Consider the following 56,533-nt stretch of genomic DNA (forward strand, 5'->3'; position numbering starts at 1 on the left):
GGGCGGCACGATGAGCGCGTTCACGACCAGGGCGACGATCGCACCGATCACGGTCTCGAGGATCCGGTCGGCGGAGTAGTTCGGCGTCACGACCCCGGCGGTGAGCACGAGCATCCCGCTGATCCCCACCTGGGTGGCCGAGGTCGGCGTGAGCCGGAGCGCCCACGCGATCAGGATCGCGAGCACGATGACGAGCAGCACCACGAACACGCCGTCGCCGAGCAGCAGGTGGAACCCGGTGGCCAGCACGACGCCGATGACGACGCCCGCGCTCCGCTCGAGCCCCTTCACGAACGACTGGTTGATGCTCGGCTGCACCACGAGCAGGGCCGCGATGGCCGCGAAGGTGGGGAACGGCCCCTGGATCACCAGACGGCAGAGGAGCACGGCGGCCACCACCGCGACGGCGGTCTTCACGACCTGCAGGAACGGCGTGCGACTGGAGCTGCGGAGACGCGCGACCGGGTTCACACCGACCACGGTAGCCACCGGCCGCGCGCCGAGCCGTGCACGAACGCGACGAAACCCGTGCGACGCGGTTGACTGATGTCGTGTGGCCCAACCATGAGCGCGTCATCCCGCAGGCCTTCGCCGGCTCCGGGACCTCCGTGGTGGCCGCGCGGGCGCACTCCGTCGAACCGTCGGGCAACGGCTACCTGTACGGCTACGAGGTCGACACACTGGACCGCAACGGCCAGCGCGCCACGGTCCTGACCTACGTCGACACCGGCGGCACCCACGACCAGAACAGCGCCATCGTCACGGACCCGGGGACGGGCGAACCGGTGTCGGTCTGGGCGTACCCGAACGACCCAGGCCTGCCGGTGCTGCCGCAGGTCACCTACCGCGATGCCGTCGCCGAGCTGCTGACCACCCTCGGCATGCCCGTCACCGACCCGGTGCTCACCGTCGCCGCGTACCGGCCCGGCAAACGTGCGGTGGTGCGCGTCGACGCCCCCGAGCGCACCCTGTTCCTGAAGATCGTCCGTCCGCACCGGGTCGCGCCGATCGTGCAGTCGCACGAGCAGTTCGTCGCGGCCGGCCTGCCGGTGCCGCGCGTGCTGTCCAGCCGTGGCGACGGCCTGCTCGTGCTCGAGCGCATCCGCGGCGTGCCGGCCGGCAGCCGCATCCTCGACATCGCCGACGACCCGCGCTTCGTGGCGTCGCTCGCGGCATTGAGCGGCCGCGTCGCCACCGTGCCGATGACCCAGCAGGCCCGTGCCGACGCGATGGACCACGCCGACTGGCACCGTCGCACGCTCATCGCCGCCCTGCCGCGCGACGCCGAGGAGATCGACCGCCTGTACGACGCCATCGGCCGCCGTTCCATCGGTTGGTCGAGCTCGACCAAGCAGGTCGTGCACGGCGACCTGCACCTGGAGCAGGTGTTCGTCGACGAGGACGAGCCGTGGCGCATCTCGGGCCTGCTCGACATCGACACCGCGGGCTGGGGGTTCCCGGTCCGTGACGTCGGAGCCGTCGTCGCCCACCTCGTGGTGACCGGGCTGTGGCACCGGTCCCGAGGTGACGCGGAGCGCGGCGCCGCCGCCGAGCGCCTCGCGGACGCGATCGCCCGCGACTGGGTCGCGCGCAACCCGCGCGAGACCGACCGCATCGGGCCCGCCATCGGCGCGCAGCTGCTCGCCCACGCCGGCGGCCAGGCGACCACCGGTTCCGCCAACGGGATCCAGACCGCCCAGCAGCTCCTCGCCGCGACGCAGGCCGCCCTGGCGGACGCGGCCCCGAGCCTCCCGACCGGCGCATCGACCCGCCCGCGGTCCGCACCGCAGGCCTGACGGCTCGCAGCCCCGTCGCTTCGGCGGTTTGGAGGCGACTGCAGGACGGACGGGAGGCGCGGGTCGGGCCCGCAACGGGCCTCCCGTCCGCCGTCGCGACGCGCGCGGGCAACGCGGCGGTCGCCTCCGTCGGCGGTCCGGGAGTAAACTGAGCGCGCACGCACCGTGTTCCCGCGTGCCGCGTCGATTCCGGACGCAGCCGTCGATCACTTGATCGACGCGGGGACCGGGCCGTGAGCGCCCCGAGGGGGCACCACGTGCGTGTGACGACGCCGGATCCCGGCGCGGACCGTCCGAACCTGCTCCCGGCAGGTGCTCGTGTGGAACGGCTCGCGGGAGTCCACCGGACGTCCCGATGCGGGGACCGGCGATGCGGTGGGCCACGGTGGCCCGCGGCCGAACCGGAGCCGCGCCAGGCCCCGGTGCAGGACTTCCCGCCCCACGGGCGGATCGCCCCGACGTGTGGGCGGAACAGGAGGAGCGTTGGCTCGATCAGGCACCCGGCGTGCTGCCGGCGGGACGCGGACCGCGTCACGTCGCACCAGGCCGCTGGACAACGACGGCGTCATCCCCGTCCTCGCCCGCGCTGTGCGCGAGGTCGAGGCCGCGGCGCAGCGCGGACCACTCAAGGCGTCGAACCGGACGAAGTTCCAGGCGGTCGCCCTGCTGATGCGCGAAGAGCGCGCGCGGGTGAAGGCCGACACGGAGCTCACCGACGCGCAGCGCGCCGAACAGCTCAAGCGGCTCGACGGCGTGGCCACGATCCTGGCGAAGACGGCGGCGCGGGACACCAGCGTCATCCAGCTCCTCGCCGAAGAGGTGCAGGTGCCCGAGGCGACGCGTGCGGTCAAGCGCGACATGATGATCGCCGGTGGCGTCGAGCTGCAGCCGGAGGACCTCGTCATCGCGTCCGAGCCCGCCGCGGTGGTCGAGACCCCGGTGCGTGCCGTCGTGCCGCAGTCCGTCGTCCAGCGCCAGCTCGCGAACCCGTTCATGCCGCCGGACTTCGCCCTCGCCGACCAGCCCGTCGCGCACCCGCGCCGCCTGGCGAACTGGGAACTGTTCGGACCGCTGTTCAAGTCGTTCGAGTACGGCGCGGGCGGGGGAGCGGCGACGATGCCGCTGCCGGAGCCCCCGACGCTGCACTCGCGCTCGGGCACCACGCTCATGAAGCACCAGGCGGAGCTCATCACCGCCGCAGCGCAGGGGCACCGTACCTTCCTGCTCGCCGACGAGCCCGGCCTCGGCAAGACCGCGCAGTCGCTGCTCGCCGCCGACGCCGCGAACGCGTTCCCGCTGCTCGTCGTCGTGCCGAACGTCGTCAAGACGAACTGGGCACGTGAGGCCGAGCGCTGGGTGCCGAACCGCCGCGCCACGGTGATCCACGGGGACGGCAACGACCTCGACGGGTTCGCCGACATCGTCATCGTGAACTACGAGATCCTCGACCGGCACGCCGGGTGGCTCGGCAACTTCGGGTTCAAGGGGATGGTCGTCGACGAGGCGCACTTCATCAAGAACAAGGACTCGCAGCGCGCCCGGTTCGTGCTGCAGATCGCCGAGCGCATCCGGCAGCGCACCGCCACCCCGCTGCTCATGGCGCTGACCGGTACCCCGCTCATCAACTCGGTCGAGGACTTCCGCACCATCTGGGAGTACCTCGGCTGGATCGACGACAAGAAGCCGCGCGCCAAGCTCATGAACGAGCTCGAGGAGATCGGCCTGACCCCGGCAGACCCCGGGTTCTTCGTCGAGGCCCGCCGCGCCGTCATCGACCAGGGCATCGTCCGACGCCGCAAGGTCGACGTCGCCGCGGACATCCCCGCACGCCGGATCGCCGACATCCCCGTCGAGCTCGACGGCGACGAGGGCCGCTCCATCCGCGACGCCGAGCGCGAGCTCACCGCGAAGCTCGTCCGCCGGTACCACCAGGCCCTCGACGCCCGCACCGGGCAGGACCCGGTCGTCGGCATCGACCACAAGCTGGTCCGCCAGGTCGCGCGCTGGGAGCTCGAGGACCAGGACGCCTCGTCGACCGGCGAGAACGTGTTCTCGATGGTCCGCCGCATCGGCCGGGCCAAGGCCCAGCTCGCGGCCGACTACGCCGCGCAGCTCGCCTCGAACGTCGGCAAGGTCGTGTTCTTCGCGAAGCACCTCGACGTGATGGACCAGGCGGAAGAGGTGTTCGCCCGTCGTGGGCTGCGCACCGCCACGATCCGCGGCGACCAGACCCCCACGCAGCGCACGGCCGAGATCGACTCGTTCGTGAACGACCCCGACGTCGCCGTCATCGTCTGCTCGCTGACCGCGGCCGGCGTCGGCCTGAACCTGCAGGTGTCGTCGAACGTCGTGCTCGCCGAGCTGTCGTGGACGAGCGCCGAGCAGACCCAGGCGATCGACCGCGTGCACCGCATCGGACAGGAAGAGCCCGTCACCGCGTGGCGCATCATCGCCGCGCAGACGATCGACACCAAGATCGCCGAGCTCATCGACTCGAAGGCGTCCCTGGCCGCCCGTGCGCTCGACGGTTCGGACGAAGCGGTCGTCGACTCCGGCGACATCCAGCTCGACGCGATGGCCGCGCTGCTGACCGAGGCGCTCGGCGGCTAGCGCAGGCGCGTCCGGACAGCAAAACACCGGTGTTCGCACTCTGAACCGCGTCATGCGCGTGTTCGGAGCGTGAACGCCGGTGTCTTGCGAGGGCGACCTGCTCAGATGCGAGACTGCACCTCGGCCAGGGACGGGTTCGTCGCCGTCGTCCCGTCGGGGAACACCAGCGTCGGCACCGTCTGGTTGCCGCCGTTGACCTCGGCGACGAGTTCCGCGGTACCGGGGGTCTGCTCGATGTCGACCTCGATGAAGGGGACCCCGGCCTTGGACATCTGGTTCTTCAGCCGGGCGCAGTAGCCGCACCACGTGGTGGTGAACATCGTGACGCCGCCGGCTTCGGGCGTGAACTGCTCGCGGGTGATCGTGTCGCTCATCCCTGCAGGCTAACCCCGGGTGCGGGGAATCCGCGCAGTGCCTGGTAGACAAGACCGTGTGAGCCACACGCACCTCGAGATCGAGCGCACCTACGACCTGCCCGAGGGCGGTGCCCTCCCCGACCTCGTCGGCGCGGGCGGCATCCTCCGCACCGAGCACCAGGAGCCGTTCGAACTGGACGCGACCTACTGGGACACCGAGCGGTACGACCTGGTGGCCGCGCGGGTGACGGTCCGCCGTCGCACCGGTGGCCCCGACGCCGGTTGGCACATCAAGCGCTCCGAGTCGGACACGGTCCGCCACGAGCAGCAGTTCCCCCTGACCGACGACGCCGACTCGGTGCCCGACGAGGTCCTTGCCGCACTCTTCACCGAGCGTCGCGGCCGCGGGCTGCGTCCGGTCGTCCGGATCACCACCACCCGGACCGTCACTCGACTGCTCGACGAGGACGGCGACCAGATCGCCGAGCTCGCCGACGACCAGGTCACCGCCCAGCGCCTCGACGACGACGCCCCGGAGACCCCGCGCACCTGGCGTGAGGTCGAGGTCGAGACCGTCGACGGCGTCGACCCGCAGATCGCCCACGAGCTGTTCGCGGCCCTCGACGGACGCTTCGCGGCCGTCGGCGCCGGCCCCGCCGCAGTCGCGTCCAAGCTGGCACGCGGGCTGGCAGGAGCACCGGCACCGCGCCTCCAGACCGAGGAGAAGCCGGCCAAGGGCACGACCGCACGCATCCTGGCGAAGCGGGTGCGCAAGCTGCGCATCGCGCTGCTCGGCCAGGAGGCCCGGCTCCGCTCCGGCGACACGGCCGACCTCCGGCAAGCGGCCGACACCACCCTCGAGATCGCCGCGATCCTGGGCGCCTACCGCCCGGCGTTCCCCGACGGCGAGGCCGTCGACCGCGCCGCCGAGGCGGCGGACGGCCTGGCGGGCGTCACCGCGCGCGCGGCGCTGGCCGAGTACCTGATCGACCGGCTACCGCGGGCGTCGTCGCCGGCGCAGGACGACCTGGTCGACGCGTTGACCCGTGAGCGGATCCTGGCCTCGACCCGTGAGCGTCGCGACCAGGCGGTGCGGGACGTCGTCGCCTTCCTGCACGGCGAGCCGTTCCTCGAGCTGCTCGACGCCCTCGACGACGCAGCCGAGCGTCCGCTGCCGACCGCGTGGTCGCTCCGCTCGCCGAAGCAGGTCGCCCAGGACGTCGGCGCCGACGCGAAGCCGCGCGTGCGCGAGCTCGTCCGGGCCGCCGTGGCCGACGACACCTCGGACACCGCCGCCGAGCGGGAGACCGCCGACCGGAGCACCACCGAGGCCGCGTGGCAGGAGACGATGCGGGCCCGGATGGCGATGGACGTGCTCGGCGACGACGCGTTCCCGCACGCGCTGTGGAAGCGGATCGGCACCGCCGCCGACGTGCTGACGGAGCGGGTGCGGTCGCTGCACGCCCTCGACATCCTGCGGGCGAACGCGGCGATCGCGGAGCGTGGCGGTGAGGGCACGTTCGGGTACGGGGTGCTCGCGGGGGACCGGGTGCGCCTGGCCGAGGAGTCCTACGACGAGGCGGTGCACGCGCTCAACCGCGTGTGAGCGGAGTGCGTGCGTTGCGTGCGCCGCTGTTCGCTTGGTGAGCAGAAGAGGTCGGGTCCCGCGTTCGGACCCGACCTCTTCTGCTCGCGAAGTGCGCGGCGCTGCTCAGCCCGCGGCGATCGGGGTGGCGGTCGCGGCGGCGGGCGTCTCGTCGGCGAGCCCGAGCACGTCGAGCAGCCAGGCGAGTTCGAACGCCCGCTCCTTCCACGACGCGTAGCGACCGCTGACACCACCGTGGCCGGCGGACATCTCGGTCTTCAGCAGCACGGGCGCGCCGACCTCGCGGAGCTTCGCGGTCCACTTCGCGGGCTCGACGTAGAGCACGCGGGTGTCGTTGATCGAGGTCACGGCGAGGATCTGCGGGTACTGGACGTCGTCGCGGACGTTCTCGTACGGCGTGTACTCGCTCATGTAGCGGTAGACCTCGGCGTCGTGCAGCGGGTCGCCCCACTCGTCCCACTCGATGACGGTAAGGGGCAGGTCCGGGTCGAGGATGCTCGTCAGCGCGTCGACGAACGGCACGGCCGCCAGGATGCCGGCGAACCGTTCGGGTGCGAGGTTCGCGACGGCGCCCATCAGGAGCCCACCCGCACTGCCGCCCTCGGCCACGAGCCGGTCGGCGCTCGTCCGGCCGGACTCGATCAGGTGCTCGGCGACCGCGACGAAGTCGGTGAAGGTGTTCTTCTTCGTCAGGGTCTTGCCGTTCTCGTACCAGTGCCGGCCGAGTTCACCGCCACCACGGACGTGCGCGACCGCGAAGACGACACCGCGGTCGAGCATCGACAGGCGCATGACGCTGAAGCCGGGGTCGATCGAGTGTTCGTACGAGCCGTAGCCGTACAGGTGCAGCGGCGACGGCGAGTCCTGGTCGACGGCGTCACGGCGCCAGACGAGCGAGATCGGCACGCGGGTGCCGTCGGCCGCGGTGGCCCAGTCGCGTTCCTGCACGTAGTCGGCCGGGTCGTAGCCACCGAGCACGGGCTGGCGCTTCAGGACGGTGACATCGCCGGTGGCCAGGTCGAGGTCGCTGACCTCGGAGGGGGTGACGAACGACGTGTACCCGATGCGGAGTGTCGGCTGCTCCCACTCCGGGTTGCCGCCGAGCCCCGCGGAGAACAGGGCTTCGTCGAAGGGGACCTCGTGCGCGTCGCCGTAGCCGTCGCCCTCGATCGGGATGATCGCGACGCGGGGGAGCGCCTCGGACCGGTACTCCAGCGCGAGGTGCCCGGCGAAGGCGTCGACCGACTCGATGCGGCGCTCGGTGTGGTGCGCCACGACGACGCGGCGGTCACGCTCGGACGTCGGGTCGTCGGCGGGGACGTCGACGAGCTCGAAGTTCTCGGCGCCGTCGTTGTGCAGCACCAGGAACCGGTCGCTGCCACCGACGATGGCGTGCTCGATCTCGTACTCGACGCCCTCGCGGCGGGGCCAGACGACCTGGAACTCACCGGTCGGGTCCGCAGCATCGAGGACGTGCGCCTCGGACGTGATCTTCGAGCCGAGCTCGATGACGATGTACTGCGACGAGCGGGTGACGCCGACGCCGACCCAGTAGCGGTCGTCGGGTTCCTCGAACACCAGGACGTCCTCGGACGCCGCGGTGCCGACCGTGTGCCGCCAGATCTTGTCCGGACGCCAGGACTCGTCGACCGTGGGGTAGAAGACGTAGCGGCCCGCCGGGTCGAACGTGGCGCCGGCCCCGGTGTTCGGGATGGCGTCGCCGAGGTCGGTCCCCGAAGCCAGGTCGCGCACGTGCAGGGTGTACCGCTCGTCGCCCTCGACGTCGATGCCGTACACCAGGCGGGTGCCGTCGTCGCTGATGTCGTAGGTGCCGAGGGAGAAGAACTCGTGGCCGTCGGCCAGGGCGTTGCCGTCCAGCACCACCTGCTCACCGGGCAGGGTCGACTCGCCCTCGACCACGGCGGGCGGCGTCCAGTCGTCAGGGCCGGCGACGGGCACGCGGCAGTGCACGCCGTACTGGCTGCCCTCGGCGGTGCGGGTGAAGTACCACCAGTCGCCCATGCGCACCGGCACCGAGAGGTCGGTCTCCTGCACGCGGCTCTTCACCTCGGCGAAGATGCGGTCCCGCAGCGGCGCGAGGTGCGCGGTCGCGGCGTCGGTGTGGGCGTTCTCGGCTTCGAGGTACGCCAGGGTGTCGGGGGATTCCTTGTCCCGCAGCCACTCGTAGTCGTCGACGAAGTCGATGCCGTGGTGGGTCCGTGTCACGGGCCGCTTGGCGGCGCTGGGCGGGGTGGATGCGGTGTGCTCGTTGCTCACCGTCCCACCCTATTCGCCCGCACCCCCGGTCAGGCCGCGGTCCGCTCGTGGCCGCCCACAGCGGCGTGCACCCGCTGCTCGAACGCCTCGAGCTCGGCGACCACGGCGGGTGCCACCCAGGCGCGGTCACGGCGGCGACGGGTGACCGGACGGAGCACGCCCGCCAGCACCAGGTCGAGCGTGACGCGCTCGACCTGGTCGGCGGTGAGCAGGGTTCCCAGGTGCGCTTCGGTCAGGACGGGGTCGTCGGCGAGCGCACGGCCGACGACGGCGTGCGGGCCCGTGGCGCAGGGACCGGTGGACCGGTCGGCGTCGTGCTCGGCGAGCAGCAGGGCGCCGAGCGTCGCCTCGTCGCAGACCGTCCCGATCGCCAGGGCCAGATCGGCCACGAACCCGGTGACCTGGCCGTCGCGGTACCGCTCCAGGTGCCGGAAGTACCGCGGTCGGTCCGCCGCGAGTGCGGTGGCCACGGGCGCGGTCACCGTCGTCGTGACCCCGCGGCGCCGCAGCACGGCCCCGATCAGCGCCCGCCCGGTCCGACCGTTGCCGTCGGTGAAGGGGTGGATCGACTCGAACTGCGCGTGCGCGATGGCCGCCTGGGCGATCGGGTGCAGGTCCACACGGTGCACGAACGCGAGCAGGTCGGCCATCAGCGGTGCCACGAGCTCCGGCGGCGGTGGGACGTACCGGGCGTCGCGGGGTGTGGCGCCCCCACCGATCCAGTTCTGCACGTCGCGGTACCGGCCTGCGGACCGTCCGTCGACCGGGTCGTCGCGCATCAGCAGACGGTGCGCCTCGAGCAGGGACGACTCCGTGACGATGCCCGAGTCCGCCGCGGAGACCAGGTGCTCGACGGCGCCGCCGGCCCGGACCACCGCGGTGGCACCCGGGTTCGCCCGGATGCCGACGAGCGCGCGCGCCAGGTCGTCGATCGAGGCGGGCTCGTCCTCGATCCGCGACGACGCCACGGCTTCGGTCCGGCCGAGCACGGACCCGAGCGGTGCGAGCCGGGAGCCGTGGTGGACGTCGAGGGTGCGCAGGGCCGTGGCGCTCCGGTCGAGCAGTGCGACGGTGTCGTCGTCGGGTGTCCACCGAGCCCTGGCGATGGACGGGGGCACCGACACCCGCACGGTGGTCACCAGCCGGTCGTCACGGCACCCGCGGACTGCGCTGCGCCAGGGTCGTTCGGCGCTGTGGTGCGTGGACCAGGTCTCGCTCCGGTGTGCCATCCCGCGACGGTAGGGCCGCCGGGACGTCCGGCGCCAGGAATCGGTATTTCGCCCGCGCGCCGCCGCCCGCCCGTCCGCCGCCCGCATGCCCCCCCGCCCGCACGCCCCCGCGTACCGTTGGTGCCATGAGCAACTCCTTCGCGATCACCGGTGCCCACGTCGTCCCCGTCTCCGCCCCCGCCTTCGACGGCGGCGCGGTCATCGTCGAGGACGGCCGGATCACCGCGGTCGGACCCGACGTCACCCCGCCCGACGGCATGACGGTCATCGACGCCGCGGGTTCGTGGCTCGTCCCCGGGTTCGTCGAGGCGCACGGCCACGTCGGCATCCACGAAGAAGCCAACGGCGAGGCCGGCAACGACACGAACGAGATGACCGCCCCGAACATGGCGGGCGTCCGCGCGATCGACGCGATCGACATCGACGACGAGGGCTTCCGGGACGCGCTCGCCGGCGGGATCACGAGCATCGTCGTCAAGCCCGGCTCGGGCAACCCGATCGGCGGCCAGAGCGTCGCCATCAAGACCTGGGGCGGCCGGACGATCGACGAGCAGCTCATCTCCGACTCGGTGAGCGTGAAGAGCGCCCTCGGCGAGAACCCGAAGCGGGTCTACGGCGGCAAGGGCCAGACGCCCTCCACCCGGCTCGGTGTCGCCAAGATCATCCGTGACGCCTTCGTCGACGCGCAGAACTACAAGGCCGCCCGCGATGCCGCAGCCGCGAAGGACGAGCCGTTCGCCCGCGACCTGACGAAGGAGACGCTCGTCCGGGTGCTCGACGGTGAACTCGTCTGGGACCAGCACACCCACCGCCACGACGACATCGCCACCGCCATCCGCCTGTCCGAGGAGTTCGGCTACCGGCTCGTCGTGAACCACGGCACCGAGGCGCACAAGATCGCCGACGTGCTGGCCGCGAAGGACATCCCGGTCATCTACGGGCCGCTCTTCACCAGCCGCTCGAAGGTCGAACTCCGCGACCGCGGCATCCCGAACCTCGCTACCATCGCGGCGGCCGGGGTCCGGGTCGCCATCACGACGGACGCGCCGGTCGTGCCGATCAACATGCTCGTCGACCAGGCGACCGCCGCCGTGAAGGAGGGCCTGCCCGCCCAGACCGCACTCGAGGCGCTCACGGTCAACCCGGCCGAGTTCCTGGGCTTCGGCGACCGTGTCGGTCGCCTGGCCGAGGGCTACGACGCCGACCTCGTGCTCTGGGACGGCGACCCGCTCGACGCGACCAGCCGCGCGACGCGCGTCTGGATCGACGGCGAGACCGTCTTCGCGTGGGCCGACGGGGCCGGCGTCACCACGCCGCGCTGGTAGCGGCCACGAGACGCCGGCCTCTCGCGTGACGCGGTGGGCTCAGCCACAGGCGGACGGGAGGCCCGTGGCGAGCCCGCCACGGGCCTCCCGTCCGTCAGGTGTCCGGTCGCGAGACGCCGTCGTTTCGGCACGACGCCGTCACACCCGCGAGACGCCGCCCAATTCCGCGGCGTCTCGCGGACACGACGGCGTCTTCCGGGTCGAGCGGTCAGACCGTGCTCAGACCTCGCGCGCCAGCAGGAAGTCGTTGATGCGCGTCGTCAGGTCCGCGTCGATCGCGCGGGCGTCGCCGTTCACCGAACGGATCGGCGCCGCCTGCCGCACGCTCGACACGAGCCAGAGCGCGTCCGCGGCTGCCAGATCGGCGAGGGTGACGAGTTCGTAGGCGGTCTCGACGCCCTCCTGCTCAGCGAAGCGGAACACGTCGGCCTGCGTCGTGCCCGCCAGGATCCCGATGTCGGTGCGGGGCGTGACCAGCCGGTCGCCGACCTTCATGATCAGGTTCGCGCGCGTGCCCTCGAGCACGTAGCCGTCGCTCGAGACGAACAGGGCGTCGTCGGCGCCGCGGCGGACGGCCTCGCGCAGGGCGGCCATGTTGACGCCGTACGACAGCGTCTTCGCGCCCTGCAGCAGCCAGGGCGAGGTGCGCTCGACGTCGTGCCGGTACCCGCGGTCCAGGACGACGACGGAGATGCCCTCGGTGCGGGCGGTCGTGGAGTCACCCGACGGCGCGGCGTAGACCCACCCGGTCGGGCGGTCGGTGCCCTCGACGCCGCGGGTCAGGACGGTCTTGGCGAAGGCCTCGCGCACCGGGTCGAGGCGGGCGCAGACGGCCTCGATGGCCTGGCGCCAGGCCTCGGGGTCCGGGGCGGGCAGGTCGAGCATCGCGGCGGAGCGGCCGAAACGGGCGAGGTGCGCCTCGAGGGCCTGGGGCCGACCGTCGATCACCGTGATCGTCTCGAACACGCCGTCGCCGCGCGTGACGCCGAGGTCCTGCACCTGGACGTGCTCCTCGAGCGGCTTCGCCCAGGTGAAGGCGTCGGCCGCGGGGTCGTGCGGCGCGGCGTCGCGGGAGGGCTGGTTGAGGACGGCGAGCACGGTTTCGGTCATGCGTCCATCCAACCGCAGCTCAGCCCGCTTCGGGCAGGGCGCCGAGCAGCTTCCACACGGCGGGCGTCAGCTCGGGGTGCTGCAGCGCGATCCGGCGCAGCCGGTGGTACTCCTCACCCAGCTTGGTGCCCTGCCCGGACGCCGGGTGGCTCGACCACTGTGCGTGCCGCTTGCCGATCGCCTCGTCCAGGTCGACGGCGTCCGCGCGCAGGATCAGCACGACCTGCTCGTCGACGGTGGGGAGCGTCGGCATGAACTCCCACGGGTCCTCGCCCTGACGGCTCCGGTGCTCGACGAGCATCGAGATCTCCTCAGCGGCCTCGGCGCGCAGCACTTCGAGGCTGCGCCCGGTCCTGCGGGGCTCAGCCATGGTGCCCCCGCAGCACGCCTGCCATGGGAAGAGCGTACGACACTCCATCGGTCACACTGGACGCGTGACCCTTCGCGACGAGAGCAAGTCCCAGCATCCCCGGGTGGTGGTCGTGTACCTGCTGCGCGACGGCGAGGCAGGGCCCGAGGTGCTGCTGGGGGAGAAGCGCCGCGGCCTCGGCACCGGCCGTCTGGTCGGCCCCGGCGGCAAGCGCGAGTCCGGCGAGACGGCGGTCGAGACCGCCGTGCGCGAGGTGCGTGAAGAGGTCGGCCTGCGGCTCGACGCGGTCGACCTGGAGGCCCGTGGCACGTTGGACTACCGGTTCCCGTACCGGCCGTCCTGGTCCCAGGTCTCGGACGTCTTCGTCTGCCGCCGCTGGCAGGGAGACCCGTCGGGCTCGGACGAACTGGAGCCGCGGTGGATCCCGGTCGACGCCGTGCCCTACGACGCGATGTGGGACGACGCCCGGTACTGGTTGCCGGGGGTGCTCGCTGGCGGCAACGTCCGGGCGCGGTTCACGTTCGCCGAGGACGACGCGACGGTGTCCGGGTTCACCGGCACGGGTGTGGCCTAGTTCTTCCGCTGGGGCGGGTCTCGCTCAGGGCGTCTGCTGGGTGCGCGTGCCGCTAGCGCGTCTGCTGCGTGCGGGTGCTGCCGGTCCGGGCCTCTTCGGCGGCGGCCATGACGTCGGCGTCGCCGCTTCGGCCGCCCAGGGGTCGCACGAAGAAGTCGATGACACCGACGACGATCGCACCGATCATCGAGAACATCGCCCACCCGACGAACAGCCCGGCGGTGCCGCGCCCGTCGGCTGGGGCGAGCAGGACGCTCGCGGCGTAGAAGCCCAGCGTCAGCACGAGGAACACGACGACGACGCTGACGAGGACGCGGTGCCAGGTGATTCGGGGGTTCATGCCCCTCAGGATACGCGTCAGCGGTCGGCGTGCTTGCCGTGCGGAGCCGCCGCCGGTCGCGGCTCCTTCCGGTTCGCGGGGCGCTGCACGGCGATGCGACCGGTCGGGGTCGCGCCCGGTTCGAGGCCGTCGCGCGCGCCGGTGAAGACGTCGCCACCGGTGCGTTCGTCCTCCCAGTCGTCGTCCCGCAGCACGCTCAGGGTGCCGGTCTCGGTGGAGGTCAGCCCGTGGCGCTCCAGCTCGGCGTCGCGCTGCCCGCCGAGGAACTCGCGGTTGGCCGTGTTCGCGTCCTGGAACATCGTCGTGCGGCCGGTGACGATCGCGCGGATCCGTTTGCGCTCCCACCACTGCTTGCCGAAGTACATGAGCACGAGGCCGGCCGTCGCGTAGCACGCCATCGTGATCAGGCCTCGGGCCGGACCGGGGCCGACGCCGTAGACCTGGTGCTTGATCATGTCGACCATGCTCGAGCCGACCACGACGTTGTTGAGCCACGCGAACGGCTCGGGCATGAACCACTTCGGGTAGGCGCCGCCGGACGACGGCATGGACAGGAAGACGAAGCAGATCATCGCCGGGGCGGCGATGAAGCGGCCGACGAAGTAGCTCAGACCGTTCACCGCCAGGCCGATCGCCACGATCCAGCCCCAGGCGATGAGCACCAGCTGGATCCAGTGGCCGTGGATGGCACCGAGCACCGGGCCGGCGAGCGTGTTCGTGATGAGCGAGATGACCAGGCCGCCGACCGCGATGACCGTCATGCGGGTGCGGTGACGGAGCGGGCCGCCCATGATGCCGATGAACATCGCGACCATGTAGCCGCCGATGCACCACGCGAGCATCACGTACATCGCCACGGTGCCGTACTCGTCCCACGCCGGCAGGGGCGCGAGCTCGGTCACCTTCGGGGTCGCGACGCCCAGGCCGGTGAGCACCGCGCTGAGGGTGGCCGGCACGAGGCTCGCGACCTGGAACTGGTGCGCGCTCGCCTTGAAGAACTCGTTCGCGGCCGGGTCGTACGCGACCGCCATCGAGCCGTCGACCACGTCGCGCTTCGCCTGGGCGAGCGAGTCGTAGGAGTGGAACACGAACTCGCCCGGCAACGCCCGCTGCACGGCCTGCACGAAGGACGGGTCGCTGCCGATCAGGGCGATCGGTACGTCGTGCGGGTGCGGGGCGTGGAACGCGAACACGTAGCACAGGCAGAACCCGACGATGAAGAACAGCGGCATCCACAGCTGCAGGCCGATGAGCTGGAGCGACGGGTGCAGTGTCGAGTACCAGCGGCGGTACGCGCTGTACTGCTGCGGGGCGGGGACGGGGGCCTGCCGCCGGGGTGCTGACCGGCTGGCGTGTCCCGCGACCTTGGCACCGCGACGCGGCTTCGTCCCCTGGGCGGACGGCCGGCTCCCGCGCGACTTCGGGGGCATCGGACGCGAACCGCCGGGGCGCTCCGGTCCGTCGTCGTTCCTGGGGACGTCGTTCCGCGGCGTGCTCACTCGGCGCTCTGCTCCTGCTCTCGATCGGAGCGCCAGGATACGCCCGAGGTGCTCAGGAGCGACTGCGCGATGCCTGCGCCGAGTCCATCGCGAGCTCCTCGGCGTCGAGGGTCACGAGCACGCGGCGCATGACCTCCTCGTCGAGGTTCCCCTTCTCCCGCTCCTCGAGCACGATCTCGCGGCGGCGGTCGAGCAGCTCGCGCCGGATGTCCTGGATCTGCGAGCCGCGCAGGCGCAGTGCGACGTTCCGCTCCTCGTCCTCTTCTTCCTCGGCGTCCTGGCGGAAGGTCTCGGCCTGACGCTCGAGTCGTGCCTTCAGCCGGTTCACCACCGAGTCGACGGCATCCGAGCCGTACTGCTTCGCCCACGCCGGACGGCGCTTCTCGAGCAGCTCGATCGCGGCCTCGGTGGTGCGCTGGTTGAGTCGCATCTCGCTGCGCACGTCCTCTTCGCCCTCGGCCGGGTCCTGCACCTTGAGCGCGCGGATGACGAAGGGCAGCGTGAGCCCCTGCAACAGCAGGGTGCCGACGGTGACGAAGAAGGCGATGATGAAGATCGTGTCCTGCGCCGGGATCTGCGTCGGGCTCGCGACGACGGAGACCGCTGCCGCCAGGGTCACCACGCCACGCATGCCCGTCCACGAGATGACGGTGAGCTCCCGCCAGTTGAGCTTCGGCTCCGCGGAACCGCGCATCCACCGCAGTGAGGGGTGCCCGCGGGACAGCTTGATCCGCAGCGGCCGGAGCCACTTCCCGTTGAACCGGTTGCGCACGTACGACTCGAACACGAACAGCGGCCGCACCAGGATCACCACCGCGAGCACGACAGCCGCCGCGGTGAGCGTCTGCCCGAGGCTGCGCTCGCTCTCCACCAGGTCCTGCACGACGGTGTTGAGCTGCAGGCCGATGAGCGCGAACACGAAGCCCTCGAGGATGACGTCGATGCTCGTCCAGAGCGGTCGCTCCTGCAGGCGGGTGGCGTAGCCCTCCTTCGGTGAGTTGTAGCCGATGTACAGGCCGGCCGTGACGACCGCGATGACGCCGGAGCCGGACAGGTCCTCGGCGAGGATGTACGCGACGAACGGCAGCAGGATGCTCATGATCGTCTCGACCACGGGGTCGTTGATGCGCATCCGGATCCAGTGCACGACGACGCCGAGCACGATGCCGACGACCAGGCCGACGCCGATCGCGAGCCCGAAGATGCCGAGGTCCTGCCAGACCGTCAGCGACGTGCCGGCGATGATGAGCGTGAACACGCGCACCAGGGTCAGCGAGGCCGCGTCGTTGATGAGGCTCTCGCCGGACAGCACGGTCATGACACGCCGGGGGAGTCCGAGCTTCCGGCCGATCGCGGCGGCGGACACCGCGTCCGGCGGGGCGACGATCGCGCCGAGCAGGATCGCCGCAGGCAGCGTCATGTCCGGGATGAGCAGGTACGCCACTCCGCCGACGACCAGGGCCGTCACGATCACCAGGAAGATGCCGAGTCGTCGGATCTGCTTGATCGAGCCGCGGAAGCTCTGCCACGACACGTCGAGCGCGGCGGAGTAGAGCAGCGGCGGCAGGATCACCGTGAGGATGACCTCGGAGTCGATCTCCATCGGGGGCAGCCCGGGCAGGAAGGAGGCCGCCAGGGCGACCGCTGTGACGAGCAGGGGAGCGGGGAGCCCCTTGGCGCGGGCGAACCCGGTCACCGCGAGCGATCCGATCAACAGGATGAGGAGCTCAGCGGTGTCCATGGACCCATTCTTCCATCGGCATGGTTCCGAACCTGAACGAGTGTGAAGCGACGGTGAACAACAGGTTGCCGATCAGGTTTGCTCGAAGGGCCGACGCCTGGGACACTTGCCCGCGGTGGACATCACACTCATAGTCGTCCTGGTCATCGCGTTGGCCCTCTTCTTCGACTTCACAAACGGTTTTCACGACACCGCCAACGCGATGGCGACCCCGATCGCGACCGGCGCCATGAAGCCCAAGGTGGCGGTCACCGTCGCTGCGGTGCTCAACCTGGTCGGTGCGTTCCTCAGCACCGCCGTGGCGACGTCGATCTCGCACGGGCTGATCAACGAGGGCCCCGGTGGCGTCGCGATCAGCCCCGAGATGATCTTCGCGGGCTTGATCGGGGCAGTCGTCTGGAACATGATCACGTGGCTCCGCGGGCTGCCGTCGTCGTCGTCGCACGCGTTGTTCGGCGGGCTGATCGGTGCCGCGATCGTCGGTGCCGGGTTCCAGTCGGTCAACTACGTCGCGCTGCTGACGGTCGTGATCATCCCGGCGTTCGCCTCGCCCGTGATCGCGGCGCTCGTGTCGTTCCTGTCGACGCGCATCGCGTACCGGATCACCAAGCGGCCGGTGTTCCCGAACGAGCGCGGCGGGTTCCGGATCGGGCAGGTCTTCACCAGCTCGATGGTGTCCCTGGCGCACGGTACCAACGACGCGCAGAAGACGATGGGAGTCATCACGCTGACCCTCATCGCCTCGGGCGCGCAGTCGTCGAACCAGGGCGTGCAGTTCTGGGTCGTCGTGGCCTGTGCCCTCGCCATCGCGCTCGGTACCTACACGGGGGGCTGGCGGATCATCCGCACGCTCGGCTCGGGCATCACCGAGATCCGGGCGACCCAGGGCTTCGCGGCCGAGGCCTCGACCGCGGCGACGATCCTCGCCTCCAGCCACCTCGGCTTCGCGCTGTCCACCACGCAGGTGTCCTCGGGTTCCATCATCGGTGCCGGTCTCGGCCGCCGGGGCTCGAAGATCCAGTGGTCGACCGCCGGCAAGATCGTCATCGCCTGGTTCATCACCCTGCCTGCCGCTGCTGCGGTCGGTGCCGTCGCCTCCGGGATCGCCCGTCTCGGCGTCATCGGGCTCGTGATCGACGCCGTGGTCGGTGCCGCCGTCATCCTCGGCCTGTACCTCTGGTCGCTCCGCAAGCCGCACGAGCAGGCCTCGGCCATCGAGGTCGACGTCGCCGCGAACGCGGTCCTGACCCGCAAGGAGCTGCGCGACATGCAGCGCAAGAAGCGCGCCGACGCGGTCGCCGAGCGTCGCGCCGAACTGAGCCGCGAGCGGACGCTCCGTCGCATGGCGGCCCGCAAGGGAGGCCGTCGCTGATGGGCATCGACTGGTTCGCATTCCTCACCGTGGCGCTCGTCGCCGTGGTCTCGTCGTGCTTCGTCGTCGCCGTGTACTCGGTCGGCCTCCGTCTCTGGAGCGCCGCCGACACCCGCGCCGGCAAGTTCACCGTGAAGGACGACGGCACGATCGGTCCGGCCACCGCCGGCTTCCCGAACCCGGCCGGCGCCTCGACGGCTACACGTGCACTCCGTGCCGCTGCCGTCGCGTGCTTCGTCGTGTGCGGCGCCGTCGTGCTCTACGGCATCTACCTCATCGTTCCGCAGTTCCACTGACGGGCGCGCTCACCGAGTGAGCAGAAGACGCCGGGTCGCCCTTCGCGACCCGGCGTCTTCTGCTCACTCGTCGTGTGTTCGCCGCGCCCGCGGCGCGAGCGGGCGAAATGCCCGCGTCCGCACTCGCGCCGACCCTGCCATCCCGCCCGCTCGCGTCCGGGTCGCGACCGGGGGGCGGACGGGAGGCCCGTGGCGGCCTGGCGCCGCGCCTCCCGTCCGTCCCGGGCGAGCGGGCGGAATGCCGGCGTGCGTTACCGAGGCGACCGCGGCATTCCGCCCGCTCGCGCAGGAACGCGCCGCTCTGCACCGTCCCGGCGCGTTCCCGGACCGGCTGGACGGACCGGACTAGCCTCGACGTGTGACCGGCAACGAGGAGGCACCTGTGACGACGACGCGGACCGAGAGCGACTCGCTGGGATCACGGGAGGTCCCGAACGACGCCTACTGGGGCATCAACACGTTGCGGGCGCTGGAGAACTTCCCGATCACCTCCGTGCCGATCGCCGTGTACCCGGACCTCATCGAGGCGCTCGTCACCGTGAAGCAGGCGGCGGCGCGGGCGAACCGGGCGATCGGTGTCCTCGACGAGGAGCGCGCCGACGCGATCGACCGCGCGGCGCAGGAAGTGCGCGACGGGGCGCTCCGCGAGCAGTTCGTCGTCGACGTCGTGCAGGGCGGCGCGGGCACGAGCACGAACATGAACACGAACGAGGTGCTCGCCAACCGGGCACTCGAACTCCTGGGCCGTGCGCGGGGCGACTACGCGTACCTGCACCCGATCGACCACGTGAACCGCAGCCAGTCGACGAACGACACCTACCCGACGAGCATCAAGATCGCGATGATCTTCGGCGTCCGGCGGCTGATCGTGCAGCTCGAGGAACTCTCCGCCGCGTTCGCCGAGCGGGGCCGCGCCTTCGCCGACGTGCTCAAGGTCGGCCGGACGCAGCTGCAGGACGCGGTGCCGATGACCCTCGGGCAGGAGTTCACCGGCTTCTCGCACACCATCCAGGAGGACGCGGAGATGCTCCGCAAGGTGATGCCGTTGCTCGCCGAGATGAACCTCGGCGCGACGGCCATCGGCACGGGGATCACCGCGGACCCGCTCTACCGCGACGAGGTCCGCCGGCAGCTGCAGGAGGCGAGCGGGATCGACGTCGTCACCGCCCCCGACCTCATCGAGGCGACGAGCGACGCCGGCGCCTTCATGACCCTGTCCGGCACGGTCAAACGCAGCGCCGCGAAGCTCTCGAAGATCTGCAACGACCTGCGGCTGCTGTCGTCCGGCCCGCAGGCGGGCCTCGGCGAGATCACCCTGCCCGCTCGCCAGGCCGGTTCGTCGATCATGCCGGGCAAGGTGAACCCGGTGATCCCCGAGGTCGTGAACCAGATCGCCTACGCGGTCGCCGGAGCCGACACCACGGTGACCATGGCGGCGGAGAGCGGCCAGCTCCAGCTCAACGCCTTCGAGCCGATCATCGCCCACTCGATCCTGCAGTCCCTGCAGTGGATGTCCCGCGGCTGTGCGACCCTGCGCGAGCACTGCGTCGTCGGCATCGAGGCGAACGAGGCGAAGCTCGCCGCCCAGGTCGACACGAACGTCGGCGTCGTCACGGCGCTGACGCCGTACATCGGGTACGCGGCCGCGGCGTCGATCGCGCACACGGCGTTGACCACTTCGACGCCGATCTCGACGCTCGTCGTGGCCGCGGGCCTGATGGACGAGGACCAGGTCATGCGGGTGCTCAGCCCGGCACGGCTGTCGGGGATCGAGCTGGCGACCGGCGCCATCCCGATCGTCACCGAGGAGATGCTGGACGCCGAGGCGCGCAAGCGCTGACGCGGGGCGTCCGCGGCAACGAGCGCGCGCACGCCACCCGTCAGGGCAGCGGCCGCTCGCCCACCCGCACCTGCTGCGCCATCGCCCGCAGCTGCTCCTCGCCCGGGGTCAGCTCGGCGTCCTCGTCCTCGGCCACCCGAGCGGCTTCGGCCTCGGCCCTGACGTGCTGCGCCGCAGCGATGTCCTGGTCCCGCCAGCGCGCGAGCGTGAAGTTCCGGGTGACGTCCCGCAGCGGCAGCCGGATCGACTCGTCCGCTTCGATGCCGGCCATCAGCTGCCGCATCCGGATCACCTCGGAGTCGAGCTCCCCGCCGACCACGAGCACGAAGTTCGAGATGTAGAGGTACACGAGCAGCAGGATCGCGCCGCCGAGCCACCCGTAGGCACGGTTCCCGCCGCCGAGGGTCTCCACGTAGAGCGCGAACCCGAGGGTGGCGATGGCCCAGGTGACGATCGCGAACGCGGCACCGGCCGACACCCACCGCAGCTGCGGGGTCTTCACGTTCGGCGTCGCGTAGTACAACACCGCCACCATCACGACCAGGTCGACCGCGAGCACGGGCCACTTCGCCACGTTCCACACGTCGTCGATCCAGGCCGCCAACCCGAGCTGCCGGATGACGGCCTCGGAGATCGTCGGGGTGCCGAGCAGGATGACGATCGCGACGGCACCGCCGACCATGACGAGCAGCGTGACGAGGAGCATCATGCTGCGGAACTTCCAGATCCGCCGACCCTCCTCGACCTCGTACGCGGTGTTCATCGCCCGCCCGAACGCCGTCGCGTAGCCGGACAGCGACCAGAGCGTCAGCACGACGCCGATCGTGAACCCGAGCCACGGGTTGTCCAGGGTCAGCAGCTGCCGGAGCGGGCCCTCGAGGTGCGACGCGGTCTCGGGCCGGACGATGAACCCGAGGACCTCGACGATGTCGGTCAGGCTGTCGCCCTTGCGGTCCACGATGGACAGGGCCGACACCACCGCCAGCGCGGTCGGGAAGACGGTCAGCAGGGCGAAGAACGTCAGCGACGCGGCCGCGTCGACGACGCGGTGCCGGATGACGGAGTGGTAGGTGCGCCGGACGACGGCGCGGACTCCCGTCCGCTGGAGATCGCGCGATGCGCTGTCCGGCATGTGTCGTACGGTACCCGACACGTGCGGCCCTGGAGGCCCGTGGCGGGCCCGCCCCGCGCCTCCCGACCGCCTGTTGGTCGCGCTGGTGCGCCTGCAAGACACCGGTGTTCACGCTCCGCACCGCGGAACGCAGGTGTTCCACGCGCGAACACCGGTGTTATGCGCACCAGGACCGACCGGTCAGTTGGCGTGGGGGTGCAGGGCGTCGTAGCGGCGGAACGACGGGACCATCCGGACGAGGAGGGCGACGAGGCCGATGATCAGCACGCCGCCGATGACCGGCGGGTACGCGATGCCGGCCGCGACGACCAGGCCGGCGTACAGGTCGCCGAGCCGCGGACCGCCCGTGACCACCACGATGAAGATGCCCTGCAGCCGACCGCGCATGCCGTCCGGCGACGCTGCCTGCAGGATCGTGTTCCGGAACACCGAGCTGACGTTGTCCGCGCCGCCGGCCATCGCCAGGAACAGCGCCGCGAGCCCGAGCGCGGGCAGGATCTCGACCCCGAACGCCTCACCCGAGCGGCCGCCCAGGACGTGTGCCAGCGCGATGACCACACCGAACGCCGCGATCGCCCCGCCGTACGCCGTGATGGCCCAGCCGACGGCCTCACCCTGGCGTCGGACGTGCCCGAGCGGCCCGGAGAACACGCTCGACAGCAGCGCTCCGATCGCGTACGCGGCGGTCAGGGTGCCGACCGTTATCGACCCGCCGCCGATGACGAGCGCCCCGATCGCGGGGAACAGCACGCGCGGCTGCCCGAACGTCATCGCGACGATGTCGAGCACGAAGGTCATCGTGATGTTGCGCGACCGCCGCAGGAACCTCGCACCCTCGATGAGCGATCCGAGCCCCGGCCGCAGCGCGTCGTGGTCGGCAGCCATCCGCGGCAGCGTGAACACGCCGAGGAACGCGAACGTGAACAGCACGACGTCGATCGTGTACGTCGGCGCGAACCCGACGGTCGCGATGAGCACACCGGCGATCGCCGGGCCCACGGTGACCTGGAACCCCGACGCGATCCCGCCCAGGGCGCTCGCCGCGGGCAGCAGGTCGGTGCCGACGAGCCGCGGGACGATGGCCGAGCGGGACGCGTTGCTGACGGTGGCGGCGACGGCGTTCACCGTGGCGAGCACGTAGAGCAAGAGGACGCTGTGCAGGTCGAGCCAGGCGTGGGTGGCGATCAGGGCGACCGCGACCCACGCGATGATCGAGGACACGAGCGCGACGAGGCGCCGGTCGAAGGCATCCGCGAGCATCCCGCCGTACAGACCCGCGACGATCATCGGTACGAGCGCGATGACACCCACCAGGGCCACGGCGAAGGTCGAGCGGGTGATCTCGTAGACCTCGAGCCCGACGGCCACGGTCGTCATCTGGGTGCCGATGCCGGCGATCGCGGTGCCCGCCCAGAGCCGGGCGAAGGCGGGGGAGCGGCGGAGCGGGGTCAGGTCGGCGAGCAGACGGCGGCGCGGCGGTGCGGGAGTCGATGGTGTCACGGTGGAACCATTCTGCGGGCTGGACGCTCGTTGCGCGTGCCCGGTGCGCCCTCTGGTTGACTGATCGGCATGACTGACCTGAACAGCAAGCCCGAGTTCGACGCCCCCGAGGGCCCCGCCCCCACCGAGCTCGTCGTCACCGACATCGTCGAGGGCTCCGGCGAAGAAGCGTCCGCCGGCTCGACCGTCAAGGTCCACTACGCCGGCGTCGAGTACGAGACCGGCGAGGAGTTCGACAGCTCCTGGAACCGCGGCGAGCCCATCGACTTCCCGCTCGCGGCGCTGGTGCGCGGCTGGCAGGAGGGCATCCCCGGCATGAAGGTCGGCGGCCGCCGCAAGCTCGTCGTCCCGCCGGAGCTCGCCTACGGCCCCGCCGGTGGGGGCCACTTCCTGTCCGGCAAGACCCTCATCTTCGTGATCGACCTGCTCGGGGTCCGCTGATGCAGGTCGGTGCCCCGACGATCGAGCTGAACGACGGCCACCGGTTCCCGGAACTCGGCCTCGGCACCTACGGGCTGAACGGCGACGAGGGTGCGGCCGCGGTCGGCACCGCGATCGCGGGCGGCTACCGGCTGCTCGACACGGCGCTGAACTACGGCAACGAGGACGCCGTCGGCAAGGCCGTCCGCGAGTCCGAGGTGGCGCGCGAGGACCTCGTCGTCACCTCGAAGCTCCCCGGCCGCCACCACGGCTACGACGAGGCGCACCGCTCGATCGACGAGACCCTCGGCAACCTGGGGCTCGACCACGTCGACCTGTACCTGATCCACTGGCCGAACCCGTCGGTGGACAAGTTCGTCGACACCTGGAAGGCGTTCGTCGACCTGCGCGACAGCGGCAAGGTGCGCTCGATCGGCGTCTCGAACTTCACGCCGGAGCACCTCCGCCGCATCGTCGACGCCACCGGGGTCGCCCCGGCCGTCAACCAGGTCGAGCTGCACCCGTACTTCCCCCAGGCGGAACTGCGGAAGGTGCACCAGGAGCTCGGCATCGTGACCGAGAGCTGGAGCCCGCTCGCGAAGCGGTCGGAACTGCTCACCGAGCAGCCGATCGTCGACGCTGCCGTCGCACACGGGGTGGCCCCCGGCCAGGTCGTCCTGCGCTGGCACGTCCAGCTCGGTGCCGTGCCGGTGCCGAAGTCGGGCGACGCCGCCCGCCAGAAGGAGAACCTCGACGTCTTCGGCTTCGAGCTGACCGACGACGAGGTGCAGGCGATCTCCGCGCTCGAGCGCGGCCGCCTGTGGGACGGTGACCCGGACACGCACGAAGAGATGTAGACGGGTCGCGGACGCGCGGACGCGCGGACGTCCGGACCGGAGGCGCGGTGCCAGCTGGCACCGCGCCTCCAGTCATCCGTGTCGGTGCGCCGGGACTACACTGGACACCCCTCTTTCCCGAAGGGTTGTGTGTGTCCGAACCGACCGAGATCGACCGTGAGCGCGGCTACGTCGACGGCCTCTTCCGTCGTCTCGACGAGCTGACCGCCGAGGCCGAACAGCGCCTCGCCGAGACCCGCCGACAGGCGGTCGGCGGGAACCACCAGAGCCGCAGCGAGCGCGACGCGTACGCCCGGCTCTACGAGGACACCGTCGCGACGCTCGAGCGGGTGGGGGACCGTCTGGTCTTCGGCCGGCTCGAGGTCGCCGAGCCCGACAACCCCGACGACACCTTCCGGTACATCGGCCGCGTGGGGCTGCGCGACGCCGAGCACCGGCCGCTCCTGCTCGACTGGCGCGTCCCCGGTGCCAGTGCTTTCTACCAGGCCACCGCGGCGCACCCGATGGGCATGCGCTCCCGCCGGCACCTGTCCCTGCAGGGTCGTCGGGTGGTCGGCGTCGAGGACGAGGTGTTCGACGCCTCGCTCTACGACGACGAGCGCACCCACCTGCAGGGCGAGGGCGCGCTGCTCGCCGCGGTCACCGCCGAGCGCACGGGCCGGATGACCGACATCGTCGCGACGATCCAGGGCGAGCAGGACCGCATCATCCGCTCCCCGCTCGAGGGCGTGCTCATCGTGCAGGGCGGTCCCGGCACCGGCAAGACCGCCGTGGCGCTGCACCGCGCCGCCTACCTGCTCTACTCCTACCGCGAGCGGCTGCGAGGCTCCGGTGTGCTCATGGTCGGACCGTCCCCGGCGTTCCTGACGTACATCGAGCAGGTGCTCCCGTCGCTCGGCGAGACCGGCGTCGTGATGGCCTCACTCGGCTCGCTCTACCCGGGCGTGCACGCGACGACGCACGACACCCGCGACGTCGCCGCCGTGAAGGGCGCCGCCCAGATGGCGTCGCTGCTGCGCCGGGCGGTGCGCTCGCGCCAGGTCGTGCCGACCGAGTCGGTCACGCTCGACATCGAGGGCGAGCGGCTCGTCGTGTCGCCGCAGCTCGTCGCCGACGCCATGAAGCGCGCGCAGGACCGCGGCAAGCCGCACAACGCCGCCCGTGTCACGTTCAACAAGATCGCCCTCGACGCGATGACCCGCCTGCTCGCCGAGCAGCTGCGGGAGCGCGGCACCACGGTGGACGAAGCCGACGAGAAGGTCCTGCGCGAGGACATCCGGAGCTCGTACGACGCCCGTGTCCTGCTCAACACCGCGTGGCTGCCGCTGCCGCCCGAGAAGTTCCTCGAGGACCTCTACGCCCGGCCGAACTGGCTCGCCTCGCTCACCCCCGACTGGACACCGGAGCGCCGCGCCCTGCTGCAGCGTGCCCGCGGGACGGCCTGGACCGTCGAGGACGTCCCCCTGCTCGACGAGGCCGCCGAACTGCTCGGCCCGTTCGACCCGACCGGCGGCGCCGCCAAGCGCGCCGCGAAGGCCAGCCGGAACCGCGACATCGAGAACGCCCGCCAGGCGATCGAGAACATGGGCGTCGAGGGCATCGTCAGCGCCGAGCAGGTCGCCGGCTCGTTCGCCGAGGGCGGCGACCCCCGCTCCACCGCAGAGCGCGCCGCGGACGACCGCGAGTGGACCTACGGCCACATCGTCGTCGACGAGGCGCAGGAGCTCTCGCCGATGCAGTGGCGCGTGCTCGCCCGCCGCAACCCGCTGCGCTCGTTCACGATCGTCGGCGACATGGCGCAGGGTTCCTCGCCGGGTGCCGCGCGCACGTGGGACGACGTCATCGGGGCGCTCGCGCGTCGCCGACGCGGCCGTGCGCCGCAGGTGCCGCTCGACCACCGCATCGAGCAGCTGACGGTCAACTACCGCACCCCGCGCTCCATCGTCGAGGCCGCCGGGGCCTTCGCGGACAGCGCCGGCCTGACGGTCACGCGCAACGAGGCCGTGCGCGACGGCGACCCCGTCGAGCGTGTCCGCGTCGCGCGGGCCGACCTGCTCGACACCGTCGTGGCGGTCGCCGACGCCGAGCGTGTCCGGATCGGGTCCGGCACCATCGGTGTCATCGTCCCCGAGTCCCAGGTCGACACCGTCCGGCAGCGGCTCGCCCGCACCGAGGCGGACGTCCGGGGGCTCGCCTCGCCGACCGCCGGGTCGCTCACGGTGCTGACCGGCGCGGACGCCAAGGGCCTGGAGTTCGACGGCGTGCTGCTCGTCGACCCGGACGGCGTGGGTGCCGACGCGGCCCGTGCCGCCGCAGCGGTCTACGTCGCGATGACGCGTCCGACGCGTCGCCTGACGGTCATCGACGTCGACTGACGCGGGCGGTGGCGTCCCCGCGGGGCGGAAAGGAGGCGCGGTGCGGGTCCGCCACGCGCCTCCCGGCTCAGGTCGGGTCGCCCTCGGACCGCACCCGCTCGACCAGGTCGGCCCACGGTCCGTCCAGGCGGCGGCCGGGGATGGTCACAGTGGTGCGCTCGACGGTGATCGTCCAGCTGAAGTCGTCGGGGACGGGCGCAGCGGTCGGCGCCGGGGTGCGCCGCAGCGCGTCGACCACGTCGGACCACGCCGCGGGGTCGCTGCTCGCGTCGGTGTCGACCCGCCAGCGCCGCACGGTACCGGCGAAGCCCCCGGAGCGGCGGACCTCGATGCGCATGTCCCCGACGCTACGCCCGGGACGGGTGCTCAGTCGAGCACGCCCACCCGCTGCCAGGCCTGACGGACCGCGATGTGCTCGGTGGAGCCGTCCCCGAACCGTCGTACAGCAGCGTCGACGGTGACGGTGGCGAAGCCCGCGAAGTCGATCGAGGCGGTCACCTCGGGCGAGGTCAGGGCGTCCCACCAGACGGCGCCGGCTCCCTGCCACGCGGGCCCACCGATGGCGGTGGCCGCCAGGAAGAACGCGTGGTTCGGGATGCCCGAGTTGGTGTGCACCCCGCCGGCGTCGTCGGTGGTGACGACGAACCCGGCCATGGTCGCCGGTTGCGGGTCCTTGCCGAGCACCGGATCGTCGTAGGCGGTTCCTGGCGCCCGCATCGAGCGGAGCGCGTCGCCCTGCACGGCGTCGGTGAACAGCCCCTCGCCGATGAGCCAGCTGGCCTGCTCGGCCGTCTGACCCGCCGCGTACTGGGCGACGAGGGAACCGAACACGTCGCTGATCGACTCGTTCAGGGCCCCCGACTGCCCCTGGTAGGTCAGGTCGGCGGTGTACTGCGTGACACCGTGCGCGAGTTCGTGGCCGATGACGTCGAGGGCGATGGTGAAGCGGCGGAACACCTCGTCGTCGCCGTCGCCGAACACCATCCTGCTGCCGTCCCAGTAGGCGTTGTCGTAGTCCTGGCCGTAGTGCACGGTGGCGTCGAGGGGGAGCCCGGCGCCGTCGATGGACACCCGGTCGAACACCTCGAGCCAGAAGGCGTGCGTGGCGCCGAGGCCCGCGTACGCCTCGTCGACCGCGGTGTCGCCGGTGTCGGCGTCGCCCTCGTGCCGGACGAGGGTGCCGGGCAGCGTCGTGGTGCCGTGCGCGTCGGTGATGGTGCGCTGCGGGGAGCGGTCGACGGTGCCGCTGAGGCTGCGCGGCGCGACCAGGTGCTCGTGCTTCGGCGCCTGCACGGTGTCGAGCGAGGCCAGCGCGGTGCGTGCCGCCGAGGCCGCACGGGGGAACGCGTCGGCATCGGCGACGGCGCGGAGCAGGTAGGGCGGGACGACGGAGCGGATGCGGTCGGTCGCGGTCATGCGCTCATGCAACCACCGGGCACCGACAGCCCTGCGCTGCCGGTTGCCGGGTGGTGGCCGTCAGTCGCGCTTGCGGTGCTCGACGAGGGCGAGCGCGTACGACTCCCACCACTGGCCGGCGGCGGGGCCACCGTTGCAGGTGCCGTCGCTGAGCCCCGGCGTCTTGACCCAGAGCAGCGCGTCGAGCCGGGTGCTCCCGCCGGTGACGTGCGGCTCCTGGCCGAGGCCCGCGCCCTCGGGGTTGCACCAGGTGCCCCGCCACCCCTGCCCGTTGCGGGAGACGTCGATGACGAAGTGCGGGTCGCCACCGACCGCGTCGGCGAGCTCGTCGGCGTACGCGCGCTCCTGGTCGACCCGGTAGAAGTTCGACACGTTCGTGAAGAAGCCCTGCACCTCGTCGATGCCGGCCTGCCGCAGCCAGTCCGCCATGGTCGCGGTCGGCACGCGGTTCTCGTTGCCGCCGTCCAGGTACACGGTGAGCCCGTGACCGGTCAGTGCGTCGACGGCCTTCCGCAGCAGGGGCAGACGTTCGTCGCGCAGCCGTTCGCAGTTCTGGATCTGCGCGATCGAGTCGGGTTCGACGAGCACGACGGCGTGCGAGCCGGCCATCGCACGGACGGCGGACCGGACCCACGGCAGGTAGGCGTCGTCCTCGGTGCCGCCCTTCGAGTAGCTGCCGCAGTCGCGGTCGGGGATGCTGTACAGGACGAACACCGGGGTGCCGCCACGTTCCTTCGCGGTGGCGACCACGGACCGGATGGTCGACCGGGTCTCGGAGCGCGAGGTGTTCGTCAGCCAGGTCGCGATCGGCTGGTCGGCGATGACCGCGATCTGCTCGGCGGTCTGGGCGTCGCCCTCGGCCCGGGCCTGGCGCTCGCGGATGCCGGCCTGGTTCACCGCGGTCGGCTGGCGCGCGAGTCCGCCGGGGAACGCCTCGGCCGCGGACTTCCGCTCGGACACGGCTCGCCCGCTCGGGGTGCCGTCCCCGTCCGGCGGGCCACCGTTCCAGGGGCCGACGACCACGAGCGTCGTCACGACCGCGGCGGCGACGACGGCCGCCGCGGCGATCCACCCCCACTGCCGCAGGCCGCCGGTGCGGTTGCGGCGGGGGGTGCTGGGTGCCTCGTGCTCCGGCATGCTGCGGTGCTCCCTGATCTGCCCGTGCGGTGTCGGTGGTGCGGGCAGCGGTCGTGCCCGGACCCATGCTGACAGGTGCGGGGGAGTCCTGACCAGGGCCGAGCCGCGATCGCCCAGGAGTCGCACCGCCCGCTGACAGGAGCGCTCCAGCGCCCGTGCAGGACCGTGCCGCACACTGTGCGGATGTTCCGTCGACTCCTCCTCCTCGCCCTGACCGCGGGCTACGCCTGGGTGATCTGGCGGATGACGCTGACCCCGCAGGTCTTCACCTCGGCCCAGAACTCGCTCGTGCTGCACGCGATCGCGTGGGTGCAGCAGCTGCCGCACGGTGCCTGGTTCACGTACGAGCGCACCGAGTTCCTCGCCAACATCGCGATGTTCGTGCCGGTCGGCATGCTCGCCGCGCTGTGGCTGCCCCGTCGCTGGTGGATCCTCGGCGCGCTCGTCGCGGTGGCACTGTCCACGGGCATCGAGTTCGCCCAGGCCACGTACCTGCCGTACCGCGTCGCGGACCCGCGCGACGTGCTGTCGAACGGCCTCGGCGGGCTGCTCGGCGCGACCCTGGTCGGACTCGTCCGCAGCCTGTTGCCGGACCGTCGGCGCCGACGTCGCCTGCAGCCCAGGACCGCGTAGGACTCTGGTAGTCTTGGGCGGTTGCCGTCGAACGGCCGCGGACAAAGAGCGCTCGTGCATCAGGCACGGGCACCGCGCAACGGACAGGAAGGGGATCACCATGGCACTTGACGCACAGGTCAAGCAGGAGATCATCGAAGAGTACGCGACCCACCCGGGCGACACCGGATCCCCCGAGGTCCAGGTCGCCGTTCTGACGCGTCGTATCAACGACCTGAACGAGCACCTCAAGGAGCACAAGCACGACCACCACTCGCGTCGTGGCCTGCTGCTCATGGTCGGTCAGCGTCGCCGTCTCCTCGGCTACCTCTCCGACGTCGACATCGCCCGCTACCGCACGCTCATCGAGCGCCTCGGCCTGCGTCGCTAGTCGACCGGACACACGCTTGACCGAACGCCCCGGTCCTCTCCACGAGGACCGGGGTGTTCTTCGTTCCCGGGGCGGGCGTCGCGCGCCGGGGTCCGCTCCGTCGGCGCTCCCGCTCGGACCGGTCACGACACGTCGCCCGCGCTCGTCCCGCGGTCACGACTCGTCGTATCCCGCGGTCTGACTCGACACTTCGTGACCGATCGGCGGTCAGCGCGCGGGGAGTCGTGACCGATCGGCCGCCGGTCGGACGACGGGAATGGTTGCGAGGGGAGCTCGGTTGGATGCTATGTTCATGCAAACGCATCGAAAGTCGGGAAGCATCATGACCACCATCGCCGTCGTCTCCGCCGGACTCTCCGAGCCCAGCTCCACACGCCTGCTCGCCGACCGTCTGGGCGAGGCGGCCGTGTCCTCGCTCGTCGCCGAGGGCACCCCCGCACACGTCGTGCACGTGGAGCTCCGGCCGCTCGCGCACGAGATCACTGACGCGATGCTGACCGGGTTCGCCACACCCGCACTCTCCACCGCCATGGCCGCCGTGGTCGAGTCCGATGCCGTCGTGTTCGTCACGCCGATCTTCACCGCGGGCGTCAGTGGACTCGCCAAGTCCTTCCTCGACGTGCTCGACAAGGACTCGATGGCCGACATGCCCGTCCTGCTCGGTGCCACCGGCGGGACCTCGCGGCACTCCCTGGCGATCGACCACGCGCTGCGACCCGTCTTCGCGTACCTGCGCGCGGCGATCGTCCCCACCGGGGTGTTCGCCGCGACCGACGACTGGGGGACCGACGGCGACTCGGCCGCCCTGGACGGTCGCATCCGCCGGGCCGGAGCCGACCTGGCCTGGGCGATCCGGGCCTCCAGGCGGGCGCCGCAGGAAACCGACGCGCTCCCCGCGACCCCGGACTTCGCGAGCCTGCTCGGCGGCCTCGGCCACTGAACAGGTGCCGAGACGCCGTCGTGTCCGCGAGACGCCGCCGAATCCGGCGGCGTCTCGTGCGTTCGCCGGCGTCTCAGCAAGACGACGGCGTCTCAGTGAGACTGCGGCGTCTCAGCAAGACGACGGCGTCAAGCAGCGCTGCAACCGACCTGCCCGGCGATCAGTACCAGTGCGGGTTGACACTCATCTCGTGCCCCCACGCCCCGCACGGCGACCCGTAGGCGCTCTTGATGTAGGCGAGGCCCCAGTTGATCTGCGTCGCGGCGTTCGTCCGCCAATCGGCACCGGCCACCGCCATCTTCTCGGCAGGGAGTGACTGGGGGATGCCGTAGGCGCCGCTCGAGGCGTTCAGGGCGTTCGCCCGCCACCCGGACTCCTGCGTCCACAGGGACACCAGGCACGAGAACTGGTCGTCGCCCCATCCGTAGGACGCCAGGGCCCCGCGCGCGTAGGCCTGGGCGCCGGCCGGGTCGACGACGACGCCGCCGGTGCTCGGGTACGACGTGCCGGAACCGCCGCCGGGGGCGCTGCCGCCACTGCTGCCGGGGGTCGGCGTGTTCGCTGCCTCGGCCGCCGCCGCTGCTGCCCGCTTGCGCTGCTGCTCCGCCTTCTGTGCGGCGACCCGCTGGCCGAGCTCGTACCCGGCTTCCTGCTTCGCGGTGCTGTCCTTGAGCGACGCGAGCTGCGCGTACAGCTCGTCGCTGTGGTGCTCCGTCGACTCGACGGCGGCGTCCGCCACCTGTTCCGCCGACTTCGCCGCGGCCGATCGTTCCTCGGCTGCCTGCGCACGCGTCGCGCGTTCCGTCTCGGCCCGCTCGGCCTGCTCGTGCAGCGACGAGGCGGTGCCGGCAGCGACGGACGCGTCGTCCATCACGCCGGACCAGGTCTCAGAGAGCTGGTCGAGCGCACCGAGCTGGTAGAGCAGCTGGTCCGGGTTCTTCGCGGTCGCGATCCGGGTGGTCATCTGGTTCGTGCTGCCGTCGCGGTACAGGTTCGCGGCCAGCTGGCCGGCCCGCTGCTGGGCCCGCTCCGCCGTCTGGCTCGCGTGCTGCGCCTGGGCCTGGAGGCTCGTGGCGGCCTGGGTGGCCGACGCCAGCTCCGTCTCGGCCGCGTCCGCCTTCGACGAGGCCACCAGGGCGGCCTGCGACTTCGCGGCCGCTTCGTCCTGCGCCGACTGCAGCGCGGCCTGCACCTTCTGCACCTCGGCCCGCTTCGCGGTCTCGTTGCCCTTGGCGCGCTGGACGTCCTGCCAGGTGGGGTACTCGGTGGCGTTGGCGGGCACAGCGGTCAGGGTCGGGGCGACGAGCGCGCCGACGACCACGGCGGCCGCGACGAGCACGCCCCGTGAGGGGGTGAGACGCATGTCGGCAGGCTACCGATGTTCACCAGGAGTCCAGCGAGCCGCGCCGCCGACAGCCTGAGGACTGGTAAAGTCCATCGTGTCCGAGGACTCATTCCCCGGACGTCACACACAACACTGCGCAGGCCGGGCACGGAGCTGGTCATCGGTGGTGGCTCGCGGGCCGGAACGGTTTCCCGAGTGCTTCTACTGCTGGCCAGACATGCGTCCGGAACGATCGGCGCGCACGCACCATCGAGTGCCGTCGCCACGGCCTGCCGGAAACACATCAAGGAGGCGCCCTTTTGGAGGGTCCCGAGATCAAGTTCGCCGAAGCCGTCATCGACAACGGCAAGTACGGCAAGCGCACCGTCCGGTTCGAGACCGGTCGGCTCGCTCAGCAGGCCCAGGGCGCGGTCGCCGCGTACCTGGACGAGGAAACGATGCTCCTCTCGGCCACCAGCGCCGGCAAGCACCCGCGTGAAGGATTCGACTTCTTCCCGCTGACCGTCGACGTCGAGGAGCGTTCCTACGCCGCCGGCAAGATCCCCGGTTCGTTCTTCCGTCGCGAAGGCCGTCCGTCGACCGAGGCCATCCTCGTCTGCCGTCTGATCGACCGGCCGCTGCGTCCGTCGTTCGTCGACGGCCTGCGCAACGAGGTCCAGATCGTCATCACCGTCCTGAGCATCGCTCCGGACGAGTTCTACGACGCGCTGGCCATCAACGCCGCGTCCGCGTCGACGCAGATCTCCGGTCTGCCGTTCTCCGGCCCGATCGCCGGTGTGCGCCTCGCGCTCATCGGTGACCAGTGGGTCGCGTTCCCGAAGGCCTCGCAGCTCGCCGACGCCGTGTTCGACCTGACCGTCGCCGGCCGTGTCGTCACGGACGAGGCGGGCAACGAGGACGTCGCGATCATGATGGTCGAGGCGGAAGCCACCGAGCACGCCTGGGACCTCATCCAGGGCGGCGCCACCAAGCCCGACGAGGCCATCGTCGCCCAGGGTCTCGAGGCGGCCAAGCCGTTCCTCAAGTCCCTCGTCGACGCCCAGGCCAAGCTCGCCGCGCAGTCGGCCAAGGAGATCCAGGACTTCCCGGTCTTCCCGCCGTACGCGCCCGAGGTCTACTCGGCCGTTGAAGCCCTCGCGCTCTCCGAGCTCGGTGACGTCTACAAGATCGCCGCCAAGACCGAGCGCCAGGACGCCGACGACGCGCTCAAGTCGCGCGTCAAGGAGGCCATCGCGTCGAAGGTGTCCGCGGGTGAGCTGCCCGAGGTCGCCAACTCGCAGGTCAGCGCGGCCTACAAGTCGGTCACGAAGAAGGTCGTCCGCGGCCGCATCCTGACCGAGCAGATCCGCATGGACGGCCGCGGCCTCGCCGACATCCGTCCGCTCGACGCCGAGGTCGCCGTGATCCCGCGCGTCCACGGTTCGGCGATCTTCCAGCGCGGCGAGACGCAGATCCTCGGCGTCACCACGCTGAACATGCTCAAGATGGAGCAGCAGATCGACTCGCTGTCGCCCGTCACGAAGAAGCGCTACCTGCACCACTACAACTTCCCGCCCTACTCGACCGGTGAGACCGGCCGTGTGGGTTCGCCGAAGCGTCGCGAAATCGGGCACGGCTTCCTCGCCGAGCGCGCACTCGTGCCGGTGCTGCCGTCGCGTGACGAGTTCCCCTACGCCATCCGTCAGGTCTCCGAGGCGCTCAGCTCCAACGGCTCGACCTCGATGGGTTCCGTCTGCGCCTCGACCCTGTCGCTGCTCAACGCCGGTGTGCCCCTCAAGGCCCCGGTCGCCGGCATCGCGATGGGCCTGGTCTCCGACACCGTCGACGGCCAGACCCGCTACGCGGCCCTGACCGACATCCTCGGTGCCGAAGACGCGCTCGGCGACATGGACTTCAAGGTCGCCGGTACCTCGGAGTTCGTCACCGCGATCCAGCTCGACACCAAGCTCGACGGCATCCCGTCGACGGTGCTCGACGCGGCGCTCAAGCAGGCCAAGGAGGCCCGCTCGGCCATCCTCGGTGTGCTGAACGAGGCGATCGACGCCCCCGACGAGATGGCGGACACCGCTCCTCGCGTGATCTCGGTGCAGATCCCCGTCGACAAGATCGGCGAGCTGATCGGCCCGAAGGGCAAGACGATCAACGGGATCCAGGACACCACCGGTGCCGACATCTCGATCGAGGACAACGGCACCGTCTACATCGGCGCCGTCGACGGTCCGTCGGCCGAGGCCGCTCGTGCCCAGGTCAACGCGATCGCGAACCCGACCAACCCGGAGATCGGGGACCAGTTCCTCGGCACCGTCGTGAAGATCGCCACCTTCGGCGCCTTCGTGTCGCTGCTCCCGGGCCGTGACGGTCTGCTCCACGTCTCCGAGGTGCGCAAGCTCGCCGGTGGCAAGCGTGTGGAGAACGTCGAAGACGTGCTCGGCGTCGGCCAGAAGGTCCTGGTCGAGGTCACCAAGGTGGACGACCGCGGCAAGCTGTCGCTCGCGCCGGTCGTCGCCGACGAGACCGAGGGTGACTCCACCTCGGCCGAGACGGTCCGCGCCCACGCCGAGGACCCGGCCGAGGGCTGATCCTCTCTCGCGGCCTGACGCACGAACGGCCGCCGTCCCTTCCGGGGCGGCGGCCGTTCGCCGTTGCGGGGCGTGCGTGCGGTGGGCGCGAAAGCTCGCGGCGCGGTGCGCGGTGCGCGTACCCGTCAGGCGGCGGGGGTCTCCTGCGTGCCCATGAGCTGCGCGCGACCGAGCAGGTGCCCACGGAGCATGAAGCCGACGACCGCGGGGGTCGCGTCGGCCGGCGCCTCGAGCACGGGGACGTCGAGGGCACTCAGCGTGAAGAAGTACCGGTGCGCGCCGTGACCCGCGGGCGGTGCAGCGCCGAGGAACGTGTCCGTGCCGAACTCGTTGCGGCGGCGGAGGGCCTCGGCGGGCAGCAGGGCGTCGTCGGTGCCGGCACCGGCGGGGAGCGAGGTCGCCGAGCCCGGGATGTCGGTCAGGCTCCAGTGCCAGAAGCCGGAGCCGGTCGGGGCGTCGGGGTCGTACACGGTCAGGACGAAGCTCTTCGTGCCCTCGGGTGCGTCCGACCACTCGAGCGCGGGGGAGCGGTCCTCGCCACCGGCGTCGGAGCCGCGCGCCGAGGTGGGCAGCGCACCGCCGTCGGCGAAGTCGGGGCTCGTCAGGGTGAAGGACGGGACATCGGGCAGGTTCCAGTTGGGGTCGTTGGCCATGCCCCCAGCCAACACCCGCCGGCCGGGCCTGCGCTCGGGACGCGCGTGGGGCTGTGGGAGTTCGCACAGACGGCCTGGAGGCGCGGTGCGGGGCCGCCACGGGCCTCCCGTCCGCCCCGCGGTCGCCTCGACCGCGCTGCGGAAGCGACAGATCTGCGCCGCGCGGGTGCGTCCGTGCCGCGAAGCCGACAGATCGCCGCGAACTGTTCGCGGTGATCTGTCGCTTTCGCGAAAGCGACAGTGACAGCCGACAGCGACAGCGCTGGCGACGAGTCGGGTGTCAGACCGCGAGCACCCGGTCGACCACGCGGTTCAGCGCCGCGGTGGCAGCGATCGCGTCGCCGGCGTAGGCCCCGGCCATCGCACCGTCACGCGCGAGCATGAGCTCGTCGGCGCCGTCACCGGGCAGGGGGTGCCCGGCGTCGTGCAGCAGGGTCGCGAGGCGCTCGGTGTACCAGTCGCGGTGCACGGCGACGACCTGGCGGACCGGGTCGCGCGGGTCGTGGTACTCGGCGGCGGCGTGCAGGAACGCACAGCCGCGGAAGGCCGGGTCGTTGACGTCGTCGGCCAGCGCGGCGACCCACGCTCGGACAGCCCGCTCGGGGGAGCCGGCGTCGGTGATGAGCTGCTCCATCCGCTCCTGCACGCGCTCGTGCTGGGTCCGGATGTAGGCGAGGATCAGGTTGTCCTTCGACCCGTAGTGCTTGTAGAACGTCGCCTTCGTGACGCTCGCCTCGGAGATGAGGCGGTCGACGCCGACGCTGTGGATGCCCTCTTCGTAGAAGAGCCGCGTGGCGGTCTCGAGGACACGGACCTTCGCGCCGCCGGAGCGGGGAGTCGGGGGGACGCTCGACCCGTCCGGCGACGCGAGGTTCGTGCTCGGGCCGGGGAGACGCTGGACGGCCGGTTGGGGGGAATCGACCGTCACAGCGTGTACTCCTCGGACTCATCGGCTCCGCGACCGGAGTGGGGGGACTCGGTGGTCGCGCAGGACTGATGTCCCGAGCCGCCGGATCGGAACTTAGGGGGGCTTTCGATCCGGCGTGGCCAACTGTAGCACAAGGAGGACAGACAGACGAGTCGGTCTGTCCTCACTTACTGTACCCCACTTCGAGTGGCACGTGGCCCGGACCGGGAAACTGGGCGGCACGCGTCGGCGGATCAGTAGGCTCGTCTGCGATGAACCAGCCAGTGCCACTGCCGCTCGGGGCCCCGGACACGTCGTTCCTGACGTCCGGTGGGGCCTTCGTCCGTCGCACCGTGTTGCCGTCGGGCGTCCGTGTGCTCACCGAGGCGGTGCCGGGCGCCGCGTCGACGAGCATCGGGTTCTGGGTCGGCGTCGGTTCACGTGACGAGCGCGACGGTCAGTTCGGCTCGACGCACTTCCTCGAACACCTGCTCTTCAAGGGCACCGAGACGCGGTCGGCGCTCGACATCGCCATCGCGTTCGACTCGGTCGGCGGTGAGCACAACGCCGCGACGGCCAAGGAGTACACCTGCTACTACGCACGGGTCCGGGACACCGACGTCCCGATGGCCGTGAACGTCATCGGTGACATGGTCACCGGGTCGGTGCTCGAGCACGAGGCCTTCGCCGTGGAGCGCGGTGTCATCCTCGAAGAACTCGCGATGGCCGCCGACGACCCGGCCGACGTCGCGGGCGAAGCGTTCTTCGCCGCGGCGTTCGGCGGGCACCCCCTCGGCCGTCCGATCGGCGGCACCCCGGACAGCATCCGTGCGGTCCAGCGCGACGAGGTGCTGGCGCACTACCGCGAGCACTACGCGCCCAACGGCATCGTCGTCACCGCCGCCGGTGCCGTCGACCACGACCGGTTCTGCGAGCTCGTCGCCGGCGTCTTCCACGACGCTCCCGACGCCGCGCCGCTGCCGCGCCGCACGCCCCAGACGGTTGCCGACCCGGTCGAGCCGAAGCTGTCCGTGGTGCACCGCCCGACCGAGCAGGTCAGCATGCTCCGCGGCTCGCAGGGTCTCGACCTGCGCGACGACCGCCGGCCCTCGCTCAGCGTCCTGAACGCCGTGCTCGGCGGCGGCATGAGCTCGCGCCTGTTCCAAGAGGTCCGCGAGCGCCGCGGTCTGGCCTACGCGGTGTCGTCGTTCGCTCCCGCCTACCTGGACAACGGTGCCTTCGGCGTCTACGCCGGCTGCGCGCCGGACAACGTCGCCGGTGTCGTCGACATCGTCGACGCGGAGTTCCGCCGGATGGTCGACCTCGGGATCACCGACGACGAACTGCGACGGGCGAAGGGGCAGATCGAGGGTGCGCTGACGCTCTCGCTCGAAGACTCCGACGCACGCATGACGCGTCTCGGCCGTTCCGAGCTCGGCACGGGGGAGTACACCGACCTGTCGACCGCGCTCGAACGCGTGGACGGCGTCACCACCGGCGGCGTGCTCGAACTCGCGCGCGACCTGCTCACCCGGCCGACGATCACCTCGGTGGTCGGCGCCGTGCAGCAGGACGAACTCGCCGCGGCCATCGGGATCGGCAGCTGAGCACGGACATGTCGCACTACCTGTACCTCGTCCGCCACGGCGAACACCAGGACGCCGAACACGGCCTGCGGGACGGCAAGCTCTCCGAACGCGGCAAGCGTCAGGCGACCCTGGTCGCCGACCGTCTCGGCGGCGTGCCATTCGACGGCGTGTACCACTCGCCGCTCGAGGCCCCGAGCGAGACCGCCGCGTTCCTGTCGCAGCGACTGCCGTCGATCCAGCCGGAACCCTCGACGCTGCTGTTCGACTGCATCCCCTCGGGCCCGACGCCGGACATGCCGCACGCCTACCAGGGCTGGTACGGCGGCATCACCGAAGAGGAGATCGTCGCCGGACAAGCCCAGATGGGCGACGCCGTGTCGGAGTGGTTCACCCCGGCGCGCGAAGACCGGCACGACCTGCTCATCACGCACAACGCCGTGATCGGCTGGTTCGTCCGTGAAGCGTTCCAGGCGCCCGAGTGGCGCTGGATGGGCACCAACGTCGCGCACACCGCGCTCACGATCATCCGGATCCGCTCGGCGAAGCCGGCCGAGGTCGTCACGCTGAACGACCTGGCCCACCTGCCGGTGGAGCTGCGCACCGGGCTGCCGGTCGACCAGCCCGTCTAGCGGCCGCCGGTCCGGTTCGCGGTGGCGCGGCCGGGAGGCCCGTGGCGGCTCAGGCGTCCGGCCCGCGGCCCGTCCGGGTCGGGGCCACCGCCTTGCGGTACCAGGCGGTCGCGTTCGGGTTGTCGTTGAACGGCTCGACGCGAACGTAGCCGCGGCTGCGGTACAGGGCGGCCGCGGCGACGAGTGAGTCGTTCGTGTCGAGGACGATGCTCGTCGCGCCGAGGTCGGCACCGGCCCGCTCGAGCAGGTCCATCACGGCCGTCGCGACCCCCTTGCCGCGCCCGGCCGGTGTCACGAAGACGTGCTTGACCTCGAACCGGACGTCGACGGCGCCGGCTGCGTCCACCCCGTCCGCGATCCGCCGGAGCCCCCCGCACCCGATCGCGACGCCGTCGTCGTCCGCCAGTGCGAAGACACCGTTCGGCGGCGTGAACTCGGCCGCGGGGGTGCGCTTCCGTGCGTAGGTGCCCTGCGCGCTCGGGAACGTCGCCTCGCGCTCGTCCAGGTACGCGTCGAGCAGGACGTCGACCTCGGGCAGATCGGCCGGCACGGTCCTGACCTCGACTGACATGCGTCGATCCTAGGATGGACCGCATGGTCACTCCCGTCGCCGTCGTCGGCGCCACCGGTCGTCTCGGGGGCCTCGTGGCCGCCGTCGTCGAGGAACTCCCGGAGTTCGAGCTCGTCGCCCGTCTGTCCTCGAAGGACGGCGCCCACCAGGCACCCCCGTCCGTCTTCGGCGGCGCGGCCCTGGTGGTCGACGTGACGGTGCCGTCGCTCAGCCCCGCGATCGTGGAGAACGCGCTGTCGAGCGGCGCGAACGTGCTCGTCGGTACCTCCGGCTGGTCGCTCGACCGCCTCGCGAAGCTCCGCACCGGGCTGCAGGAACGCCCGGAGCAGGGGGTGCTCGTCGTCCCGAACTTCTCGATCGGCTCGGTGCTCGGCACCCACCTGGCGACGATCGCGGCGCCGTGGTTCCCGGCTGCCGAGATCGTCGAGACCCACCACGCCGGCAAGATCGACTCACCCTCGGGCACCGCGGTGCGCACGGCGGAGCTGATGGCCGACGCCCGGCGCGATGTCGGGCCGGTGGACGCTCCACACGTCGACCAGCGCGCCCGTGGTCAGCAGGTCGCCAGTGTGCCCATCCACTCGCTCCGGCTGCCCGGGGTGAAGGCCGTGCAGGACGTCCTGCTGAGCGGCCCCGGCGAGACACTGACGATCCGGCACGACACCAACGACGACGTCGCCTACGTGGCGGGCATCCGTGCGGCGCTCGCGAACGTGGTGTCGGCGCGGGGGCTCACCGTGGGCCTCGGCAGCGTCCTCGGCATCGGCTGAGGGCCGTGGGTCGCATGGAGCGGGCCGGACGCACGATCCGCTCGCCGTTCTGGGGTGCAGCACTGATGGCGGTGCTGCTCGCCCTGTACATCGTTCTCGTCGGACAGCGTGCTGTGGCCTTCATCGCCACCGGCATCCCGATCGGCATCGGCATCGGTGTCGCACTGTTCGTCGTCGCCGCGATCGGCGCGCTCCTGCTCGTCCTGGAGTTCCGCTTCGGCATCCGCATCACGCGGCTCGGCGCACGGCTCGAGGCCGAGGGCGGCACACCGGACGACGTCGTCCCCGTGCGGCCGTCGGGTCGTCCGATCCGCGACGCCGCCGACGAGCTGTTCCCGCGGTACCGCGACGCGGTCGAGCAGGACCCGGCCGACTGGCGTGCCTGGTACCGGCTCGGTGTGGTCTACGACGCCGCGGGCGACCGCAAACGTGCACGGTCGGCGATGCGCACCGCCCTGGCGCGCGCCGCCGACCGCTGACCCCCGGTCTGCCGTCCGATCAGAAGACGGCGTCGATCGCGTCCGCAGCCTGCGTGTACCGGAACGTGTAGCCGGACTCGAGCAACTTCGTGGGGACCATCCGCTGGCTCGACAGGAGCATGTCGTCCGCGGCGTCCCGCAGCGCCAGGCGCAGGGCGAACTCGGGGATCCGGAACAGGTAGGGGCGGTGCAGCACCTCGGCGACGTGCTTCGTGATGCGGTCGGCGACGACCGGCTCCGGGCCCGCCAGGTTGACCGGGCCGGAGACGTCCGGCGCCGCGGTCGCCAGGTGCACGATCGCGCCGACCTCGTCCTCGAGGGCGATCCAGGGCCAGTGCTGGCCGCCGGTGCCGAGTCGGCTGCCGACGCCGAGCTTGGTCAGCGGGACGAGGGGTGCGAGCGCGCCGCCGCCCTTGCCGATCACGATGCCGGTCCGGAGCGTGATGACCCGGACCCCCGCGGGGGCGGCGTTCGCGGCCGACTCCCACGCGGTGCAGACGTCGGCGAGGAACCCCGTGCCCGGGGCGGCGTCGTCGGGCAGCACGTCGGCCGGACGGTCGCCGTACACGCCCGAGGCCGAGCCCGACAGGAACAGCGCCGGGGGAGTGGTCGCGTGCCGCATCGCCTCGACCAGGGTGTCGGTGGCGTCGATGCGTGAGCTGCGGATCTCCTTGCGGTACGCGTCGGTCCACGGCAGCTTGCCGATGTTCGCGCCGGCCAGGTTGATCACGACGTCGGCGCCGTCGAGGATCGCCGGGTCGAGCGGACGTCGCCCCGGTGCCCAGCGGAACTCGGTCGCGGTGCGGGCTTCCCGGCGCACGAGCGTGGTGACGTGGTGCCCCGCCTCGCGCAGGGCGCGGACGAGTGGGGTCCCGATGAAGCCGGACGAGCCGGCCACCAGGATCGAGAGCGGTTGTTCCGTCGTGTCGGGCATACCGGCAACGCTACTCACACCGACGTAGGCTTCTGTGTGTGACCGACAGCGAGACCGTACAGCCCGACGCTTCCGTCCCGACCCCCTACGAGGACCTGCTCCGCCGGGTCCTGACCGAGGGCTCGCCGAAGGGCGACCGCACCGGCACGGGGACCCGCAGCCTGTTCGGTGCACAGCTCCGCTACGACCTGTCGAAGGGCTTCCCGCTCGTCACCACGAAGCGCGTGCACTTCAAGTCGGTCGCGTACGAGCTCCTCTGGTTCCTGCGCGGCGAGGGCAACGCGACCTGGCTGCAGGAGCACGGTGTCCGGATATGGAACGAGTGGGCGGACGCCGACGGCGACCTCGGCCCGGTGTACGGCGTGCAGTGGCGATCCTGGCCCACCCCCTCGGGTGAGCACGTCGACCAGATCGCCCAGGTCATCGAGCAGATCAGGACGAACCCGGACAGCCGTCGGCTCATCGTCTCGGCGTGGAACGTCGCCGACGTGCCGGACATGGCGCTCGCCCCGTGCCACGCGTTCTTCCAGTTCTACGTGAACGACGGCAAGCTCTCGTGCCAGCTCTACCAGCGGAGCGCCGACATGTTCCTCGGCGTCCCGTTCAACATCGCCTCGTACGCGCTGCTGACCCACATGATCGCGGCGCAGACCGGGCTCGAGGTCGGTGACTTCGTCTGGACCGGCGGCGACTGCCACGTCTACGACAACCACGTCGAACAGGTCGAGGAGCAGCTGTCCCGCACGGCGTACCCGATGCCGACGCTCGAGCTCGCCCCGCGCGACTCGATCGACGACTACGAGTACGAGGACTTCACCGTCGTCGGCTACGAGCACCACCCGGCGATCAAGGCCGCGGTCGCCGTCTGATGATCGGCATGGTCTGGGCCCGCTCGACCACCGGCGTCATCGGTGCCGACGGGGGCATGCCCTGGCACGTGCCCGAGGACCTGGCGCACTTCAAGCGGGTCACCGGGGACGCGACCGTGCTCATGGGGCGGCGCACGTGGGAGTCCCTGCCCGAGCGGTTCCGGCCCCTGCCCGGTCGGCGCAACGTGGTGCTCACCCGTGACACGACGTGGACCGCCGACGGTGCCGAGGTGGTGCACGACCTGCAGGCCGCGCTCGAAGGCGACGACGGCACCGACGAGACCGTCTGGGTCGTCGGCGGCGGCCAGGTCTACGCCGCGGCGCTCGACCGTGCCGATGTCGTCTCCGAGACCGTGATCGACGTCGACGTCCCCGGCGACACCGTCGCACCGACGCTCGACGAGACTGCCGGTTGGACGCTCACCGACGAGGGCCCGTGGCAGGAGTCCCGCAACGGCGGCACCCGCTACCGGTTCCTGGAGTGGCAGCGCCGCGCCTGAGCGCCCCCACGCGCCGGGCGTGACCGGCGGGACGGACGTGATCCGGGCCTCCCGGCCGCGCCGCAGGCAGGCGACCGTCCACACGGACGGCGGCCTCCGCGCGCATCCCCGGTACGCTGGTGCCCGTGTCCCCGCGTGAGAATCCCTTCGGTCAGGTCCTCGTCGCCCTCGTGACCCCGTTCACGGCCGACGGTGAGGTCGACTGGCCCGGCGTCGAGCAGCACATCGACGACTGCATCACCGCCGGCGCCGACGGCATCGTCGTCACCGGCACGACCGGCGAGACGTCGACGCTCACCGACCCGGAGAAGCTCCGGCTGGTCGAGGTCGGCAAGTCCGTGGCCGCCGGCCGCGCGAAGATCATCACGGGTGGTGGCTCGAACGAGACCGCGCACGCCATCCACCTGTACAAGCAGAGCGAGAAGGCCGGCGCGGACGGCGTGATGATCGTCACGCCGTACTACAACAAGCCGACACAGTCGGGTGTCCTCACCCACTTCCGGATGATCGCGGACGCCACCGACCTGCCGGTGATCCTGTACGACATCCCGGGCCGCACCGGCATCCCGATCACCTACGACACGATCCTTCGCGCGTCGAAGCACCCGAACATCCTCGCCGTGAAGGACGCCAAGGGCGACTTCGCCGAGGTCTCGCGCGTGCTGAACAACACCGACCTCATGTACTTCTCCGGTGACGACACGAACGTGCTCCCGCACCTGTCGATCGGTGCCACCGGCCTGATCGGCGTGACGGCGAACATCACGAGCGCGCCGTACCGCACCATCGTCGACGCCGTGAACCGGGGCGACCTGGCCACCGCGACGGCCGAGCACAAGCGACTCGAGCCGCTCGTCCGCGCCGTGATGACGCACGTTCCCGGTACCGTGGCCGCCAAGTACATCCTGCACGGGCTCGGCCGCATCGGCAGCCCGCGCGTCCGACTGCCGCTCGTCGGCCCCGAGGACTCCGAGGCGTACGCCATCGAGACCTCACTCGAAGCCGTGCGCGACGTGCCCGGCGCCGACTTCTCGAACTTCCGCCCCGACCGCAACGCGGCGGCCGGCGGTGCACTACCGAAGGTGCCAGGCACCACCCGCTAGCGAACACCGCGGCGCGCAGCACGCACGTCGCCCGAATCCGTAGGACCGAATGCCCACACAAGTCTCCACACCGCAGCCGCTCGAGAACGGCACCCTCCGCGTGATCCCCATCGGGGGCCTCGGCGAGATCGGTCGCAACATGACCGTCTACGAGTACGAGGGCAAGCTGCTCATCGTCGACGCCGGCGTGCTGTTCCCCGAGGAGCACCAGCCCGGTGTCGACCTGATCCTGCCGGACTTCACGCCGATCCGTGACCGCCTCGACGACGTCCTCGGTGTCGTGCTCACGCACGGCCACGAAGACCACATCGGTGCCGTCCCGTACCTCCTGAAGCTCCGCGACGACATCCCGCTGATCGGCTCCACGCTGACCCTCGCGCTCGTCGAGGCGAAGCTCAAGGAACACCGGATCAAGCCGTACACGCTCGTCGTGGCCGAGGACCAGACCGAGCAGATCGGCCCGTTCCACCTCGAGTTCGTCGCCGTGAACCACTCCATCCCGGACGCCCTCGCCGTCGCGATCACGACCCCCGCCGGTCGTGTCCTGCACACGGGTGACTTCAAGATGGACCAGCTCCCGCTGGACGACCGGATCACCGACCTCCGCGCGTTCGCCCGTCTGGGCGAGGCCGGCGTCGACCTGTTCCTGCCGGACTCCACGAACGCCGACGTGCCGGGCTTCACCGCTCCGGAGCGCGACATCGGCCCGGTGCTCGAGAACATCATCATGCGCGCCCGCAAGAAGGTCGTCGTGGCGAGCTTCTCGTCACACGTGCACCGCGTGCAGCAGGTCCTCGACGCCGCCGCGGCCGCGAACCGCAAGGTCGCGTTCATGGGCCGCTCGATGATCCGCAACATGACGATCGCCGCCGACCTCGGGTACCTGCGGGTGCCGGAGAACGTGCTCATCGACACGAAGAAGGCGAAGAACGTCCCCGACGACCAGATCGTCTACATGTCGACCGGGTCGCAGGGTGAGCCGATGGCCGTCCTGGCCCGCATGGCGAACCTCGAGCACCAGATCGAGATCGGCGAGGGCGACACCGTCATCCTCGCGTCGTCGCTCATCCCGGGCAACGAGAACGCCGTGTACCGCGTGATCGACGGGCTGACCAAGCTCGGCGCGAAGGTCGTGCACAAGGGCAACGCCAAGGTGCACGTCTCCGGACACGCCTCGGCCGGCGAACTGCTCTACTGCTACAACATCCTGCGGCCGCGCAACGTGCTCCCCGTCCACGGCGAGCACCGTCACCTGTACGCGAACGCCGACCTGGCGATCCAGACGGGCGTCCCGCCGCGCAACGTCATCCTCGGGCAGGACGGCATCGTCGTCGACCTGAAGGACGGCGTCGCGACGGTCGCCGGCCAGCTCGACATCGGCTACGTCTACGTCGACGGCTCCACCGTCGGCGAGATCACCGACGCCGACCTGAAGGACCGCCGTGTCCTGGCCGAAGAAGGCTTCATCTCGGTCTTCTGCGCGGTGGACTTCACCACCGGGCAGTGCGTGATCGGCCCGGAGATCCAGTCGCGCGGCTTCGCCGAGGACGACTCCGTCTTCGACGACGTGCGCCCGCAGATCGCCAAGGCGATCTCCGAGGCCGCAGCCAACGGCACGCGCGACTCGCACGCCTTCGCGCAGGTCGTCCGTCGCACGGTCGGTCGTTGGGTGAACACGAAGCACCGTCGTCGTCCGATGATCGTCCCGGTGGTCATCGAGGCCTAGCCTCCGTCCCCACCCTGGAGGCCCGTCCAGCGTCCGTCACGGACGCTGCGGCGGGCCTTCCTGCGTTTGTCCTGAGCGGGCGTTAGGGTTCTGCCCATGGCCGGAGGCACCAAGTCGACCACGCGCTCGCGCGCGTCCACGTCGTCCCGTGGCAACGGGACGCGCGGTTCGTCGCGCACCCAGGCCACGACGAAGAAGCTGCCGCAGGCCGCACCCACGCCGGTGTTCCGCGAGCAGAACCCGCTCGTGACCTTCTGGCTCGCGATGGCGCACGGCGTCGGCGCGATGTTCCGGCTGCTCGGCAAGGAGACCCTCGAGAAGGACCAGCGGCGCGACGGGTTCCCGTTCCTGCTGTTCCTGCTGGCCATCGCCGGTGGGGTCGTCGAGTGGCTCAACCCGACCAACAGCGTCTCCGTCGCACTCGACGCCTACACGTTCGGCGGGCTGTTCGGCCGCCTGGCATTCGCCCTGCCGGTCATCATGATCGTGTTCGCCGGGTGGCTGTTCCGGCACCCGGCCTCGGTGCACGACAACACCCGGATCGGCATCGGTCTGGGCATCCTGATCGTCTCCATCGCCTCGCTCTGCCACGTCTTCGGCGGCCGACCGAGCGCGGCCGACGGCATGCCCGCGCTCGCTGCCGCCGGTGGGGTGCTCGGCTGGGTGGTCATCGGCTGGCTCGTCACGATCGCGACCGCGTGGGTGGCCGTGCCCGTGGCGATCGTGCTGCTCGTGCTCTCGCTCTTCATCATCACCAAGACGCCGCCGAACAAGCTCGGTCGCCGGCTGCACGAGCTCTACGCCTACCTGTTCGGTGCCCCGGCGCCCGCTGCCGAGCCGGACGCGGACACCGCCGCCGCCGTGGCAGCGCCCGCCGCCCGCACTCGCACCTCGAAGCGCGGCAAGAAGGGCGACGCCGACTTCCAGCTGTTCGACGACCTCGGGTTCGGTGACGAGCAGGCCGCTGCCGACGCCGACGCCGGCGGCGACAACGTGCCGTGGTGGCGCCGCAACAAGTCCGGACGCGAAGAGGACCCGGCGTACGACAGCCCGGTGCTCCCGCCGGCCACCGGTGTCGCGCCCGCTGCCACTGCCGTCGCGCCCGCTGCTCCCGTCGTGAGCCCGAACGCCGGGGCCGCCGCAGGGCTCGTCGACCTCACGCCGGCCGAGCCCGCGTCGGTCAACCTCAACGACTCCGTCGAGCAGGACCTGCAGGACGCCGAGCAGGCCCTGCGCGCGTTCGGCACCGACGTCCCCGCGCGCCCGCAGCCGACCGCCGACATCCGTCCCGCGGTGCCCGAGGTGCTGTCCGAGCCCGAGGTCGTCGACGAGCCCGAGGACATCGACGCCGCCGCCGAGCTGAGCGCGGCCGCCGCCGGTTCCGACGACGACCCGTCGAAGCCGTACCGACTGCCGGCCGCCACCACCCTGAGCTCCGGCACGCCCTCGGTCGCGCGCAGCCAGGCGAACGACGACATCGTCGCCGCCATCACCGGGGTGCTCACCGAGTTCAAGGTCGACGCGAAGGTCACCGGGTTCTCCCGCGGGCCGACGGTCACCCGGTACGAGATCGAGCTCGGCCCGGGCGTCAAGGTCGAGCGCGTCACGGCCCTGTCGAAGAACCTGTCGTACGCGGTCGCCTCGAACGAGGTCCGCATCCTGTCGCCGATCCCGGGCAAGAGCGCGATCGGCGTCGAGATCCCGAACACCGACCGCGAGATCGTCTCGCTCGGCGACGTGCTGCGCTCGAACGCCGCGCGCAAGTCGAAGCACCCGATGACGATCGGCGTCGGCAAGGACGTCGAGGGCGGCTTCGTCGTCGCGAACCTGGCGAAGATGCCGCACCTGCTCGTCGCCGGCTCCACCGGTTCCGGCAAGTCGGTGTTCATCAACTCGATGATCACGTCGCTGCTGATGCGCGCGAAGCCGTCCGAGGTCCGCATGGTCCTGGTCGACCCGAAGCGCGTCGAGCTCTCGATCTACGCCGGCGTCCCGCACCTCATCACCCCCATCATCACGAACCCCAAGAAGGCAGCCGAAGCGCTGCAGTGGGTCGTGAAGGAGATGGACATGCGGTACGACGACCTGGCGTCGTTCGGGTTCCGCCACGTCGACGACTTCAACAAGGCGATCGAGAACAACGAGATCGTCCTGCCGGCGGGCAGCGAGCGGAAGCTCAAGCCGTACCCGTACCTGCTGGTGGTCGTCGACGAGCTCGCCGACCTGATGCTCGTGGCACCGCGTGACGTCGAGGAATCGATCGTCCGCATCACCCAGCTCGCCCGCGCCGCCGGCATCCACCTGGTGCTCGCGACGCAGCGGCCCTCGGTCGACGTCATCACCGGCCTGATCAAGGCGAACGTGCCGTCGCGCATCGCCTTCGCGGTGACGAGCGTCACGGACTCCCGCGTCATCCTCGACCAGCCCGGCGCCGACAAGCTGATCGGTCAGGGCGACGCGCTCTTCCTGCCGATGGGTTCGTCGAAGTCGCTCCGCGTGCAGGGCGCCTGGGTGCAGGAGGGCGAGGTCGCCGAGGTCGTCCAGCACGTCACGCGGCAGGCCCAGCCCGAGTACCGCCAGGACGTCCAGGCCGTGGTCGAGCGCAAGGAGATCGACGCCGACATCGGCGACGACCTCGAACTGCTGCTCGCGGCCGTCGAACAGGTCGTGTCGACCCAGTTCGGTTCGACGTCGATGCTGCAGCGCAAGCTCCGCGTCGGCTTCGCCAAGGCCGGTCGCCTGATGGACCTGATGGAGTCGCGCGACATCGTCGGACCGTCCGAGGGCTCGAAGGCCCGCGACGTCCTGGTGACCGCCGACCAGTTGCCCGCGGTGCTCGCGAAGCTCCGCGGCGAGGAGCCGCCCGCCGCGGCCGCTCCGGCAGCGCCGGCACCGACGCCGTCCGGCGACGGTGACCGGTACGGTGCCGACCCCGTCGGGGACATGACCCGCGGGTACGATGAAGTCCACGACGAGCCCGATGAGGACGCGTGGGGACTGACGGGCAGGGAGTGACGGCGATGACCGCCTCGGACAGCACGAACACCACGCACGGCGCACGGTTCCCGTGGCGCGGGCGGCTCTTGCGCAAGGGCCCCGGCCCGGCGTCGACCGCGAACGTCGCGAACATCATCACGGTGGTGCGCATCCTGATGGCGCCGCTGTTCTTCGTCCTGCTGCTCACCGACGCCGGGAACGACGGGCCCCTGCGCATCTGGGCCGCGGTCGTCTTCGTCGTGGCGATCGTCACGGACAGCGCGGACGGCATCATCGCCCGTCGGCAGAACCTGGTCACGGACTTCGGCAAGCTCGTCGACCCGATCGCCGACAAGGTGCTCATCGGGGGTGCGCTCGTCGCGCTGTCCATCCTGCATGAACTGCCCTGGTACGTGACCGTGCTGATCATGGTGCGGGAGATCGGCATCACGGTCTTCCGGTTCGCGGTGCTCTCCGACCGGGTGATCCCGGCCAGCCGCGGAGGCAAGATCAAGACCGTGCTGCAGGCCGTCGCGCTGACGGCCGCGCTGTTCCCGTGGTGGAACCTGGTCGGTGACTGGGCGCACTGGGTCAACGGCATCCTCATGACCGCCGCGTTCCTGGCAACGGTCCTGAGCGGGATCGACTACCTCTGGCAGGCATGGAAGCACAACCGCACCACCGCATGACCAGGCCCGACCGTTCGACCGAGGCCGCGCCCGTCGAGCCGGTCGCACCGGGTCTCATCGCCGAACTGACGGCGCGGGGCGAGACCCTCGCCGTGGCGGAGTCGCTGACCGGCGGACTCGTCGTCGCGACCCTCGTCGACGTGCCCGGGGCGAGCGCCGTCGTCCGCGGTGGCGTCGTGGCGTACGCGACGCCCGTGAAGCACTCCGTGCTCGGGGTCTCGGAGGACCTGCTCGAGGCCGAGGGCGCCGTGCACCCGGAGGTCGCCCGGCAGATGGCCGCCGGTGTCCGGATCGCGCTGTCCGTCGACGGGGAGCCCGCAACGTGGGGGATCAGCACGACGGGTGTCGCCGGCCCGGACCCGCAGGACGGCAAGCCCGTCGGCACCGTGTACGTGGGGATCGCCTCCGCCGCGGGCGCCGAGGCCTTCGAGCTGCACCTCGACGGTGACCGGGGAGCAATCCGTCACGCCACCGTCTCCGAACTCCTTGCACGGATGTCGTCCGAGATCCGGGGCCGGGAATAGGTCCCGTTTCCACTGGGTTACATCTCACGAAATCTCCAGCAGTACGGCAGCCAGCCTGGCTAACATGCTGCAACCGGCAACGCTATTGTTGCTGAACCCGAACTCGTTCCACCGGACCGAGCGGGCGCGGAGACGACAGAGAGGAGGAGTTCTCATGGTTCTCGTTCGTCAGGAAATCGGCGATGTGCTCCGGGACTTCCGCTTGCAGAAGGGCCGGACCCTCCGTCAGGTCGCGTCCAAGGCCAGTGTCGCGCTCGGGTACCTCAGTGAGGTCGAGCGTGGGCAGAAGGAAGCCAGCTCGGAGATCCTCGCGTCCGTCGCGGATGCTCTGGACACGCCCATCTCGACCATCATGCGCGAAGTGGGCGACCGCCTCGCGATCGTCGAGGGGCTGACCCCCGTCCCCGACACGCTCCCGGACGACCTCGTCGCCGAGTTCGACAACGACCTCGCGGTGCGCTGAGCGCACCGCACCGAACGCCCTCGCCGGTCCTTCCCGGCGGGGGCGTTCTGCGTTCCGGCGCACGACCACGCGCCTAGGCTGGTCGGATGCGCGTGAGTGAGTTCTGGCGAGCCGTCGACCAGGTGTTCGGTGAGGCCTACGGTTCCGTGGTCACCCGTGACGTCGTGCTCGAGGGGCTGGGTGGTCGCTCCGCCGTGGACGCCCTCGCCGCAGGCATCGAGGCCCGCCGGGTGTGGGACGCACTGTGCGACTCGCAGGACGTCCCGATGGACCGTCGGCACGGCAAGGGCCTGGCCGAACCCCAGGACTGAGCGCGGTCCTGCAGGTCCGGCACCCGAAACTGTGTTCGGCGTGTTGCTCGAACGCGTGTTCGATCGGTGGTAACTTCCTCCACAGCGGCGTCGCCCGGATGCTCCATCCACAGATCGCGTGACCGTCGGCAGTGATGTCGGTGGCTCGCCATAGGTTGATGGACATCGGGAACAGCCCGAAGCCTTGTCGCAGAACCATCGGCCTTGCACCATCGGCCGGCGTGGACGCGACAGCCTACAGGCGGCCGAACACGAGCACGAAGGAGCACCCCATGCCATCACCGGCAGACCGCGAAAAGGCCCTCGAGACCGCACTCGCACAGATAGACAGGCAGTTCGGCAAGGGTGCGATCATGCGCCTCGGTTCGGACGAACGCGCCCCCGTCAACGTCATCCAGACCGGGTCGGTGGCGCTGGACGTAGCGCTCGGCATCGGTGGCCTGCCCCGCGGCCGCATCGTCGAGATCTACGGCCCGGAGTCGTCGGGTAAGACGACCCTCACCATCCACGCCATCGCCAACGCCCAGCGCGCCGGTGGCATCGCGGCCTTCATCGACGCCGAGCACGCGCTCGACCCCGAGTACGCCAAGAAGCTCGGTGTCGACATCGACGCCCTGCTCGTGTCGCAGCCCGACACCGCCGAGCAGGCGCTCGAGATCGCGGACATGCTGGTCCGCTCCGGCTCCATCGACCTCATCGTCATCGACTCCGTCGCGGCCCTCGTGCCCCGTGCCGAGATCGAGGGCGAGATGGGTGACTCGCACGTCGGTCTGCAGGCCCGCCTCATGTCGCAGGCGCTGCGGAAGCTCGCCGGTGGCCTGAACCAGACGCAGACCACGATGATCTTCATCAACCAGCTGCGCGAGAAGATCGGCGTGTTCTTCGGTTCGCCGGAGACCACCTCGGGCGGTAAGGCGCTGAAGTTCTACGCGTCCGTCCGCCTCGACATCCGTCGCATCGAGACACTCAAGAGCGGTACCGACGCGGTGGGCAACCGAACGCGCGTCAAGGTCGTCAAGAACAAGATGGCGCCGCCCTTCAAGCAGGCCGAGTTCGACATCCTGTACGGCGTCGGCATCTCGCGCGAAGGCTCGCTGCTCGACTTCGGTGTCGACCACGGCATCGTCAAGAAGTCGGGCGCCTGGTACACGTACGACGGCGACCAGCTCGGGCAGGGCAAGGAGAACTCGCGTTCCTTCCTGATCCAGAACCCCGAGATCGCTGCCGACATCGAAGGCAAGATCCTCGCCAAGCTCGGCGTCGGTGGCGCCAAGGCCGAGGACGCTCCGGTCGAGTCGATCGCGCCGAAGCTCGCGGAGCGCAAGGGCGCGTGAGCACCGACCACGACGACGACGGCCTCGCACCGGTCACCGACCTGTTCGGTGCGAGGTCGCGTCGTCGCGCTCCCGTGACCCCGGTGACGCCCGCGATCCCCGCACCGCCGGTGTCACCGGACGAACCACGAGACGTCGACGGGTGGGCACTGCCCGAATCCGGCGACGCTCGGCCGGACGAGTTCCCGGCACCCTTCGACGCCGATTCGCCGGTGCCCCTGCACGGTGCCCGGGGCCCAGCAGCATGGGTGTCGCCCGTGATCGGTGACGGCAGCGGGCGCTCGACCCGGGCCGAGCAGGACGGCTACGACTCCGAGACCGCCGACGCCACCACCGCGTCGGTGTTCTCCATCGCCGGCGGCGAGGAGATCGACCCGGCCGACGCACCCCGTCCGCTCGACGAACAGCGCGCGGACGCCGAACGGCTCAGCCTCCGTGCCCTCGGGCGCAAGGGCGTGAGCGAGTCCGAGATGCGGACCCTGCTGCTGCAGCAGGACCTCGACCCCGACGTGGTCGAGCACGAGATCGAACGGTTGACCCGTGTCGGGCTCCTGGACGACGTCGCCCTCGCCACCGACCTGGTCGACCGGCTGCACGCGCGCAAGGGCCTCGGCCGCCAGGGGGTCGTCACCGAACTCCGACGCCGGGGGATCGACCAGGTGGCGATCGACACCGCACTCGACGAAGCCGCCGACGACGAGGACGACGAGTTCCTCCGCGCGCAGGAACTCGCCGACAAGCGAGCGCCGCAGATGCGCGGCCTCGACCGGGCCACCGCGGAACGCCGGCTGTCCGGCTTCCTGATGCGCAAGGGCTACAGCTCCGGCGTCGTCCGGATCGCTGTCGCACGCGCACTCGACGGCGGCGGCAGACGGCCGCCTTCCGGCCGCGGGACCGTGCGGTTCGAGTAGCCGCTCCGACCTACACTGGGACGACCATGGCCACCGTCGCAGCGCGCCCCCGCACCTACGAAGTCCGCACCTACGGGTGCCAGATGAACGTGCACGACTCCGAGCGGTTGAGCGGGTCGTTGCAGGCCGCGGGCTACACCGCGGCGGACGGCGAACAGGCCGACGTCGTCGTCATCAACACCTGTGCGGTGCGCGAGAACGCGGACAACCGGCTGTACGGCAACCTCGGACAACTCGCGGGCATCAAGCGCGATCACCCCGGCATGCAGATCGCCGTCGGCGGGTGCCTGGCGCAGAAGGACAAGAACGTCATCCTCGAGAAGGCGCCGTGGGTCGACGTGGTCTTCGGCACGCACAACATGGGATCGCTGCCGACCCTGCTCGAGCGGGCGCGGCACAACGACGAGGCGCAGATCGAGATCCTCGAGGCACTCGACGTCTTCCCGTCGACGCTGCCCACCAAGCGCGACTCGACGCACAGCGGCTGGGTCTCGATCTCGGTCGGTTGCAACAACACCTGCACGTTCTGCATCGTCCCCTCGCTGCGTGGCAAGGAGAAGGACCGCCGCCCCGGTGACGTCCTGGCCGAGATCCAGGCGCTCGTCGACGACGGTGCGATCGAGGTCACCCTGCTCGGGCAGAACGTGAACTCCTACGGCGTCGAGTTCGGCGACCGACAGGCGTTCGGCAAGCTGCTGCGGGCCACCGGTGGCATCCAGGGGCTGGAGCGCGTGCGTTTCACCAGCCCGCACCCGGCAGCGTTCACCGACGACGTCATCGACGCGATGGCCGAGACCCCGAACGTGATGCCCCAGCTGCACATGCCGCTGCAGTCGGGCTCCGACCGGGTGCTCAAGGCCATGCGCCGGAGCTACCGCAGCGAGCGGTTCCTCGGCATCCTCGACCGCGTCCGCGCGAAGATCCCGCACGCGGCGATCTCCACCGACATCATCGTCGGGTTCCCCGGCGAGACCGACGCCGACTTCGAGGACACCCTGCGTGTCGTCGAGCAGGCGCGGTTCGCCTCGGCGTTCACGTTCCAGTACTCGATCCGCCCCGGCACGCCCGCGGCGACGATGGACGACCAGCTGCCGAAGCACATCGTGCAGGAGCGGTACGAGCGACTCGTCGCCCTGCAGGAACGCATCACGGCGGAAGAGAACGCACAGCAGGTCGGCCGGAGCGTCGAGGTGCTCGTCGCCTCGGGTGAAGGCCGCAAGGACGACGCCACCCGCCGGCTCTCCGGTCGCGCGGAGGACTCCCGGCTCGTGCACTTCACGGTGCCCGCCGGGTCCGCGGTCCCGCGCCCCGGCGACGTCGTCACCGTCGACATCACCCGGGCGGCCCCGCACTTCCTGCTCGCCGACGACGACGCCCCGCTGCGCATCCGACGAACCCGGGCCGGAGATGCCTGGGACCGCGCGCAGGCCGAGAGCTGCGGCGTGCCCACCCCGGCCGGCGCCGCAGCCGACGGCCCACGTCCGGTCTCGCTCGGGCTGCCCACGCTCCGTGTCGGACGCTGAGCCCACCGCTGGCGTGCCGTCGAGCGGCTCGACGCTCGGGTCCGGTACCGGCGCCGAGGCCGACCTGATCGCGGTCGTCGGAGCCACGGGCACGGGGAAGTCCGACCTCGGCATCGCGATCGCCGAGCGCCTGCGTGCCACCGGTCGCAACGCGGAGATCATCAACGCGGACGCCATGCAGCTGTACCGCGGCATGGACATCGGCACCGCGAAGCTCCCGCTGGCCGAGCGGCACGGCATCCCGCACCACCAGCTCGACGTGCTCGACGTCACCGACGAGGCGAGCGTCGCCGCCTACCAGGTGGCTGCACGCACCGACGTCGACCGGATCCAGGCCGACGGTGGCGTGGCCGTCCTGGTCGGGGGCAGCGGGCTCTACGTCTCCGCGGTGCTGTTCGACCTGGCGTTCCCGGGCACCGACCCCGAGCTCCGTGCGCAGCTGGAGCGCGAGCACGACGCGCTCGGCCCGGGCATCCTGCTCGAACGGCTCCGTGCCCTCGACGCGGCGGCCGCCGCGACGATCGACGCACGCAACCCACGGCGGTTGATCCGTGCACTCGAGATCGCGAGCCGATCCGAGGTCGTGACCCCGAGCCTCCCGGCCGCGCCCCGCGCCTGGCGACCGTCCCGCATCCTGCACCTGCGACGCGACCGGGAGCAGCTCGTGTCGGCGCTGCACGAGCGCGCGGCGCGGATGTTCGACGCCGGACTCGTCGACGAGGTCGCGGCGCTCCGCGGGCTGGGACTCGAGCAGGGCCGGACCGCGCGTGGCGCCATCGGGTACTCGCAGGCGCTCGAGGTGCTCGCCGGCACGTCGACCCGCGAGCAGGCCGTCGAGGCGACGGGCATCGCGACCCGCAAGTACGCCCGCCGGCAGGTGTCGTGGTTCCGCCGGTACGCCGACGCCGAGACGCTCGACGTCACCGGGGCCGACCGCGGTGACCTGACGGAACTGGCCCGTAGGATCGTGCCGTGACCGAGTTGCACTTCACCAAGGGCCAGGGGACCGGCAACGACTTCGTCCTGTTCGCCGACCCCGACGCCACCGTCGACCTGACCCCCGAGCGGATCCGTGCCATCGCGGACCGACGCTTCGGCGTGGGCGGGGACGGCGTGATCCGCGCGGTGCGGTCCGAAGCGATCCCCGAGGGCCGCGCGCTCGTCGCCGTCGAACCCGAGGCGACGTGGTTCATGGACTACCACAACGCCGACGGCACGGTCGCCGAGATGTGCGGCAACGGCATCCGCGTGTTCGCCCGGTACCTGACCGAGTCCGGCCTGGTCGAACTGGCGCCCGGCGAGACGCTGACGGTCGGCAGCCGCAAGGGGCTGGTCGACATCCAGCGCACCACGAACGGGTTCGCGGCCGACCTCGGCCGCTGGGGCCTGGGCATCGAGGGCGGCGGATCCGACGACGTGCTCGTCCGGGCGAAGAACCTCGACGGTGCGCGCCCCGGCATCGGCATCGACGTGGGCAACCCGCACGTGGTCGTCGCCGTCGAGACCGAGGACGAACTGGCCGACCTCGACCTGACGTTCCTGCCGGTGCTCGAACCGGCGCCCGAGCACGGTGCGAACGTCGAGTTCGTGCTGCCCGGCGACCCGCTCATCAAGGACGGCGTCGGCGAGATCACGATGCGGGTGCACGAGCGGGGGAGCGGTGAGACCCTGTCGTGCGGCACCGGTGCCGTGGCGGCTGCCCTCGCCACGCGCTACTGGGTCGGTGCGGGGGCGCCGGACACCTGGCGCGTGCGGGTGCCGGGCGGGCTGCTCACGGTGCGGATGACGGCGACCGAGGACGGCGAGCACGTGTCGCTGTCCGGGCCCGCCGAGCTCGTGTTCTCCGGCGACCTGACGGTCTGACGGTCTGACGCGCTGCGCGGGCGCGTCGCGCGCGCTCTACGCGCTGCGCTGCACCCGGAGGACGCGGAATCCCTTGGCCGTCGACTCGCGCGTGACTGCGAAGCCCGGACCGAGGGCGCCGACGAGCCACTTCTGCAGGGAGTCACCCCCGAGGTCCTTCGACA

53 protein-coding genes (2 of these 53 cut by a window edge) are annotated in these 56,533 nt (G+C 71.2%); 33 read left to right on the plus strand and 20 right to left on the minus strand.

Going from position 1 to position 56,533, the window contains the following annotated elements:
* A protein-coding gene (locus BOSE127_RS14315) for an FUSC family protein (RefSeq protein ID WP_082046881.1) crosses the window boundary here: on the minus strand, positions 1–471 show its 5' portion. The gene continues 624 nt to the left of window position 1, outside the view; 471 of the gene's 1,095 nt are visible here — the first part of the coding sequence; it begins with the start codon at positions 469–471; the stop codon falls past the left edge of the window.
* Between the two features lie 80 nt (positions 472–551).
* Here BOSE127_RS14315 and BOSE127_RS14320 point away from each other — a divergent pair, with 80 nt between their 5' ends.
* Both BOSE127_RS14320 and BOSE127_RS14325 read left to right on the plus strand, forming a co-directional pair.
* The gene (locus tag BOSE127_RS14320) at positions 552–1,796 is read left to right on the plus strand and encodes a phosphotransferase enzyme family protein (protein ID WP_159557735.1); all 1,245 of its coding nucleotides are present in this window, start codon (positions 552–554) and stop codon (positions 1,794–1,796) included.
* A 483-nt stretch (positions 1,797–2,279) separates the two neighbouring features.
* Positions 2,280–4,406: a DEAD/DEAH box helicase gene (locus BOSE127_RS14325; protein ID WP_042538474.1), complete on the plus strand. Its 2,127-nt coding sequence runs from the start codon at positions 2,280–2,282 to the stop codon at positions 4,404–4,406.
* Between the two features lie 101 nt (positions 4,407–4,507).
* Here BOSE127_RS14325 and BOSE127_RS14330 read toward each other — a convergent pair whose 3' ends face one another.
* Positions 4,508–4,780 (minus strand): glutaredoxin domain-containing protein, encoded by a 273-nt coding sequence (locus tag BOSE127_RS14330; RefSeq protein ID WP_017885957.1) that lies wholly within the window; start codon positions 4,778–4,780, stop codon positions 4,508–4,510.
* Positions 4,781–4,838: 58 nt separating this feature from the next.
* Between BOSE127_RS14330 and BOSE127_RS14335 the strand changes: the two genes are divergently transcribed.
* Entirely contained in the window at positions 4,839–6,368 is a 1,530-nt protein-coding gene (locus BOSE127_RS14335; protein WP_159557737.1) for a CYTH domain-containing protein, read from the plus strand.
* 105 nt (positions 6,369–6,473) lie between these two features.
* Here BOSE127_RS14335 and BOSE127_RS14340 read toward each other — a convergent pair whose 3' ends face one another.
* On the minus strand, positions 6,474–8,645 hold the full coding sequence (locus BOSE127_RS14340; protein ID WP_017885955.1) for a S9 family peptidase: 2,172 nt from the start codon (positions 8,643–8,645) through the stop codon (positions 6,474–6,476).
* 29 nt (positions 8,646–8,674) lie between these two features.
* Positions 8,675–9,874, minus strand: coding sequence for a Fic family protein (locus BOSE127_RS14345; RefSeq protein ID WP_140449226.1), 1,200 nt, complete (start codon positions 9,872–9,874; stop codon positions 8,675–8,677).
* Between the two features lie 125 nt (positions 9,875–9,999).
* Here BOSE127_RS14345 and BOSE127_RS14350 point away from each other — a divergent pair, with 125 nt between their 5' ends.
* A complete protein-coding gene (locus BOSE127_RS14350) occupies positions 10,000–11,199 on the plus strand; it encodes an amidohydrolase (RefSeq protein WP_017885953.1) in 1,200 nt (399 codons plus the stop codon).
* Between the two features lie 219 nt (positions 11,200–11,418).
* Here BOSE127_RS14350 and BOSE127_RS14355 read toward each other — a convergent pair whose 3' ends face one another.
* Both BOSE127_RS14355 and BOSE127_RS14360 read right to left on the minus strand, forming a co-directional pair.
* Positions 11,419–12,309 carry an aminodeoxychorismate lyase gene (locus BOSE127_RS14355; RefSeq protein ID WP_140449227.1) on the minus strand — a complete coding sequence of 297 codons (891 nt, stop codon included), beginning with the start codon at positions 12,307–12,309 and terminating at the stop codon, positions 11,419–11,421.
* Between the two features lie 19 nt (positions 12,310–12,328).
* On the minus strand, positions 12,329–12,679 hold the full coding sequence (locus BOSE127_RS14360; RefSeq protein WP_111038858.1) for a tryptophan synthase subunit alpha: 351 nt from the start codon (positions 12,677–12,679) through the stop codon (positions 12,329–12,331).
* Positions 12,680–12,743: 64 nt separating this feature from the next.
* On the opposite strand from BOSE127_RS14360, the gene BOSE127_RS14365 reads away from it, so the two are divergent.
* Positions 12,744–13,253, plus strand: coding sequence for an 8-oxo-dGTP diphosphatase (locus tag BOSE127_RS14365; RefSeq protein WP_159557739.1), 510 nt, complete (start codon positions 12,744–12,746; stop codon positions 13,251–13,253).
* A gap of 52 nt (positions 13,254–13,305) precedes the next feature.
* On the opposite strand, the gene BOSE127_RS14370 is transcribed toward BOSE127_RS14365, so the two are convergent.
* Genes BOSE127_RS14370 through BOSE127_RS14380 form a run of 3 tightly spaced genes read right to left on the minus strand, consistent with a single transcriptional unit; the run spans position 13,306 to position 16,833 of the window.
* Complete coding sequence (locus BOSE127_RS14370; protein ID WP_017885949.1) at positions 13,306–13,593, minus strand: hypothetical protein; 288 nt, start codon at positions 13,591–13,593, stop codon at positions 13,306–13,308.
* 17 nt (positions 13,594–13,610) lie between these two features.
* On the minus strand, positions 13,611–15,092 hold the full coding sequence (locus BOSE127_RS14375) for an ABC transporter permease (RefSeq protein ID WP_159557741.1): 1,482 nt from the start codon (positions 15,090–15,092) through the stop codon (positions 13,611–13,613).
* A 52-nt stretch (positions 15,093–15,144) separates the two neighbouring features.
* Positions 15,145–16,833 carry a cation:proton antiporter gene (locus BOSE127_RS14380; protein WP_017885948.1) on the minus strand — a complete coding sequence of 563 codons (1,689 nt, stop codon included), beginning with the start codon at positions 16,831–16,833 and terminating at the stop codon, positions 15,145–15,147.
* A 115-nt stretch (positions 16,834–16,948) separates the two neighbouring features.
* On the opposite strand from BOSE127_RS14380, the gene BOSE127_RS14385 reads away from it, so the two are divergent.
* The 3 genes from BOSE127_RS14385 to BOSE127_RS14395 all read left to right on the plus strand — a co-directional run bounded on the left by BOSE127_RS14385 (position 16,949) and on the right by BOSE127_RS14395 (position 20,341).
* On the plus strand, positions 16,949–18,205 hold the full coding sequence (locus BOSE127_RS14385; protein ID WP_040418878.1) for an inorganic phosphate transporter: 1,257 nt from the start codon (positions 16,949–16,951) through the stop codon (positions 18,203–18,205).
* Entirely contained in the window at positions 18,205–18,501 is a 297-nt protein-coding gene (locus BOSE127_RS14390) for a hypothetical protein (protein WP_017885946.1), read from the plus strand. Before BOSE127_RS14385 ends, BOSE127_RS14390 begins: the two co-directional genes overlap by 1 nt.
* Before the next feature lie 382 nt (positions 18,502–18,883).
* Complete coding sequence (locus BOSE127_RS14395) at positions 18,884–20,341, plus strand: aspartate ammonia-lyase (protein ID WP_040418951.1); 1,458 nt, start codon at positions 18,884–18,886, stop codon at positions 20,339–20,341.
* Between the two features lie 40 nt (positions 20,342–20,381).
* On the opposite strand, the gene BOSE127_RS14400 is transcribed toward BOSE127_RS14395, so the two are convergent.
* Both BOSE127_RS14400 and BOSE127_RS14405 read right to left on the minus strand, forming a co-directional pair.
* Positions 20,382–21,473 carry a YihY/virulence factor BrkB family protein gene (locus tag BOSE127_RS14400; RefSeq protein ID WP_159557743.1) on the minus strand — a complete coding sequence of 364 codons (1,092 nt, stop codon included), beginning with the start codon at positions 21,471–21,473 and terminating at the stop codon, positions 20,382–20,384.
* 180 nt (positions 21,474–21,653) lie between these two features.
* Positions 21,654–22,973: an MFS transporter gene (locus BOSE127_RS14405; protein ID WP_082509663.1), complete on the minus strand. Its 1,320-nt coding sequence runs from the start codon at positions 22,971–22,973 to the stop codon at positions 21,654–21,656.
* A gap of 69 nt (positions 22,974–23,042) precedes the next feature.
* On the opposite strand from BOSE127_RS14405, the gene BOSE127_RS14410 reads away from it, so the two are divergent.
* The 3 genes from BOSE127_RS14410 to BOSE127_RS14420 all read left to right on the plus strand — a co-directional run bounded on the left by BOSE127_RS14410 (position 23,043) and on the right by BOSE127_RS14420 (position 26,625).
* Positions 23,043–23,414 (plus strand): FKBP-type peptidyl-prolyl cis-trans isomerase, encoded by a 372-nt coding sequence (locus tag BOSE127_RS14410; protein WP_017885942.1) that lies wholly within the window; start codon positions 23,043–23,045, stop codon positions 23,412–23,414.
* Positions 23,414–24,250 carry an aldo/keto reductase gene (locus BOSE127_RS14415; RefSeq protein WP_159557745.1) on the plus strand — a complete coding sequence of 279 codons (837 nt, stop codon included), beginning with the start codon at positions 23,414–23,416 and terminating at the stop codon, positions 24,248–24,250. The genes BOSE127_RS14410 and BOSE127_RS14415 overlap by 1 nt, the downstream gene beginning before the upstream one ends.
* Before the next feature lie 131 nt (positions 24,251–24,381).
* Entirely contained in the window at positions 24,382–26,625 is a 2,244-nt protein-coding gene (locus BOSE127_RS14420; RefSeq protein WP_017885940.1) for a HelD family protein, read from the plus strand.
* 67 nt (positions 26,626–26,692) lie between these two features.
* Here the strand turns inward: BOSE127_RS14420 and BOSE127_RS14425 are convergent, their stop codons facing one another.
* The 3 genes from BOSE127_RS14425 to BOSE127_RS14435 are packed head-to-tail and all read right to left on the minus strand — an operon-like array spanning position 26,693 to position 29,178.
* Positions 26,693–26,962, minus strand: coding sequence for a protealysin inhibitor emfourin (locus tag BOSE127_RS14425; RefSeq protein ID WP_159557747.1), 270 nt, complete (start codon positions 26,960–26,962; stop codon positions 26,693–26,695).
* 29 nt (positions 26,963–26,991) lie between these two features.
* Positions 26,992–28,041, minus strand: a complete 1,050-nt coding sequence (locus BOSE127_RS14430; protein WP_042538460.1) for a M4 family metallopeptidase — start codon at positions 28,039–28,041, stop codon at positions 26,992–26,994.
* A 60-nt stretch (positions 28,042–28,101) separates the two neighbouring features.
* A complete protein-coding gene (locus BOSE127_RS14435) occupies positions 28,102–29,178 on the minus strand; it encodes a glycoside hydrolase family 6 protein (protein ID WP_159557749.1) in 1,077 nt (358 codons plus the stop codon).
* Between the two features lie 183 nt (positions 29,179–29,361).
* Here BOSE127_RS14435 and BOSE127_RS14440 point away from each other — a divergent pair, with 183 nt between their 5' ends.
* From BOSE127_RS14440 to BOSE127_RS14450, 3 genes are all read left to right on the plus strand, one after another.
* Complete coding sequence (locus BOSE127_RS14440; RefSeq protein WP_017885936.1) at positions 29,362–29,811, plus strand: VanZ family protein; 450 nt, start codon at positions 29,362–29,364, stop codon at positions 29,809–29,811.
* Positions 29,812–29,911: 100 nt separating this feature from the next.
* The gene (gene rpsO, locus BOSE127_RS14445) at positions 29,912–30,181 is read left to right on the plus strand and encodes a 30S ribosomal protein S15 (RefSeq protein ID WP_017885935.1); all 270 of its coding nucleotides are present in this window, start codon (positions 29,912–29,914) and stop codon (positions 30,179–30,181) included.
* 322 nt (positions 30,182–30,503) lie between these two features.
* Positions 30,504–31,121, plus strand: a complete 618-nt coding sequence (locus BOSE127_RS14450) for a CE1759 family FMN reductase (protein ID WP_159557751.1) — start codon at positions 30,504–30,506, stop codon at positions 31,119–31,121.
* A gap of 160 nt (positions 31,122–31,281) precedes the next feature.
* On the opposite strand, the gene BOSE127_RS14455 is transcribed toward BOSE127_RS14450, so the two are convergent.
* On the minus strand, positions 31,282–32,484 hold the full coding sequence (locus tag BOSE127_RS14455; protein WP_159557753.1) for a hypothetical protein: 1,203 nt from the start codon (positions 32,482–32,484) through the stop codon (positions 31,282–31,284).
* 281 nt (positions 32,485–32,765) lie between these two features.
* On the opposite strand from BOSE127_RS14455, the gene BOSE127_RS14460 reads away from it, so the two are divergent.
* A complete protein-coding gene (locus BOSE127_RS14460) occupies positions 32,766–35,045 on the plus strand; it encodes a polyribonucleotide nucleotidyltransferase (protein WP_056071293.1) in 2,280 nt (759 codons plus the stop codon).
* Between the two features lie 125 nt (positions 35,046–35,170).
* Here the strand turns inward: BOSE127_RS14460 and BOSE127_RS14465 are convergent, their stop codons facing one another.
* The gene (locus tag BOSE127_RS14465; RefSeq protein WP_056071290.1) at positions 35,171–35,698 is read right to left on the minus strand and encodes a YbhB/YbcL family Raf kinase inhibitor-like protein; all 528 of its coding nucleotides are present in this window, start codon (positions 35,696–35,698) and stop codon (positions 35,171–35,173) included.
* Positions 35,699–35,978: 280 nt separating this feature from the next.
* Entirely contained in the window at positions 35,979–36,626 is a 648-nt protein-coding gene (locus tag BOSE127_RS14470; protein ID WP_056071287.1) for a TetR/AcrR family transcriptional regulator, read from the minus strand.
* Between the two features lie 251 nt (positions 36,627–36,877).
* On the opposite strand from BOSE127_RS14470, the gene BOSE127_RS14475 reads away from it, so the two are divergent.
* Positions 36,878–38,212, plus strand: a complete 1,335-nt coding sequence (locus tag BOSE127_RS14475) for a M16 family metallopeptidase (RefSeq protein WP_159557755.1) — start codon at positions 36,878–36,880, stop codon at positions 38,210–38,212.
* An 8-nt stretch (positions 38,213–38,220) separates the two neighbouring features.
* Entirely contained in the window at positions 38,221–38,823 is a 603-nt protein-coding gene (locus BOSE127_RS14480; protein ID WP_017885928.1) for a histidine phosphatase family protein, read from the plus strand.
* Between the two features lie 49 nt (positions 38,824–38,872).
* Here BOSE127_RS14480 and BOSE127_RS14485 read toward each other — a convergent pair whose 3' ends face one another.
* Complete coding sequence (locus BOSE127_RS14485; RefSeq protein ID WP_159557757.1) at positions 38,873–39,394, minus strand: GNAT family N-acetyltransferase; 522 nt, start codon at positions 39,392–39,394, stop codon at positions 38,873–38,875.
* Between the two features lie 23 nt (positions 39,395–39,417).
* On the opposite strand from BOSE127_RS14485, the gene BOSE127_RS14490 reads away from it, so the two are divergent.
* Together BOSE127_RS14490 and BOSE127_RS14495 are read left to right on the plus strand one after the other, a co-directional pair.
* Positions 39,418–40,164 (plus strand): 4-hydroxy-tetrahydrodipicolinate reductase, encoded by a 747-nt coding sequence (locus BOSE127_RS14490; RefSeq protein ID WP_236559561.1) that lies wholly within the window; start codon positions 39,418–39,420, stop codon positions 40,162–40,164.
* Between the two features lie 14 nt (positions 40,165–40,178).
* Positions 40,179–40,643 carry a tetratricopeptide repeat protein gene (locus BOSE127_RS14495; RefSeq protein ID WP_017885925.1) on the plus strand — a complete coding sequence of 155 codons (465 nt, stop codon included), beginning with the start codon at positions 40,179–40,181 and terminating at the stop codon, positions 40,641–40,643.
* Positions 40,644–40,662: 19 nt separating this feature from the next.
* Here BOSE127_RS14495 and BOSE127_RS14500 read toward each other — a convergent pair whose 3' ends face one another.
* The gene (locus BOSE127_RS14500; RefSeq protein ID WP_042538449.1) at positions 40,663–41,577 is read right to left on the minus strand and encodes a TIGR01777 family oxidoreductase; all 915 of its coding nucleotides are present in this window, start codon (positions 41,575–41,577) and stop codon (positions 40,663–40,665) included.
* Between the two features lie 38 nt (positions 41,578–41,615).
* Between BOSE127_RS14500 and BOSE127_RS14505 the strand changes: the two genes are divergently transcribed.
* From BOSE127_RS14505 to dapF, 14 genes are all read left to right on the plus strand, one after another.
* Entirely contained in the window at positions 41,616–42,446 is an 831-nt protein-coding gene (locus tag BOSE127_RS14505) for a thymidylate synthase (protein WP_159557761.1), read from the plus strand.
* Entirely contained in the window at positions 42,446–42,946 is a 501-nt protein-coding gene (locus tag BOSE127_RS14510) for a dihydrofolate reductase (RefSeq protein ID WP_071252357.1), read from the plus strand. The genes BOSE127_RS14505 and BOSE127_RS14510 overlap by 1 nt, the downstream gene beginning before the upstream one ends.
* A 125-nt stretch (positions 42,947–43,071) precedes the next feature.
* A complete protein-coding gene (dapA, locus tag BOSE127_RS14515) occupies positions 43,072–44,049 on the plus strand; it encodes a 4-hydroxy-tetrahydrodipicolinate synthase (RefSeq protein WP_017885921.1) in 978 nt (325 codons plus the stop codon).
* A gap of 49 nt (positions 44,050–44,098) precedes the next feature.
* Entirely contained in the window at positions 44,099–45,775 is a 1,677-nt protein-coding gene (locus BOSE127_RS14520; RefSeq protein ID WP_017885920.1) for a ribonuclease J, read from the plus strand.
* 96 nt (positions 45,776–45,871) lie between these two features.
* Complete coding sequence (locus tag BOSE127_RS14525; protein WP_159557763.1) at positions 45,872–48,790, plus strand: FtsK/SpoIIIE family DNA translocase; 2,919 nt, start codon at positions 45,872–45,874, stop codon at positions 48,788–48,790.
* A 5-nt stretch (positions 48,791–48,795) separates the two neighbouring features.
* Positions 48,796–49,440, plus strand: a complete 645-nt coding sequence (pgsA, locus tag BOSE127_RS14530; RefSeq protein ID WP_042538583.1) for a CDP-diacylglycerol--glycerol-3-phosphate 3-phosphatidyltransferase — start codon at positions 48,796–48,798, stop codon at positions 49,438–49,440.
* Positions 49,437–49,964, plus strand: coding sequence for a CinA family protein (locus BOSE127_RS14535; RefSeq protein WP_159145874.1), 528 nt, complete (start codon positions 49,437–49,439; stop codon positions 49,962–49,964). Before pgsA ends, BOSE127_RS14535 begins: the two co-directional genes overlap by 4 nt.
* Positions 49,965–50,118: 154 nt before the next feature.
* Positions 50,119–50,427: a helix-turn-helix domain-containing protein gene (locus BOSE127_RS14540; protein WP_027464765.1), complete on the plus strand. Its 309-nt coding sequence runs from the start codon at positions 50,119–50,121 to the stop codon at positions 50,425–50,427.
* An 86-nt stretch (positions 50,428–50,513) separates the two neighbouring features.
* Positions 50,514–50,738 carry a DUF3046 domain-containing protein gene (locus BOSE127_RS14545; protein WP_071405602.1) on the plus strand — a complete coding sequence of 75 codons (225 nt, stop codon included), beginning with the start codon at positions 50,514–50,516 and terminating at the stop codon, positions 50,736–50,738.
* 272 nt (positions 50,739–51,010) lie between these two features.
* A complete protein-coding gene (recA, locus tag BOSE127_RS14550) occupies positions 51,011–52,072 on the plus strand; it encodes a recombinase RecA (RefSeq protein WP_027464767.1) in 1,062 nt (353 codons plus the stop codon).
* Positions 52,069–52,983 carry a regulatory protein RecX gene (locus tag BOSE127_RS14555; RefSeq protein ID WP_052481723.1) on the plus strand — a complete coding sequence of 305 codons (915 nt, stop codon included), beginning with the start codon at positions 52,069–52,071 and terminating at the stop codon, positions 52,981–52,983. Before recA ends, BOSE127_RS14555 begins: the two co-directional genes overlap by 4 nt.
* A 26-nt stretch (positions 52,984–53,009) precedes the next feature.
* Positions 53,010–54,506, plus strand: a complete 1,497-nt coding sequence (gene miaB / locus BOSE127_RS14560; protein ID WP_042538442.1) for a tRNA (N6-isopentenyl adenosine(37)-C2)-methylthiotransferase MiaB — start codon at positions 53,010–53,012, stop codon at positions 54,504–54,506.
* The gene (miaA, locus tag BOSE127_RS14565; protein ID WP_236559562.1) at positions 54,493–55,482 is read left to right on the plus strand and encodes a tRNA (adenosine(37)-N6)-dimethylallyltransferase MiaA; all 990 of its coding nucleotides are present in this window, start codon (positions 54,493–54,495) and stop codon (positions 55,480–55,482) included. The genes miaB and miaA overlap by 14 nt, the downstream gene beginning before the upstream one ends.
* Positions 55,479–56,369, plus strand: a complete 891-nt coding sequence (gene dapF / locus BOSE127_RS14570; protein ID WP_042538440.1) for a diaminopimelate epimerase — start codon at positions 55,479–55,481, stop codon at positions 56,367–56,369. The genes miaA and dapF overlap by 4 nt, the downstream gene beginning before the upstream one ends.
* A gap of 36 nt (positions 56,370–56,405) precedes the next feature.
* On the opposite strand, the gene BOSE127_RS14575 is transcribed toward dapF, so the two are convergent.
* Positions 56,406–56,533: the 3' portion of a class I SAM-dependent methyltransferase gene (locus BOSE127_RS14575; RefSeq protein WP_159557765.1), read on the minus strand. The gene runs 484 nt beyond the window's last position; 128 of the gene's 612 nt are visible here — the last part of the coding sequence; its start codon lies off the right edge, out of view; its stop codon occupies positions 56,406–56,408.

The sequence above is a fragment of the Curtobacterium sp. 8I-2 genome (assembly GCF_902506155.1).
Lineage (GTDB): Bacteria > Actinomycetota > Actinomycetes > Actinomycetales > Microbacteriaceae > Curtobacterium > Curtobacterium poinsettiae.

Excerpts from the sequence above, each read along its gene's own strand:
- BOSE127_RS14400 (WP_159557743.1), bottom strand. The coding sequence starts at position 21,473 with ATGCCGGACAGCGCATCGCGCGATCTCCAGCGGACGGGAGTCCGCGCC.
- BOSE127_RS14345 (WP_140449226.1), bottom strand. The coding sequence starts at position 9,874 with ATGGCACACCGGAGCGAGACCTGGTCCACGCACCACAGCGCCGAACGA.
- BOSE127_RS14415 (WP_159557745.1), top strand. The coding sequence starts at position 23,414 with ATGCAGGTCGGTGCCCCGACGATCGAGCTGAACGACGGCCACCGGTTC.
- BOSE127_RS14330 (WP_017885957.1), bottom strand. The coding sequence starts at position 4,780 with ATGAGCGACACGATCACCCGCGAGCAGTTCACGCCCGAAGCCGGCGGC.
- BOSE127_RS14490 (WP_236559561.1), top strand. The coding sequence starts at position 39,418 with ATGGTCACTCCCGTCGCCGTCGTCGGCGCCACCGGTCGTCTCGGGGGC.
- BOSE127_RS14380 (WP_017885948.1), bottom strand. The coding sequence starts at position 16,833 with ATGGACACCGCTGAGCTCCTCATCCTGTTGATCGGATCGCTCGCGGTG.
- BOSE127_RS14475 (WP_159557755.1), top strand. The coding sequence starts at position 36,878 with ATGAACCAGCCAGTGCCACTGCCGCTCGGGGCCCCGGACACGTCGTTC.
- pgsA (WP_042538583.1), top strand. The coding sequence starts at position 48,796 with ATGACCGCCTCGGACAGCACGAACACCACGCACGGCGCACGGTTCCCG.
- BOSE127_RS14485 (WP_159557757.1), bottom strand. The coding sequence starts at position 39,394 with ATGTCAGTCGAGGTCAGGACCGTGCCGGCCGATCTGCCCGAGGTCGAC.
- BOSE127_RS14410 (WP_017885942.1), top strand. The coding sequence starts at position 23,043 with ATGACTGACCTGAACAGCAAGCCCGAGTTCGACGCCCCCGAGGGCCCC.
- BOSE127_RS14465 (WP_056071290.1), bottom strand. The coding sequence starts at position 35,698 with ATGGCCAACGACCCCAACTGGAACCTGCCCGATGTCCCGTCCTTCACC.
- BOSE127_RS14425 (WP_159557747.1), bottom strand. The coding sequence starts at position 26,962 with ATGCGCATCGAGGTCCGCCGCTCCGGGGGCTTCGCCGGTACCGTGCGG.
- BOSE127_RS14440 (WP_017885936.1), top strand. The coding sequence starts at position 29,362 with ATGTTCCGTCGACTCCTCCTCCTCGCCCTGACCGCGGGCTACGCCTGG.
- BOSE127_RS14355 (WP_140449227.1), bottom strand. The coding sequence starts at position 12,309 with ATGACCGAAACCGTGCTCGCCGTCCTCAACCAGCCCTCCCGCGACGCC.
- BOSE127_RS14510 (WP_071252357.1), top strand. The coding sequence starts at position 42,446 with ATGATCGGCATGGTCTGGGCCCGCTCGACCACCGGCGTCATCGGTGCC.
- BOSE127_RS14455 (WP_159557753.1), bottom strand. The coding sequence starts at position 32,484 with ATGCGTCTCACCCCCTCACGGGGCGTGCTCGTCGCGGCCGCCGTGGTC.
- BOSE127_RS14390 (WP_017885946.1), top strand. The coding sequence starts at position 18,205 with ATGGGCATCGACTGGTTCGCATTCCTCACCGTGGCGCTCGTCGCCGTG.
- BOSE127_RS14435 (WP_159557749.1), bottom strand. The coding sequence starts at position 29,178 with ATGCCGGAGCACGAGGCACCCAGCACCCCCCGCCGCAACCGCACCGGC.
- BOSE127_RS14360 (WP_111038858.1), bottom strand. The coding sequence starts at position 12,679 with ATGGCTGAGCCCCGCAGGACCGGGCGCAGCCTCGAAGTGCTGCGCGCC.
- BOSE127_RS14500 (WP_042538449.1), bottom strand. The coding sequence starts at position 41,577 with ATGCCCGACACGACGGAACAACCGCTCTCGATCCTGGTGGCCGGCTCG.
- BOSE127_RS14430 (WP_042538460.1), bottom strand. The coding sequence starts at position 28,041 with ATGACCGCGACCGACCGCATCCGCTCCGTCGTCCCGCCCTACCTGCTC.
- rpsO (WP_017885935.1), top strand. The coding sequence starts at position 29,912 with ATGGCACTTGACGCACAGGTCAAGCAGGAGATCATCGAAGAGTACGCG.
- BOSE127_RS14495 (WP_017885925.1), top strand. The coding sequence starts at position 40,179 with ATGGAGCGGGCCGGACGCACGATCCGCTCGCCGTTCTGGGGTGCAGCA.
- miaB (WP_042538442.1), top strand. The coding sequence starts at position 53,010 with ATGGCCACCGTCGCAGCGCGCCCCCGCACCTACGAAGTCCGCACCTAC.
- BOSE127_RS14450 (WP_159557751.1), top strand. The coding sequence starts at position 30,504 with ATGACCACCATCGCCGTCGTCTCCGCCGGACTCTCCGAGCCCAGCTCC.
- BOSE127_RS14480 (WP_017885928.1), top strand. The coding sequence starts at position 38,221 with ATGTCGCACTACCTGTACCTCGTCCGCCACGGCGAACACCAGGACGCC.
- BOSE127_RS14525 (WP_159557763.1), top strand. The coding sequence starts at position 45,872 with ATGGCCGGAGGCACCAAGTCGACCACGCGCTCGCGCGCGTCCACGTCG.
- recA (WP_027464767.1), top strand. The coding sequence starts at position 51,011 with ATGCCATCACCGGCAGACCGCGAAAAGGCCCTCGAGACCGCACTCGCA.
- BOSE127_RS14535 (WP_159145874.1), top strand. The coding sequence starts at position 49,437 with ATGACCAGGCCCGACCGTTCGACCGAGGCCGCGCCCGTCGAGCCGGTC.
- BOSE127_RS14520 (WP_017885920.1), top strand. The coding sequence starts at position 44,099 with ATGCCCACACAAGTCTCCACACCGCAGCCGCTCGAGAACGGCACCCTC.
- BOSE127_RS14350 (WP_017885953.1), top strand. The coding sequence starts at position 10,000 with ATGAGCAACTCCTTCGCGATCACCGGTGCCCACGTCGTCCCCGTCTCC.
- BOSE127_RS14540 (WP_027464765.1), top strand. The coding sequence starts at position 50,119 with ATGGTTCTCGTTCGTCAGGAAATCGGCGATGTGCTCCGGGACTTCCGC.
- BOSE127_RS14370 (WP_017885949.1), bottom strand. The coding sequence starts at position 13,593 with ATGAACCCCCGAATCACCTGGCACCGCGTCCTCGTCAGCGTCGTCGTC.
- BOSE127_RS14545 (WP_071405602.1), top strand. The coding sequence starts at position 50,514 with ATGCGCGTGAGTGAGTTCTGGCGAGCCGTCGACCAGGTGTTCGGTGAG.